General features: G+C 62.6%; 43 protein-coding genes and 1 other RNA gene (1 of these 44 only partly in view). 12 read left to right on the plus strand and 32 right to left on the minus strand.

Annotated features, from left to right (window positions below):
• From IAE40_RS17035 to rsmI, 15 genes are all read right to left on the minus strand, one after another.
• Nucleotides 1–211: the 5' portion of a cell division protein FtsQ/DivIB gene (locus IAE40_RS17035; protein ID WP_054894011.1), read on the minus strand. The gene continues 659 nt to the left of window position 1, outside the view; the window shows 211 of its 870 coding nt (coding positions 1–211); its start codon is at nt 209–211; its stop codon lies beyond the left edge, outside the window.
• A gap of 5 nt (nt 212–216) precedes the next feature.
• Entirely contained in the window at nt 217–1173 is a 957-nt protein-coding gene (locus IAE40_RS17040) for a D-alanine--D-alanine ligase (RefSeq protein WP_054894010.1), read from the minus strand.
• A complete protein-coding gene (murC, locus tag IAE40_RS17045) occupies nt 1170–2624 on the minus strand; it encodes a UDP-N-acetylmuramate--L-alanine ligase (RefSeq protein WP_200603578.1) in 1455 nt (484 codons plus the stop codon). The genes IAE40_RS17040 and murC overlap by 4 nt, the downstream gene beginning before the upstream one ends.
• Entirely contained in the window at nt 2617–3696 is a 1080-nt protein-coding gene (murG, locus tag IAE40_RS17050) for an undecaprenyldiphospho-muramoylpentapeptide beta-N-acetylglucosaminyltransferase (protein ID WP_112899083.1), read from the minus strand. The genes murC and murG overlap by 8 nt, the downstream gene beginning before the upstream one ends.
• The gene (gene ftsW, locus IAE40_RS17055) at nt 3686–4900 is read right to left on the minus strand and encodes a putative lipid II flippase FtsW (RefSeq protein ID WP_054894007.1); all 1215 of its coding nucleotides are present in this window, start codon (nt 4898–4900) and stop codon (nt 3686–3688) included. Before ftsW ends, murG begins: the two co-directional genes overlap by 11 nt.
• Nucleotides 4897–6243 carry a UDP-N-acetylmuramoyl-L-alanine--D-glutamate ligase gene (gene murD, locus IAE40_RS17060; protein ID WP_197891847.1) on the minus strand — a complete coding sequence of 449 codons (1347 nt, stop codon included), beginning with the start codon at nt 6241–6243 and terminating at the stop codon, nt 4897–4899. Before murD ends, ftsW begins: the two co-directional genes overlap by 4 nt.
• 6 nt (nt 6244–6249) lie before the next feature.
• The gene (gene mraY / locus IAE40_RS17065) at nt 6250–7332 is read right to left on the minus strand and encodes a phospho-N-acetylmuramoyl-pentapeptide-transferase (RefSeq protein WP_054894005.1); all 1083 of its coding nucleotides are present in this window, start codon (nt 7330–7332) and stop codon (nt 6250–6252) included.
• Nucleotides 7332–8699, minus strand: coding sequence for a UDP-N-acetylmuramoyl-tripeptide--D-alanyl-D-alanine ligase (locus IAE40_RS17070; protein WP_200603579.1), 1368 nt, complete (start codon nt 8697–8699; stop codon nt 7332–7334). Before IAE40_RS17070 ends, mraY begins: the two co-directional genes overlap by 1 nt.
• Nucleotides 8692–10179: a UDP-N-acetylmuramoyl-L-alanyl-D-glutamate--2,6-diaminopimelate ligase gene (locus IAE40_RS17075; protein ID WP_200603580.1), complete on the minus strand. Its 1488-nt coding sequence runs from the start codon at nt 10177–10179 to the stop codon at nt 8692–8694. Before IAE40_RS17075 ends, IAE40_RS17070 begins: the two co-directional genes overlap by 8 nt.
• Complete coding sequence (locus tag IAE40_RS17080; RefSeq protein WP_162714455.1) at nt 10179–11909, minus strand: peptidoglycan D,D-transpeptidase FtsI family protein; 1731 nt, start codon at nt 11907–11909, stop codon at nt 10179–10181. The genes IAE40_RS17075 and IAE40_RS17080 overlap by 1 nt, the downstream gene beginning before the upstream one ends.
• Nucleotides 11909–12202, minus strand: a complete 294-nt coding sequence (gene ftsL / locus IAE40_RS17085; protein WP_054894001.1) for a cell division protein FtsL — start codon at nt 12200–12202, stop codon at nt 11909–11911. Before ftsL ends, IAE40_RS17080 begins: the two co-directional genes overlap by 1 nt.
• Nucleotides 12199–13146, minus strand: coding sequence for a 16S rRNA (cytosine(1402)-N(4))-methyltransferase RsmH (rsmH, locus tag IAE40_RS17090; protein ID WP_153773190.1), 948 nt, complete (start codon nt 13144–13146; stop codon nt 12199–12201). Before rsmH ends, ftsL begins: the two co-directional genes overlap by 4 nt.
• Nucleotides 13143–13598: a division/cell wall cluster transcriptional repressor MraZ gene (gene mraZ, locus IAE40_RS17095; protein ID WP_200603581.1), complete on the minus strand. Its 456-nt coding sequence runs from the start codon at nt 13596–13598 to the stop codon at nt 13143–13145. The genes rsmH and mraZ overlap by 4 nt, the downstream gene beginning before the upstream one ends.
• Nucleotides 13599–13907: 309 nt before the next feature.
• Nucleotides 13908–14267: RNase P RNA component class A (rnpB, locus tag IAE40_RS17100), an RNA gene on the minus strand.
• 67 nt (nt 14268–14334) lie between these two features.
• Nucleotides 14335–15210, minus strand: coding sequence for a 16S rRNA (cytidine(1402)-2'-O)-methyltransferase (gene rsmI, locus IAE40_RS17105; protein WP_197891843.1), 876 nt, complete (start codon nt 15208–15210; stop codon nt 14335–14337).
• Nucleotides 15211–15397: 187 nt separating this feature from the next.
• On the opposite strand from rsmI, the gene IAE40_RS17110 reads away from it, so the two are divergent.
• The 5 genes from IAE40_RS17110 to IAE40_RS17130 all read left to right on the plus strand — a co-directional run bounded on the left by IAE40_RS17110 (nt 15398) and on the right by IAE40_RS17130 (nt 19142).
• On the plus strand, nt 15398–17215 hold the full coding sequence (locus IAE40_RS17110; RefSeq protein WP_200603582.1) for a penicillin-binding protein activator: 1818 nt from the start codon (nt 15398–15400) through the stop codon (nt 17213–17215).
• A complete protein-coding gene (locus tag IAE40_RS17115) occupies nt 17215–17586 on the plus strand; it encodes a YraN family protein (protein WP_054893998.1) in 372 nt (123 codons plus the stop codon). The genes IAE40_RS17110 and IAE40_RS17115 overlap by 1 nt, the downstream gene beginning before the upstream one ends.
• 88 nt (nt 17587–17674) lie before the next feature.
• The gene (locus tag IAE40_RS17120; protein ID WP_054893997.1) at nt 17675–18268 is read left to right on the plus strand and encodes a phosphoheptose isomerase; all 594 of its coding nucleotides are present in this window, start codon (nt 17675–17677) and stop codon (nt 18266–18268) included.
• The gene (locus IAE40_RS17125; RefSeq protein WP_054893996.1) at nt 18265–18843 is read left to right on the plus strand and encodes a BON domain-containing protein; all 579 of its coding nucleotides are present in this window, start codon (nt 18265–18267) and stop codon (nt 18841–18843) included. The genes IAE40_RS17120 and IAE40_RS17125 overlap by 4 nt, the downstream gene beginning before the upstream one ends.
• 80 nt (nt 18844–18923) lie before the next feature.
• Nucleotides 18924–19142, plus strand: a complete 219-nt coding sequence (locus IAE40_RS17130; RefSeq protein WP_063546018.1) for a YgdI/YgdR family lipoprotein — start codon at nt 18924–18926, stop codon at nt 19140–19142.
• Between the two features lie 46 nt (nt 19143–19188).
• Here the strand turns inward: IAE40_RS17130 and IAE40_RS17135 are convergent, their stop codons facing one another.
• The 7 genes from IAE40_RS17135 to rplM form a co-directional block, all read right to left on the minus strand.
• Entirely contained in the window at nt 19189–19620 is a 432-nt protein-coding gene (locus IAE40_RS17135) for a ClpXP protease specificity-enhancing factor (RefSeq protein ID WP_197891839.1), read from the minus strand.
• Between the two features lie 10 nt (nt 19621–19630).
• Entirely contained in the window at nt 19631–20254 is a 624-nt protein-coding gene (locus IAE40_RS17140; RefSeq protein WP_153773195.1) for a glutathione S-transferase N-terminal domain-containing protein, read from the minus strand.
• 121 nt (nt 20255–20375) lie between these two features.
• The gene (locus IAE40_RS17145; protein WP_054893992.1) at nt 20376–21155 is read right to left on the minus strand and encodes a cytochrome c1; all 780 of its coding nucleotides are present in this window, start codon (nt 21153–21155) and stop codon (nt 20376–20378) included.
• The gene (locus IAE40_RS17150; RefSeq protein ID WP_054893991.1) at nt 21155–22366 is read right to left on the minus strand and encodes a cytochrome b; all 1212 of its coding nucleotides are present in this window, start codon (nt 22364–22366) and stop codon (nt 21155–21157) included. Before IAE40_RS17150 ends, IAE40_RS17145 begins: the two co-directional genes overlap by 1 nt.
• Nucleotides 22366–22959 (minus strand): ubiquinol-cytochrome c reductase iron-sulfur subunit, encoded by a 594-nt coding sequence (petA, locus tag IAE40_RS17155; protein WP_054893990.1) that lies wholly within the window; start codon nt 22957–22959, stop codon nt 22366–22368. Before petA ends, IAE40_RS17150 begins: the two co-directional genes overlap by 1 nt.
• 262 nt (nt 22960–23221) lie before the next feature.
• Entirely contained in the window at nt 23222–23614 is a 393-nt protein-coding gene (gene rpsI, locus IAE40_RS17160; protein ID WP_054893989.1) for a 30S ribosomal protein S9, read from the minus strand.
• A gap of 14 nt (nt 23615–23628) precedes the next feature.
• On the minus strand, nt 23629–24057 hold the full coding sequence (gene rplM, locus IAE40_RS17165; protein WP_054893988.1) for a 50S ribosomal protein L13: 429 nt from the start codon (nt 24055–24057) through the stop codon (nt 23629–23631).
• Between the two features lie 257 nt (nt 24058–24314).
• On the opposite strand from rplM, the gene IAE40_RS17170 reads away from it, so the two are divergent.
• Together IAE40_RS17170 and IAE40_RS17175 are read left to right on the plus strand one after the other, a co-directional pair.
• The gene (locus tag IAE40_RS17170) at nt 24315–25355 is read left to right on the plus strand and encodes an NADP(H)-dependent aldo-keto reductase (RefSeq protein WP_200603583.1); all 1041 of its coding nucleotides are present in this window, start codon (nt 24315–24317) and stop codon (nt 25353–25355) included.
• 237 nt (nt 25356–25592) lie between these two features.
• Nucleotides 25593–26489 (plus strand): GlxA family transcriptional regulator, encoded by an 897-nt coding sequence (locus tag IAE40_RS17175; RefSeq protein ID WP_172964850.1) that lies wholly within the window; start codon nt 25593–25595, stop codon nt 26487–26489.
• A 61-nt stretch (nt 26490–26550) separates the two neighbouring features.
• Here the strand turns inward: IAE40_RS17175 and zapE are convergent, their stop codons facing one another.
• The 3 genes from zapE to IAE40_RS17190 all read right to left on the minus strand — a co-directional run bounded on the left by zapE (nt 26551) and on the right by IAE40_RS17190 (nt 29740).
• Nucleotides 26551–27645 (minus strand): cell division protein ZapE, encoded by a 1095-nt coding sequence (gene zapE, locus IAE40_RS17180; protein WP_054893986.1) that lies wholly within the window; start codon nt 27643–27645, stop codon nt 26551–26553.
• An 84-nt stretch (nt 27646–27729) separates the two neighbouring features.
• Nucleotides 27730–29079 (minus strand): tryptophan--tRNA ligase, encoded by a 1350-nt coding sequence (locus IAE40_RS17185; protein WP_200603584.1) that lies wholly within the window; start codon nt 29077–29079, stop codon nt 27730–27732.
• Between the two features lie 25 nt (nt 29080–29104).
• The gene (locus IAE40_RS17190) at nt 29105–29740 is read right to left on the minus strand and encodes an alpha/beta hydrolase (RefSeq protein ID WP_200603585.1); all 636 of its coding nucleotides are present in this window, start codon (nt 29738–29740) and stop codon (nt 29105–29107) included.
• Nucleotides 29741–29875: 135 nt separating this feature from the next.
• Here IAE40_RS17190 and IAE40_RS17195 point away from each other — a divergent pair, with 135 nt between their 5' ends.
• A complete protein-coding gene (locus IAE40_RS17195) occupies nt 29876–30313 on the plus strand; it encodes a YhcB family protein (RefSeq protein ID WP_054893983.1) in 438 nt (145 codons plus the stop codon).
• 61 nt (nt 30314–30374) lie between these two features.
• Here IAE40_RS17195 and IAE40_RS17200 read toward each other — a convergent pair whose 3' ends face one another.
• On the minus strand, nt 30375–31580 hold the full coding sequence (locus IAE40_RS17200) for a methionine gamma-lyase (protein ID WP_063546022.1): 1206 nt from the start codon (nt 31578–31580) through the stop codon (nt 30375–30377).
• A gap of 127 nt (nt 31581–31707) precedes the next feature.
• On the opposite strand from IAE40_RS17200, the gene IAE40_RS17205 reads away from it, so the two are divergent.
• From IAE40_RS17205 to IAE40_RS17215, 3 genes are all read left to right on the plus strand, one after another.
• Nucleotides 31708–32187, plus strand: a complete 480-nt coding sequence (locus IAE40_RS17205) for an Lrp/AsnC family transcriptional regulator (protein WP_054893981.1) — start codon at nt 31708–31710, stop codon at nt 32185–32187.
• A gap of 167 nt (nt 32188–32354) precedes the next feature.
• Nucleotides 32355–32675, plus strand: a complete 321-nt coding sequence (locus IAE40_RS17210; protein ID WP_200603586.1) for an S-type pyocin — start codon at nt 32355–32357, stop codon at nt 32673–32675.
• The gene (locus tag IAE40_RS17215; RefSeq protein ID WP_200603587.1) at nt 32672–32917 is read left to right on the plus strand and encodes a bacteriocin immunity protein; all 246 of its coding nucleotides are present in this window, start codon (nt 32672–32674) and stop codon (nt 32915–32917) included. Before IAE40_RS17210 ends, IAE40_RS17215 begins: the two co-directional genes overlap by 4 nt.
• A gap of 61 nt (nt 32918–32978) precedes the next feature.
• Here IAE40_RS17215 and cysN read toward each other — a convergent pair whose 3' ends face one another.
• From cysN to IAE40_RS17230, 3 genes are all read right to left on the minus strand, one after another.
• Nucleotides 32979–34880, minus strand: a complete 1902-nt coding sequence (gene cysN / locus IAE40_RS17220; RefSeq protein ID WP_054893978.1) for a sulfate adenylyltransferase subunit CysN — start codon at nt 34878–34880, stop codon at nt 32979–32981.
• Nucleotides 34881–34895: 15 nt separating this feature from the next.
• Nucleotides 34896–35813: a sulfate adenylyltransferase subunit CysD gene (cysD, locus tag IAE40_RS17225; RefSeq protein WP_009408193.1), complete on the minus strand. Its 918-nt coding sequence runs from the start codon at nt 35811–35813 to the stop codon at nt 34896–34898.
• 145 nt (nt 35814–35958) lie between these two features.
• Nucleotides 35959–36717 (minus strand): Nif3-like dinuclear metal center hexameric protein, encoded by a 759-nt coding sequence (locus IAE40_RS17230; protein ID WP_112899096.1) that lies wholly within the window; start codon nt 36715–36717, stop codon nt 35959–35961.
• Between the two features lie 200 nt (nt 36718–36917).
• Between IAE40_RS17230 and algW the strand changes: the two genes are divergently transcribed.
• The gene (gene algW / locus IAE40_RS17235) at nt 36918–38078 is read left to right on the plus strand and encodes a Do family serine endopeptidase AlgW (protein ID WP_063546025.1); all 1161 of its coding nucleotides are present in this window, start codon (nt 36918–36920) and stop codon (nt 38076–38078) included.
• 35 nt (nt 38079–38113) lie between these two features.
• Here the strand turns inward: algW and IAE40_RS17240 are convergent, their stop codons facing one another.
• From IAE40_RS17240 to IAE40_RS17250, 3 genes are read right to left on the minus strand one after another with little or no spacing between them, the layout of a single operon-like run.
• Nucleotides 38114–38878, minus strand: coding sequence for an amino acid ABC transporter ATP-binding protein (locus tag IAE40_RS17240; protein WP_054893975.1), 765 nt, complete (start codon nt 38876–38878; stop codon nt 38114–38116).
• Nucleotides 38879–38888: 10 nt separating this feature from the next.
• The gene (locus tag IAE40_RS17245) at nt 38889–39986 is read right to left on the minus strand and encodes an amino acid ABC transporter permease (RefSeq protein WP_065864161.1); all 1098 of its coding nucleotides are present in this window, start codon (nt 39984–39986) and stop codon (nt 38889–38891) included.
• A gap of 10 nt (nt 39987–39996) precedes the next feature.
• On the minus strand, nt 39997–41175 hold the full coding sequence (locus tag IAE40_RS17250) for an amino acid ABC transporter permease (RefSeq protein ID WP_197891819.1): 1179 nt from the start codon (nt 41173–41175) through the stop codon (nt 39997–39999).
• Nucleotides 41176–41260 lie beyond the last annotated feature (85 nt).

Here is a 41260-nt window from a genome sequence, read left to right on the forward strand (position 1 = left end):
CGTAAGGCATCAACCGGATCGCGCCTTCGTAGGCGCCGAAGCCGGCAGCGACCAGCAGCACCGGCCACAGCAGGCGTTTCAGCCCACCGAAGCTGGGCCGTGGCAGGCGCGCCGATACGGGCTCGTCGGCCACCAGTCGGCTGGCACCGCGCGGCACCGGCTTGCTGCGGCCGGTGACGGGTTGCTGCTGACGTATCATTGCGCCTTGCATGGCTCTTAACCTCGCGTCGCTACGCTTTCGGCCAGGATCGCCAGCACCAGCTGCTGGAAGTCCAGACCGGCCGCGCGGGCCGCCATGGGCACCAGGCTATGATCGGTCATGCCGGGTGCGGTGTTGACTTCGAGCAGCCAGAACCGGCCCTGCTCGTCCTGCATTACATCCAGACGGCCCCAGCCCTCGATGCCGATGGCATCGCAAGCGCGGGCAGTCAGGTCCATCAGTTCCTGTTCCTTGCCAGCGTCCAGGCCGCATGGAATGCGGTACTGGGTGTCGTTGGCGATGTACTTGGCGTCGTAGTCGTAGAACACATGCGGCGTACCCAGTGCGATCGGTGGCAGAACCTGCCCGCGCAGCACCGCAATGGTGAACTCCGGACCGTGGATCCACTGCTCGACCAGTACCTGGGAGTCGTACTTGGCAGCGTCCTTCCAGGCGGCAACCAGCTCTTCGACGCTGTTCACCTTGGCCATGCCGATGCTGGAACCTTCATGGGCCGGTTTGACGATCAGCGGGAAGCCCAGTTCCTTGCCGGCCTCGACACAGTCGCTTTCGCTGGCCAGCACGGCGTGACGCGGGGTCGGAATGCCCAGGCTCTGCCACACCTGCTTGGTGCGCAGTTTGTCCATGGCCAGCGCCGAGGCGAGGATGCCGCTGCCGGTGTAGGGAATGCCCAGGCACTCGAGCAGGCCTTGCATGCTGCCGTCTTCACCACCACGGCCGTGAAGAATGATGAAAGCGCGGTCGATCTTCTCGCTTTGCAAGCGGGCGAGCAGATCGTCACCCACATCGATGGCAACCACATCCACGCCGGCCGAGGTCAGCGCCTCGATCACCGCGGCGCCCGACTTGAGCGAAACCTCGCGCTCGGCGCTCTTGCCGCCATACAGCACGGCGACGCGGCCGAAGGCCTTGACGTCGAGCGTGGAGTGCAGTTTGTCGTAGGCGGTACTCACAGCGGTTTCTCCTGCTTGGCGCCAGCGCCAGCGAACAGCGGGCTTTTCATCAGTTGCGGGGCCAGACCACCCACATCGCCGGCACCCTGGCAAATCAGGATGTCACCAGCGCGCAGCAATGGCTTGACCAGTGGCGCGAGCTCGGCACCACGTTCGATGTAGATCGGGTCCAGCTTGCCGCGCTGGCGGATGCTGTGGCACAGCTGGCGGCTGTCGGCGCCGGGGATCGGCTCCTCGCCGGCCGGATAGACTTCCATCAGCAGCAGCACGTTGGCATCACCCAGCACCTGCACGAAGTCGTCGTAAAGATCGCGGGTGCGGCTGTAGCGGTGCGGCTGGTAGACGATCACCAGGCGCCGGCTCGGCCAACCGCCGCGCACGGCCTTGATCACCGCCGCCACTTCGGTGGGGTGATGGCCATAGTCGTCGACCAGCATCACGCTACCGCCCTCGACTGGCAGCTCGCCGTACACCTGGAAGCGTCGCCCCACACCCTGGAAGCCCGACAGACCCTGGATGATGGCGTCGTCACTGATGCCCTCGTCGGTGGCAATGGCGATGGTGGCCAGGGCGTTGAGCACATTGTGGTTGCCCGGCATGTTCACCGACACCTCCAGCGGCTCGCAGTCGCGACGCAGTACGGTGAAATGCGTCTGCATGCCCTGCTGGCGCACATTGATGGCCCGGATGTCGGCTTCTTCGCTGAAGCCGTAGGTGACGGTCGGACGTTTGACCTGAGGCAGAATCTCGCGCACGACCGGATCGTCCAAACACATCACGGCCAGACCGTAGAACGGCAGGTTGTGCAGGAACTCGACGAAGGTCTTCTTCAGTTTGTTGAAGTCACCCTCGTAGGTCGCCATGTGGTCGGCGTCGATGTTGGTGACGACAGCGACCATCGGCTGCAGGTGCAGGAAGCTCGCATCGCTTTCATCGGCTTCGGCGATCAGGTAGCGGCTGGTGCCGAGCTGGGCGTTGGTGCCAGCCGCAGTCAGACGGCCACCGATGACGAAGGTCGGATCCAGGCCACCGGCAGCGAACACCGAGGCCAGCAGGCTGGTGGTAGTGGTCTTGCCGTGGGTACCGGCGACAGCGATGCCGTGGCGGTAGCGCATCAGCTCGGCCAGCATCTCGGCACGCGGCACCACCGGAATACGGCGTTCGAGCGCGGTGGCAACTTCAGGGTTGGCCGGATTGATTGCGCTGGAGACCACCAGTACATCGGCGGTGGCAGCGTTCTCGGCACGGTGGCCCACGAAAATTTCGGCGCCGAACGACTCCAGGCGCTGGGTGACCGGCGAGGCCTTGAGGTCGGAACCGGACACTTCGTATCCCAGGTTCAGCAGCACTTCGGCGATACCGCACATGCCCACGCCGCCGATACCGACGAAGTGAATGCGGCGAATGCGGCCCATCTTGGGCTGCGGCATGGCTTTCTGGCTTTCAACCATGGGCCACCTCCAGGCAGATATCGACCACGGTGCTGGTTGCAGCAGGCTTGGCCAGGCGGCGCGCAGTGCCGGCCATTGTGTTGAGTTTCTCGGGTTGCATCAGCACCTCGTTCAGGCGTTCAGCGAGCTGCGCTGCGCCAGTTGTCGCTTGTGGCATCAGGAAGGCGGCACCTTCGCGAGCCAGATATTGGGCGTTGTGAGTCTGGTGATCGTCGATCGCGTGGGGCAAGGGCACCAGCATCGAGGGCAGGCCTGCCGCCGCGAGTTCGCTGACGGTCAGGGCGCCGGCCCGGCACACCACCATGTCGGCCCAGCCATAAGCGTGGGCCATGTCTTTGATGAAAGGCTCTACCTGAGCCTCGATACCGGCCTCGCGATAACGCTCGGCGGTGATCGACGCATGTTGCTTGCCAGCCTGGTGGAACACCTCTGGCCGCAGGTCTGCAGTCACTTCGGACAGGGCCTTAGGCAGCAATTTGTTCAATGGTTCCGCACCGAGGCTGCCACCGAGCACCAGAAGACGCGCACGACGCTCGGCAAGTGCCGCACGAGGCGTTTCCAGGAACAGTTCGGGGCGCACCGGGTTACCGGTGGTCCGACGCTTCTCGCTGGCAGCGAAAGTGTCGGGGAAAGCTTCGCAGACTCGCGCAGCCAGTGGCACCAGCAGGCGATTGGCGGTACCTGCACGGGCGTTCTGTTCGTGAATCACCAGCGGCACACCGCACAGCCGCGCGGCAACACCGCCTGGGCCTGTGACATAGCCGCCAAAGCCCAACACGCACACCGGCTTGAGCTCACGAATGATGCGCCGCGCCTGCAGCACGGCCTTGACCAGGGTGAACGGCGCCTTGAGCAGCGACAGCTTGCCCTTGCCACGCAGCCCGCTGACCTGGATCAGGTGCAGCGGCAAGCCAGCCTGGGGCACCAGTTCGTTCTCGATACCCCGTGGCGTACCGAGCCAGTGCACGCTGTAGCCGCGCGCCTGGAATTCGCGGGCGCAGGCCAGGGCCGGGAACACATGCCCCCCGGTGCCACCGGCCATGATCAGTACGTTCTTGCCATCAGCGGCCATGACTGGTCTCCTCGGCAAAATCGCTCTCCTTGAACTCGTGCTCCTCGCTGCCCAGGTGCGTTCGACTCTCCCACTCGATACGCAGCAACAGCCCCACGCAGGCGCAGCAGATCACCAGCGAGCTGCCCCCGTAGCTGAGGAATGGCAGCGTCAGCCCCTTGGTCGGCAGCAGGCCAACGTTCACACCAATGTTGATCAGGAACTGGCCGATCCACAGGAAGGCCAGGCCGAAGGCCATGTAGGCGGCGAAGAACTGCTTGGCCTTCTCGGCCCACAGGCCGATGTACAAGGCGCGGATGGTGACGAACACGAACAGCGCGACGGTGCACAGCGAGCCGACTACACCAAGCTCTTCGGCCAGCACCGAGAACACGAAGTCGGTGTGCGCCTCAGGCAGGTAGAACTGTTTCTGTACGCTGTTGCCCAGGCCGACGCCCAGCCACTCGCCACGACCGAAGGCGATCAGTGCCTGGGTCAGCTGGTAGCCCGAACCGAACTGATCGGACCAGGGGTCGGTGAAGGTGATCAGACGCGCCATCCGGTAGGGTTGCGCCTGGACCAGGATGAACACCGCGACCACCGCCAGCACCACCATCAGCGAGAAGCGGAACAGCCCCACCCCTCCCAGGAACAGCATGGCCGCCGCAGCGCCCATCATCACCACGGTGGCGCCGAAGTCCGGCTCCATCAGCAGCAGGCCGGCCATGGGCAGCAGGACGATGAACGGTTTGAAGAAGCCCATCCAGCTCTCGCGCACCTCGGTCTGGCGGCGTACCAGGTAACCCGCCAGATAGATGACCACGAAGACCTTGGCGATCTCCGAAGGCTGGACGTTGAAGAAGCTGAAGCCGATCCAGCGCATCGAACCGTTCACTTCCCGACCGATCCCCGGCACCAGTACCAGCACCAGCAGGCCGAAGGCGCCGATCAGCATCATGAAGCCCATGCGCTGCCAGGTGGCGATCGGCACCATCATGGTCACACCGCAGGCAACAAGGCCGATCGCGACATACACCAGGTGGCGGATCATGTGATAGAGCGGATTGCCGGATTGCACGGCGGCCACTTCCGAGGACGCCGAGGTGATCATTACCAGGCCCAACCCCAGCAAGGCCAGGCAGCCAGCAAGGAAGGCGAAGTCGATGTCGATGCCACGACCGCTGATCAGCGGCGACGGATACGGCTTGATGATGCCGAAGATCATGCCAGCCCCTCCGCTGCCTGGGCGAACAAGCGCCCGCGTTCTTCGAAGTTCTTGAACATGTCGAGGCTGGCGCAGGCCGGCGACAGCAGCACCGCGTCACCTGGCTGGGCGAGCTCGGCGCAGCGCTGCACGGCTTCGTCCAGGGTCTTGACCCGGACCAGCGGCACGCTGTCGCCGAACGTCTCGGCCAGGCGCTCGGCGTCACGCCCCAGCAACACCACGGCGCGGCAATAGGCGGCGACCGGCTGACGCAAGGCGGCGAAATCAGCGCCCTTGCCGTCGCCACCGGCGATCAGCACCAGCTTGCCTTCGATGTCGGCACCCAGGCCTTCGATGGCCGCCAGGGCAGCACCGACGTTGGTAGCCTTGGAGTCGTCGTACCAGTTCACGCCATTGCGCTCGCGGATCCACTGGCAGCGATGGACAAGCCCCTTGAACTCGCGCAGAGCCTCGAGCATCGGCTCGAACGGCAGACCGGCGGCATGGCCCAGAGCCAGGGCTGCCAGGGCATTGCTCTGGTTATGGGCACCGCGGATCTTCAGCTCACGCACCGGCATCAGGGTCTGGAACTCGAAGGCCAGATACTTCTCGCCCTCCACTTCACGCAGGCCAAAAGCCTTGAAGTCCGGGGCGTTGAGGCCGAATGTCCAGCATGGACGACCTTCGACGGGCAGGGGCCGGCTGAGGGCGTCCTGACGGTTGACTACCACCTGGCGCGCACCGCGGAAGATGCGGTGCTTGGCCAGGTGATAAGCCGGCAGGCCATTGTAGCGATCCATGTGGTCTTCGCTGATGTTCAGCACGGTGGCCACTTCGGCGTTGAGCTGATCGGTAGTCTCGAGCTGGAAGCTCGACAGCTCCATGACGTACAACTCGACCGCATCGTCGAGCAGGTCAAGCGCCGGGGTGCCGAGGTTGCCGCCGACAGCGACACGCTTGCCGGCCTTGGCAGCCATCTCGCCGACCAGGGTGGTCACCGTGCTCTTGGCGTTGGAGCCGCTGATGGCAACGATTGGCGCCTTGGCATGGCGGGCAAACAGCTCGATGTCACCGGAGAGTTTCACGCCGCGCGCGGCAGCCTGCTGCAACGCCGGGGTAGCCAGTGCCAGGCCTGGGCTTACGTAGAGCTCGTTGGCGCGGCACAGGAAGTCCACATCCAGTTCACCACAGCGCACTTCCACCTGCGGGTATTCACGGCGCAGGGTGTCCAGTTCCGGCGGTTGCTCGCGGGTATCGGCGACCGCAAAGGCAATACCCCGGTTCGCCAGGAAGCGAACCAGGGACATGCCGCTCTTGCCGAGGCCGACAACGATGCGGAATTGGTCGGAAGCGATCAGTGACACGCTCGTTTACCTCAGCTTCAGGGTGGCAAGGCCGATCAGCACCAGAATCACGGTGATGATCCAGAATCGGACGATCACTCGCGGCTCGGGCCAACCCTTGAGTTCGAAATGGTGATGGATCGGCGCCATGCGGAACACACGCTTGCCGGTCAACTTGAACGATGCGACCTGGATCACCACCGACAAGGTTTCCACCACGAAGATGCCGCCCATGATGAACAGCACGATTTCCTGGCGGACGATCACGGCGATGGTGCCCAGCGCCGCCCCCAGCGCCAGGGCACCGACGTCACCCATGAAGACCTGTGCCGGGTAGGTGTTGAACCAGAGGAAGCCCAGGCCTGCACCGATCAGCGCACCGCAGAACACGATCAGCTCACCCGAGCCCGGCACATAAGGGATCAGCAGGTACTCGGCGAACTTCACGTTGCCCGACAGGTAGCAGAAGATGCCCAGCGCACCGCCGACCATCACCGTCGGCATGATCGCCAGACCATCGAGGCCGTCGGTCAGGTTGACCGCGTTGCTCGAACCGACGATGACGAAGTAGGTCAGCACCACGAAGCCAACGCCCAGGGGAATGGTGAAGTCCTTGAGGAACGGCACGATCAGCGTGGTTTCGACGCTGGTCGGGGCGGTCATGTAGAGGAAGACCGCAGCCCCGAGACCGAACACCGACTGCCAGAAGTACTTCCAGCGGCTCGGCAGGCCACGCGAGTTCTTCTCGATCACCTTGCGGTAGTCGTCGACCCAGCCGATGGCGCCGAACAGCAGGGTGACGATCAACACCACCCATACATAGCGATTGGTCAGGTCGGCCCAGAGCAGGGTGCTGATGGCGATGGCAGACAGGATCAGCGCACCGCCCATGGTCGGGGTGCCGGACTTGGACAGGTGCGATTGCGGGCCGTCGTTACGCACAGCCTGGCCGATCTGGCGAATCTGCAGGGTACGAATCATCCAGGGCCCCAGCCACAGTGCCAGGGACAACGCCGTCAACACACCCAGGATCCCGCGCAGGGACAGGTACTGGAAGACCGCGAAGCCCTTGTAGAACTGTTGCAGATACTCAGCCAACAGCAGCAGCATTAATGTTTCTCCCCGCTGGCACCACACAATGCAGCCACGACGTTTTCCATCGCAGCGCTGCGCGAGCCCTTGATCAAGATAGTGGTATCGCTGACGCTCTCGGCACGAACGGCGTCGATCAGCTCAGCTTGAGTAGCGAAATGGCGGCCATTGGCGCCGAAGGCCTGGACCGCATGAACCATGTTGGTGCCAGTCGCGTACAAGGCATCGACCTTGCCACGTGCGTAGTCGCCCACCTGCCGGTGGCCTTCCTCGGCCCATTGCCCCAGTTCGCCGATATCCCCGAGCACCAGGACGGTGCGTCCGGAAAAGCCGGCGAGTATATCAATGGCGGCACACATAGAGGTGGGGTTTGCGTTGTAGGTGTCGTCGATCACCCGCGCACCGCTGGGCGCAATCTGTGCCACGGAACGGCCCTTGACTGGCTGCACTGCGGCAAGGCCGGCAGCGATGCCCGGCAGGCTCACACCTACGGCATGGGCGCCAGCCGCAGCGGCCAGCGCATTGGCGACGTTATGCGTACCAAGCAGGTTCAACTGCACCGACGCACTACCGCTCGGACCGTGCAGGGTGAACGAGGGGCAGCCGCGCGCATCGCGACCGATGTCGCTGGCATGGAAGTCGGCCTTCTCGTTGTTCAGGGCAAAGCTCAACACCTGGTGCGCGCCAGTGCGCTTGTGCCAGATGTCAAAGGCCTTGTCGTCCAGGTTGAGCACGGCGATACCGCCCTCCCCCAAACCTTCGAGAATCTCGCCCTTGGCCTCGACGATCTTCTCCGGGCCGCCGAATTCACCCACGTGGGCGGTGCCAGCGTTGTTAAGGATGACGACTTGTGGCCGGGTCAGGCCAACGGTGTAGCGAATCTCGCCAATGCGCGAGGCACCCAGCTCGATCACCGCCGCGCTGTGCTCGGACGCGATCTCCAGCAACGTCAGTGGCGCGCCGAGGTCGTTGTTCAGGTTGCCACGGGTGGCATGTACCAGGCCGCGGGTGCGCAGAATGGAGGCCAGCATCTCCTTGACCGTGGTCTTGCCGCTGGAGCCGGTGATGGCGACCACCGGTTTGTCGAAGGCAGCGCGATTGAGCGCGCCCAGCAGGCCAAGCGCCACGCGGCAATCGGCGACCAGCAACTGCGGCAAGTCGACATCGGCGATTTCGCGCTCGACCAACGCAGCCACGGCGCCCTTGGCCTTCACATCGGCAAGGTAGTCGTGGCCATCGAAACGCGGGCCGGTCAGTGCAATGAACAGTTGCCCCGCAGCCACGCTGCGGCTGTCGATGCTGACACCGGTGAAGGTGGCGTCGGCCCCGACCAGACGAGCACTCAGTGCTGCGGTCAGCTGGCTGAGTGTCATGGGCTTAAGCATGTGGAGCCTCCCAGGCTGAAAGCGCCTTCTCGGCTTCGACCAGATCGGAGAAAACAAGGCGCTCGCCATTGATCTCCTGGTAATCCTCGTGCCCCTTGCCGGCCAGCACGATCACATCGTCGGCGGCAGCGGTGGCGATCAGGTGTGCGATGGCTTCGCCACGACCGGCGACGAACTCGGCGTCGCCAGGCTTGGCGAAACCTGGGCGAATGTCATCGAAGATCCGCAGCGGATCCTCGGTACGCGGGTTGTCGTCGGTGACTAGCACGCGGTCGGCCAGACGCTCGGCCACTTCGGCCATCAGCGGACGCTTGCCGCGATCGCGATCCCCGCCGCAACCGAACAGGCACAGCAGCTTGCCGTGGGCGTGCGGGCGCAGGGCTTCGAGCACCTTTTCCAGCGCATCGGGGGTGTGCGCGTAATCGACCACCACCAGCGGTTTGGCTCCCCCGCCCAAGCGCTGCATGCGACCGACAGGCCCTTGTAACTGCGGGATGACTTTCAGGATTTCGTCCAGCGAATAATCCAGCGCCAGCAGCGTGGCCACGGCAGCGAGCATGTTGCTCAGGTTGAAACGCCCGAGCAGTTGGCTGCGCAGTGTGCGTTCGCCTTGAGCGGTGACCAGGAGGGCGCGCACGCCATCGTCGTCGAAGTGGGCTTCGCGGCAGAACAGCGAGGCGTCCGGGTTTTCCAGGCTATAGCTGAGCAGCCGGGTCTCGATATGATCGGCACTCGGGCGGCGGGCAAAGTCCTCGGCCAGACGACGACCAAAGGCGTCGTCCAGGTTGACCACCTGCCAGCGCAGGTCCGGCCAGGCGAACAGCTTGGCCTTGGCGGCCTCGTAGGCCTGCATGCTGCCGTGGTAGTCAAGGTGATCGCGCGACAGGTTGGTCATCACCGCGATATCGAAGGCCAGTGCTGCCACGCGCCCCTGCTCCAGGGCATGGGAAGACACTTCCATCGCCACGGCCTCAGCGCCACCCTTCTTCAGGTCGTTGAGCGTGGCTTGCACGGCGATCGGATCTGGCGTGGTCAGGCGGCCGCTCTGCAAGTCCCCGTAGAAACCGGTGCCCAAGGTGCCGATCAGACCGCAGCGCTGGCCCAACTGATCAAGGGCCTGGGCGAGCAGTTGCGTCACGCTGGTCTTGCCGTTGGTGCCGGTCACACCGACCAGATTGAGTTGGCGGCTCGGCTCGCCATAGAAGCGGCCGGCGATGGCCGACAGTTGCGCGATCAGGCCCTTGACCGGAATCAGCGGCACGTCGGTCAGCGGCAACACCGTGGCGCCCTGCTCTTCATAGGCAATGGCGGCGGCACCGCGGGCAAGCGCATCGACGATGTGATCACGACCATCGACCTTGGCACCTGGCACCGCCAGGAACAGATCACCCGGCCGCACCTGGCGGCTGTCGAGCGTCAGCTCGCGAATCAACGGATCGCGGCTGGCATGGGCGAAAAGCTTGCTCAATGGCATCGTCATCAACCACGCCCTCCCTTGGCGGGTACTGCACTGGCCTGCTGCGCGTTCGCGGGCGGCAGGTTATCCGGCGGCACGTTCATCAGCCGCAGGGTGCCGGACATGACCTTGCTGAACACCGGCGCCGAGACCAGGCCACCGAAGTAGCCGCCCTTGCCCGGCTCGTCGATGACCACAACGATGGCGTAGCGCGGGTCGCTCATCGGGCCGAAGCCTGCGAACAGCGAGCGGTAGGCGTTTTCGGTGTAGCCCTTGGAGCCGACCGTGGCCTTGCGCGCCGTACCCGACTTGCCAGCGACATGGTAGAACGGCACCTGGGCGCGGAACACACCACGCGGCGCTTCGATCACCTGCTGCAACATGCCCTGCACGGTCTTGGCGGTTTCTTGCGGAATGGCTTGCACGGCTTCCGGCGCCTTGTCGACCTTGAGAATCGACAGCGGCACCATCTTGCCGTCGTTGGCCAGCGCGGCGTAGGCGTGAACCAACTGCAGGGCGGTGACCGATACGCCGTATCCATAGGAGAGCGTGGCTGTCTCGGCCTTGCGCCACTCACGATGATTGGGCAGGTTGCCAACACGCTCGCCCGGGAAGCCCAGGCCGGTGTACTGCCCCAGGCCGACCTGCGACATCACCCGATAGATGGCTTCGCCGCCGATATCGAAGGCGATCTTGCTCATGCCGACGTTACTGGAGTTGATCAGGATGCCGGTCAGGTCGAGGATCGGGCCCTCGCTCCTGGACACGTCCTTGATCGTGTAGCGACCGATCTGCAGGCTGCCCGGATACACCTCGACCTTGTCGGTCGGTTTCCAGCGCCCGCTCTGCAGGGCCGCACTCATGGAGATCGGCTTGACCGTGGAGCCGGGCTCGAAGACATCGATGATAGCCCGGTTACGCATGGCTGCCGGGAACATGCTGCGGCGGTTGTTGGGGTTGTACGTTGGCTGGTTGACCATCGCCAGGACCTCGCCGGTCTTGACGTCCATGATCACCAGGCTGCCGGCCTTGGCGTCCTGTTCGGCGATGGCGTTGCGCAGCTCGCGAGTCGCCAGGTACTGGAGGCGCAGATCTATCGACAACGCCAAGGTCTTACCGGCCTTGGCGTTCTTGGTGACTTGAATATCCTTGATCAGGCGACCGCGCCGGTCCTTGATCACTTGTCGCTTGCCAGGCACCCCGGCCAGCCACTCGTCATAGGCGAGCTCGACACCTTCACGGCCGTGGTCATCCAGGTCGGTGAAACCCACCATGTGCGCGGTGACATCACCCGCCGGATAGAAGCGGCGGAACTCTTCGAGGCCGTAGACACCGGGCACTTTAAGGTCGAGCACCTGCTGGCCCTGCTCGGGCGTGAGGCCACGAACCAGGTAGATGAACTCCTTGTTGGCCTGCTGGGTGAGGCGCTCGATCAATTGCTGCGGGTTCTGCCCCAGGACGGCGGCCAGTTGCGGCCAGCGATCCTTGGACGCCTGCATCTCCTTGGGGTTGGCCCACAGCGTGGTGACCGGCGTACTGACAGCCAGAGGCTCGCCATTGCGGTCGGTGATCAGGCCACGGTGTGCAGGAATCGGAATATGGCGCAGGCTGCGAGCATCACCCTGGCCCTTGAGGAAGTCGCGGTCGACCACCTGCAGGTCGATGATCCGCCAGCTGATGGCGCCGACCATCAACGCCAGCAGGCCAACGACGACCCGGAAGCGCCAGGGGTAGAGTGCACCCTCGAGCTTCATCATGGCGTCACCATCCGCACTTCGTCAGCGTTGGGCACGCGCATCTTCAACTGGCCGGCGGCCAGGTTTTCGATGCGGCTGTGGGCAGTCCAGGTGCTCTGCTCGAGAATCAGGCGCCCCCACTCAGCCTGGGCCTTGTCGCGTTCGCTCAGCTCGTTGTAGAGCGTGTTGAGCAACTGGCGGTTCCAGTGCGCGCTGTAGGAGACAGCGATGGCCGACACCAGCACGCCAACGAACAGCAGAAGCATCAGGAAGCTTCCGCCTGGCAATGGCTTCGCGAACAGGCGACTCACCGCAGCTTCTCCGCCACGCGCATGACGGCGCTGCGCGCACGCGGGTTGGCCTTGAGTTCCGCATCGGAGGCGAACTGCGCCTTGCCGATCAGCTTGATACGAGGTTCGAAGACCTTGTGCTGCACCGGCAGGTTGCGTGGCAGGTTATCCGCCTCGCCCTTGACCAGCTTGCGCATGAACAGTTTGACGATACGGTCTTCCAGCGAGTGGAAGCTGATCACCGCCAAGCGGCCGCCGACTTCCAGCGCCTCGAGCGCGGCGTCGAGGCCGGTTTCCAGGTCACCCAGCTCGTTATTGACGTGAATGCGCAGCCCCTGGAAGGCCCGAGTTGCCGGGTTCTTGCCCTTTTCCCAAGCAGGGTTGGCGACCTTGAGCACTTCGGCCAGGTCGGCAGTACGGGTGAAGGGCTGCTTCTCGCGACGCTCGACCACCGCACGCGCCATGCGGCCGGCAAAACGCTCCTCGCCGTACTCCTTGAACACGCGGGCTATTTCTTCGACGGGGGCGGTCGCGATGAACTCGGCCGCGCTGATGCCCTGGCCCGGATTCATGCGCATGTCCAGCGGGCCATCGTTGAGGAAACTGAAGCCGCGCTCGGGATCGTCCAGCTGCGGCGAGGAGACACCCAGGTCGAGCAGGATACCGCTGACCTTGCCGTCCAGCGCGCGCGCGCGCACTTCATCACCGAGCTCGGCGAAGCTGCGCTGCACAATGACAAAGCGGCCGTCTTCGGCCGCCAGCGCTTGCCCCGTGGCAATCGCCTGTGGATCCTTGTCGAAGCCCAACAGCCGCCCTTGCGGCCCGAGCTTGCTGAGAATGAGACGACTGTGCCCACCGCGACCGAAGGTCCCGTCCAGATAGCAACCGTCGGCGCGCAGGGCCAATGCCTCGACAGCTTCGTCGAGCAATACGGTGATGTGGTTGAAGCCGCTATCTATCGTCACAGGATCAGGTCACGCAGTTCATCGGGCATGGCGCCCGGTTGTTGAATAGCTGCGAGGTCGGCTGCCGAAACCGCGTTCCAGGCATCCTCATCCCACAGCTGGAATTTGTTCAGTTGCCCCACCAGCATCGCCTTCTTGTCGAGCTTGGCGTACTCACGCAAACGGGGCGGCACCAGGAAACGACCACTGCCATCGAGCTCCAGGTCCACCGCATTACCGATCAGCAAACGCTGCAGGCGACGGTTTTCCTCACGCAGCGACGGCAAGGCACGCAACTTGGCTTCTATCTGTTCCCACTCATCGAGGGGATAAACACACAAGCAGGGGTCAACAGCGTCGATGGTCACGATAAGTTGACCATTGGAACGCGAATCGAGCTCGTCACGGTACCGGCTCGGCATGGCGAGACGGCCCTTTGCATCGAGGCTGACGGCGTTGGCTCCGCGGAACACGGCTGCGATTCCCCACAATGTTAACTTTTTTGTGCCAGAAAACCCACTTCATCCCACTTTCTGCCACTTGCGCACACTATAGGAATCCGTCCGCCACACCGTCAAGGCGCGTTCATAAGGAAAACCCTTACAGGACCGAGATTTAGCGCAACAAAGGAAGGCGGAAGGACTACCGGGAGAAAAAACTGGCGGGAAAAATCAAGCGCACTCAAACGGATAGAGTGTGAAGTTAAAGTGAATTATTAAGAGTAAGAACTTTTCGGCATTACCAGGAGGGATCTGCTATCGATTCAAGCAGGGAAAGAAGAGGTGGAGAGTCGATCTGTAAGCCGGGTTTTGTCGAGGACAGTCATTCCTCTACGACGGCCATCACTGGACGCCTCTAGCAACCTACCCGGTTCCGACGCGGGCCACGCCATAAGGAACCCTATTTGGTCTTGCTCCGAGTGGGGTTTACCTAGCCACGAACTGTTGCCAGTCGCGCGGTGCGCTCTTACCGCACCTTTTCACCCTTACCGGCACCGAAGTGCTTAGGCGGTTGTTTTCTGTGGCACTTTCCGTAGGCTCGCGCCTCCCAGGCGTTACCTGGCACTCTGCCCTGCGGAGCCCGGACTTTCCTCCCCCTGCTTTTGCGGAACAAATGCAGGCAGCGACTGTCCGATCGACTCTCCGCCGGTAAGGGTAACGGCAGGCGCGAGCAAGAACAAGCAATACCGCAAACAATATCATTACGCCACTAGTGGTTTTTCTGTTTATCCAGCGCCGCTTGATAAAGAAGATTCTTACGCACGCCGGTAATTTCCGCCGCCAATGCCGCCGCCCGCTTGAGCGGCAATTCTGCCAGCAACAGGTCCAGCACACGCATGGCGTCGCTGCTGATCGCCTGATCGTCTTGCGGCGCACTCCAGCCCGCGACCAGCACCACGCATTCCCCACGCTGCTGATTGGCATCCGCTGCGACAAAGGCGCGCAACTCGGCCAACGGCAACCCCTTGAGCGTCTCGAACGTCTTGGTCAGCTCTCGCGCCAGAACGGCCGGGCGCTCTCCCCCGAATACCGCCTCCATGTCCTCCAGGCACTCAAGGATGCGATGCGGCGCCTCATAGAAAATCAAGGTCCGGGGCTCCTCCTTGACCTGCTCCAGTCGCGCACGGCGCCCGACAGCCTTTGCCGGCAGGAAGCCTTCGAAGATGAAGCGGTCAGAGGGCAGCCCCGCCGCCGACAGCGCAGCGATCAGCGCGCACGCCCCTGGCACCGGCACCACCTTCACCCCGGCAGCACGCGCCTGGCGCACCAGGTGATAGCCCGGATCGGAAATCAGCGGCGTGCCAGCGTCGGACACCAGCGCCACATCGTCACCCGCCAGCAAGCGCGTGATGAAGCGACTGCCTTCGTCGCGCTCGTTGTGCTCATGGCAGGCCGCCAGCGGCGTCTCGATGCCGAAGTGCTGCAGCAGGCGCACAGAATGGCGGGTATCCTCGGCCGCGATCAGCGCCACGCCGGCCAGCACCTTGAGTGCCCGGGCGCTCATGTCGTCGAGGTTGCCGATGGGCGTCGCAACGACGTAAAGCGTACCCGCTATGGATTTTGGAACCCCTGCAACATCAGTCACTGCACACACCTGTCTTGCCGATCAAAGGCGCCATTGTAGCCCGAGCGCCCGCAACAAGGCGCAAAGAACTTGGCCGCCATCCCCTGACATGCGACCTATAGTGAAGGATCAGCGTCAGCAAGATCGCGCCCCGGCCAGCGCTTGGGTACAATTGCCGGCCAACTTGATCGAGTAACAGGACCCTTACATGATCGCTTGCCTGCGGCTGCTCACAGCCCTCTGTCTCGCTGCCCTGCTGGCAGCCTGCGCCAGCTCGCCCTCATCCAGCCTGGGCGAACTGCCACGCACCCCCGACGCCAGCATCGAGCAACTGCTCGAGAAGGCGGCTTCCAGCAAGTCCGTCGAAGACGCCGCGCTGCTGCGCCTGAGCGCCGCCGACATGGCCTACCGGCAGAAGGACTTCCCACGCGCCGCACGCATCCTCGAGCAGGTTCCACTGGACACGCTCAAACCCGCGCAACAGGTGTTCGCCAGCACCCTGGCCGCCGAACTGGCGATGAGCCGCAACCAGCCCAAAGCCGCCCTCGGCGCACTGTCGCACCCAAGCCTGCAACGTGTCGGCGAGCTGCCCGAAGAGCTGCAGGTACGCACCTATAGCGTGCATGCTGCAGCCCTCGAAGCCGACGGCCAGGCACTTCCTGCGGCCCAGCAGCGCATCTTGCTGGCTCCACTGCTCAGCGGCCCGGAAGCAACAAAGAATAACGATGCCATCTGGTCGCTGGTAGCCTCGCTGCCCGCCGACCAATTGCAGCAACCGGCCAGCAACCCGACCCTCGCCGGCTGGACCAGCCTGGCCCTGGCGGTCAAGAGCGCCGGTACCCTGGAACAGCAACAGGCCGCCATCGATAGCTGGCGCCAGCAACATGCCGATCATCCGGCCGCCAAGCAGTTGCCTGACGCGCTGGTCAAACTCAAGCAACTGGCCAGCCAGCCGCTGACCAAGATCGCCCTGCTGCTGCCACAGGAAGGCCCGCTGGCCGGTGTAGCCCGTGCACTGCGCGACGGCTTCATGGCAGCCCACTTCCAGGCCCAGCAATCCGGTCAGCCAGCGCCGGCGGTTCAGGTTTTCGACAGCTCGCGCCTCACCTCGCTGGACGACTTCTATCGCCAGGCCCAGGCGGCCGGCGTACAGCTGGTGATCGGTCCGCTCGAAAAACCACTGGTGAAGAAACTCGCCGACTACCCGCAACTGCCCATCACCACCCTGGCGCTGAACTACGCAGAGGCCGGGCAGAAATCGCCACCACAACTGTTCCAGTTCGGCCTCGCCGCCGAGGACGAAGCCCGCGAAGTCTCTCGCCGTGCCCGCGCAGACGGCCTGGTCCGCGCCGTGGCCCTGGTGCCGAGCGGCGAATGGGGCGACCGCGTGCTCGCAGCTTTCCGCCAGGACTGGGAAGGCAACGGCGGCACCCTGCTCGCTGCCGAGCGCATCGCCCAGCCGGTGGCCCTGGCTCAACAGATCGCCGATCTGTTCCAGCTGCGCCAGAGCGAAGGTCGCGCCAAGAGCCTGCAGAGTGCCGTGAGTGGCAATGTCGCCGCACAACCGTCGCGTCGCCAGGACATCGATTTCATCTTCCTCGCTGCCACCCCGCAGCAGGCCCAACAGATCAAGCCGACCCTCAACTTCCAGTACGCGGGTGACGTGCCGGTCTATGCGACCTCCAACCTCTACAGCGCCAGTGGAGACGTGAACCAGTACAACGACATGAACGGCATTCGCTTCTGCGAAACCCCATGGCTGCTGGACAACACCAACAGCCTGCGCCAGCAGGTGGTCCAGCAGTGGCCGCAGGCTGCCGGCAGCCTGGGTCGCCTGTACGCCATGGGGGTCGATGCCTATAGCCTGGCGCCACGCCTCGGCCAGCTCAAGGCGCTGCCTGACAACCGCGTCGAGGGCCTGTCCGGCAGCCTGAGCATCAACGCCAACCAGCGTATCGAGCGCCAACTGCCCTGGGCCGAGTTCTCCGGCGGCCAGGTCAAGCGCCTGCCGGACACTGCTCGCTGATGCCCGACGCCTCGCCTACCAGCGCCGGGCTCGCGGCAGAAAACCAAGCCCTCGATTATCTTCGAGGGCAAGGCCTGCAGCTGCTGACGCGCAATTGGCGATGCAAGGGAGGCGAGCTTGATCTGGTCATGCTCGACGCCGATACAGTAGTATTCGTCGAAGTCCGCTACCGCTTGCACGTGGACTTCGGCGGCGCCGTCGGAAGTATCGACGGGCGCAAGCAGAAACGTCTGGCGCTTGCCGCCAACATGTTCCTGCTGAAGGAGCCCCGCTGGGCCGATCACCCCTGCCGCTTCGACGTAGTCGCCCTGCAGGGCAGCCACCATGCAGGTCGGCCGCTTCAATGGCTGAAAAACGCCTTCGAATGCTGAACCCATTCCGATTTCTTTGCTCTATGTTTCGCGGGCTGGCCCCTGTCGCGCGTCGCGCAGGCCTCCGCCGCACTTAAGGTCACACCAGATGGACATGCAATCCCGAATTCGCCGGCTGTTCCAGGCCAGCATCGATACCAAGCAACAGGCAATGGACATCCTGGCACCGCACATCGAGCAGGCCAGCCTGGTCATGGTCAACGCGCTGCTCAACGAGGGCAAGATGCTCGCCTGCGGCAACGGCGGCTCGGCGGGTGACGCCCAGCATTTTTCCTCGGAACTGCTCAACCGCTTCGAGCGCGAGCGTCCGAGCCTGCCGGCCATCGCCCTGACCACCGACAGCTCGACCATCACCTCGATCGCCAACGACTACAGCTACAACGAAGTCTTCTCCAAGCAGATCCGCGCCCTGGGCCAACCAGGCGATGTACTGCTGGCGATCTCCACCAGCGGCAACTCGGCCAATGTGATTCAGGCGATCCAGGCCGCACATGATCGTGAAATGATTGTCGTAGCATTGACCGGGCGTGACGGCGGCGGTATGGCTTCGCTGCTGCTGCCCGAGGATGTGGAGATCCGCGTCCCCTCCACGGTCACTGCGCGCATCCAGGAAGTCCACCTGCTGGCGATCCATTGCCTGTGCGATCTGATCGACAGCCAACTGTTCGGGAGTGAAGAATGATCCCCAAGCGCCTCGGCCTCATGGCCCTGACCCTGTGCCTCGGTATTTCCGGCTGCAGCTCGGTATTGACCTCGACCCGCAACTCGCCGATCGAGGATGACCGCGGTACACGCACCATTGGTAGCAAGATCGACGATTCGCTGATCGAAACCAAGGTTTCGGTCAACGTGGCCAAGGCAAGCCCAGACCTGGACAAGGGCTCGCACATCGTCGTCAGCAGCTACAACGGCATCGTCCTGCTCGCCGGCCAGACCCCGCGCGCCGACCTGAAGAGCCTCGCCGAGCAGACCGCCGGCCAGGTACAACGGGTCAAGAAGGTGCATAACGAACTGCAGGTGATGCAGCCCTCGTCGATCCTGGCACGCAACAACGACACCTGGCTGACCACCAAGATCAAGACCCAGATGATCGGTGACGCCAACGTGCCCAGCTCGCGCATCAAGGTGATCACCGAGAACGGCATCGTCTACTTGCTCGGCCTGGTCACCCAGCAGGAAGCCAACGCCGCCACCAGCGTGGTTCAAGGTGTGTCTGGCGTACAGAAGATCGTCAAGCTGTTCGAGTACATCGATTGATATCCAGGGCCACGGCGCGCGATGAATGCGCGCTGTGGCCCATCGCACCAGGTATTGCCGCAAACAACCCAGGAAAGCCCATGAAGAAGTCCCTGCTGTCCCTTCTCGCCATCACCGCCTTCGCCACCTTGGCCGGCTGCTCCACCCCGAGCACGATCACCCTCAACGACGGCCGCGAGCTGCAGACGCTCGACACGCCAAAGTTCGACAAAGATTCGGGCTTCTACGAATTCAAGCAGCTGGACGGCAAGCCGACCCGCATCAACAAGGACCAGGTCCGCACGATCAAGGACCTGTAATCCGAACTTGAATAAAAAAGGCGATCCGGATGGATCGCCTTTTTTATTACTTGACCACTTTCAAGCTCGGCCGCCCAGTGGGTCGCGGCGGCTGCCCCCCCCCCTCCGGCGGGCCATCATCATCAGGCTCAACGCCTTCGTCACCGAGCTCTTCGCCATCCATCAACGGCGGCTCCAGCTCGAACACCATGCCCTGGCCATTCTCTCGAGCATAGATACCCAGGATCGCGCCTGCCGGCACATAGAGCGAATGGGCCACGCCACTGAACCGCCCCTCAAAGCTCACCGCGTCGTTGTCCATGTGCAGGTTACGCACGGCACTGGGCGAGATGTTCAAGACGATCTGGCCATCGCTGGCGAAACCCTGGGGCACCTGGACCGCCGGATACTCGGCGTTGACCAGCATATGGGGGGTGCAATCGTTGTCGACGATCCACTCGTACAGTGCTCTAACCAGATAGGGGCGACTGGAGTTCATCAACGGCTCCTTAAAGCTTGCGCATTTCACGTTCAGCAGCGGACAGGCTCGCCTGGAAAGGCTCGCGGGCGAACTGTCGCTCCATATAATCCAGCAGCGGCTTGGCTTGCCGCGGCAGTTCGATACCCAGGACCGGCAATCGCCAGAGTATGGGCAGTAGACAACAATCGACCAGGCTTTGCTCCTCGCTCATGAAGCAGGGAAACTCGCCGAACAGCGCCGAGACACCCGTCAGACTCTCGCGCAGCGTCTTGCGCGCCTCGCCACGCGCAGCCTCGGCGGCACGCGGATCGAGAATGACATCAGCCAGTGCACACCAGTCACGCTGGATACGGTGCATCAGCAGGCGGCTGTTGCCGCGCGCCACCGGGTATACCGGCATCAGCGGCGGATGAGGATAACGCTCCTCGAGGTATTCCATCACCACGGTCGATTCGTACAACGCCAGGTCGCGGTCGACCAGGGTTGGCACGCTGCCATAGGGGTTCACTTCGATCAGTTTGGGCGGCAGACGATCGGCGATGACGTCGATGATCTGCACACTGACGCCCTTCTCGGCGAGAACAAGGCGTACCCGATGAGAATAATGGTCAGCGGGGTCGGAATAGCAGGCTAACCTGTTGGTCGCGCCCATGTAGCTCCTCCTCGCATGGGGATGCTTGTGAAACTGCAAATGCAAACGCGCCCTGGGAGGCTCCTCGCGATTGCGCAGGAGCGCCCCAGGGCGCGTTCAACTACCAGAAACTACTGCGTGATCAGTGCACGTCCTTCCAGTATTCGCGCTTGAGCAAGTAGGCGAACACGAAGAAGAAAGCCAGGTACAGCAGGACATAGGTGCCGATGCGCTGACTCTCCAGTTTGACCGGGTTGGCCGAATAGGCCAGGAAGGTCACCAGGTTCTTGACCTTCTCGTCGAACTGCTCGGGCGTCAGGGTACCGGATTTCGGCTCGATGGTCAGCTGGTCACAGGCTTCATGGGTCAAAGGACTGCCAGTCAGCGGGTCGAATTGCTTCTTGCCGTCGACCACTGTCTGGATCTGCTTGCACCCAATCACCTGGTTGCCCTGCAGCCCGACCAGCACGTTGGGCATGCCCACGTTCGGGAAGACCTTGTTGTTCACCCCATAAGGGCGCGACTTGTCTTCGTAGAAGCTGTGCAGGTAGCTGTACAGCCAATCGTTACCCCGCACGCGGGCGACCAACGTGAGATCGGGCGGCGCCGCACCGAACCAGGTCTTGGCATCGCTGGGCTGCATGCCGATCTTCATGTGATCGCCAATCTTTGCCCCCGTGAACACCAGCTTTTCGAGCATCAGCTCGTGGGGGATGCCGAGGTCATCGGCAACCCGCTCGTAACGCTGGAACTTGGCGCTGTGGCAACCCATGCAATAGTTGGCGAAGGTTCGCGCCCCATCCTGCAACGCGGCCTTGTCAGTCAGGTCGATATCGACCTTCTGCAGCTCCACACCCTGCTCGGCAGCAAAGGATAAGGCAGGCATCAATGCCAGGAACATTACTGCAATAAACTTTTTCATCAGCCAGTCACCCTTTCCGGAACCGGTTTTGTCTTCTCGAGCCTTGTGTAGAACGGCATCAGCAGGAAGTAGGCGAAATACAGCACGGTGCAGACCTGGGACAGCAGGGTCCGTCCGGGCGTAGGCGCCAGTACACCGAGCACGCCGAGAATGATGAAGGCCACGCAGAACACCAGCAGGAAGATCTTGCTCAACCAGCCCTTGTAGCGCATGGAGCGCACCGGACTGCGATCGAGCCAGGGCAACACGAACAGCACCGCGATCGCCGCGCCCATGGCGATGACGCCGAACAGCTTGTCAGGCACCGCCCGCAGGATCGCGTAGAAGGGCGTGAAGTACCACACCGGCGCAATGTGCTCGGGCGTCTTGAAGGCGTTGGCCTGCTCGAAGTTCGGTTTTTCCAGGAAGTAGCCACCCATTTCCGGGAAGAAGAACACCACAGCACAGAACACGAAGAGGAATACCACGACCCCGACGATATCTTTCACCGTGTAGTACGGGTGGAAGGGGATGCCATCCAGCGGTACGCCGTTTTCGTCCTTGTGCTTCTTGATGTCGACACCGTCCGGGTTGTTCGAACCCACCTCGTGCAGCGCCAGGATATGCAGTACCACAAGCCCGAGAATGACGATCGGCAGCGCTACCACATGCAGGGCGAAGAAGCGGTTCAGGGTGATGCCGGAGATCAGGTAGTCACCACGGATCCATTGAGTGAGGTCATCACCGATCACCGGAATGGCACCGAACAGCGAGATGATCACCTGGGCGCCCCAGTAGGACATCTGCCCCCACGGCAGCAGGTAACCCATGAAGGCCTCGGCCATCAGCGCCAGGTAGATCAGCATGCCGAACAGCCACACCAGTTCACGGGGCTTCTGGTAGGAGCCGTAGAGCAACCCGCGGAACATGTGCAGATAGACCACGATGAAGAACGCCGAGGCGCCGGTGGAGTGCAGGTAGCGCAGGATCCAGCCGTACTCGACATCGCGCATGATGTACTCGACCGAGGCGAAGGCCTCTTCTGCCGAGGGCGTGAAACTCATGGTCAGCCAGACTCCCGTGACAATCTGGTTGACCAGCACGAGCAGCGCGAGGGAGCCAAAGAAGTACAGGAAGTTGAAGTTCTTGGGCGCGTAATACTTGCTCAGGTGGTCTTCCCACATTTTCGTGGCGGGGAAGCGAGCGTCAATCCAGTCCATGAACTTGCTCATCATGCGTTCTCCTGATCGACGCCGATGACGATGATGTCGTCCGACTCGTACGAGTGCGGCGGCACTGGCAGATTGAGCGGGGCTGGCTGCGACTTGTAGACGCGACCTGCCAAATCGTAGTGCGAGCCATGGCAAGGGCAGAAATAGCCACCGACCCACTTAGGACCGAGGTCGGCGGGGGCGACTTCCGGACGGAAAGTCGGCGAGCACCCCAGATGGGTGCACAAGCCAACGAGAATGAGGATTTCAGGCTTGATCGAGCGGACCTCGGGATCGACGTAGGTCGGCTGCACCGAAGCCTTGGACTCGGGGTCGGACAGGTCTGCGGTGATCTTTTTCAGATTGCCGAGGATCTCTTGCGTTCGTCGCACGATGAACACCGGTTGACCACGCCATTCGGCAACCATCTGCTGCCCGGGCTCTACCTTGGCGATGTTGACCTTCACCGGTGCCCCAGCGGCTTTCGCCTTGGCACTGGGGAACCATGACCCCACGAACGGTACCGCAGCCCCCACTGCCCCCGCAGCCCCCACCACGGATGTGGCAGCTACGAGGAAGCGGCGCCGGCCTGCGTTGACGCCGTCATTGCTCATTCAGTCCTCTCCCATCAGCTTTCTTCTCGCCCGCTGGATCAGGCGTCTATTAGTAATGTCTGTGGCGCTAAAAATTGGCCGCCATGGTAAGAAACAAATCCACACACTGACAAGGTGATTACCCCTGGTTCGGGCTACAACCCTCGCTTTGCTTGATCTGCGTCTATGTGGCAACTCGGCCCGGACATGCTGACAGGTTAGTTCAAGACATAAAAAAAGCCCGGTTCCAAGGAACCGGGCTTTTTCGACTGCCGAAGCGGTATTAACGCTTGGAGTACTGAGGACGCTTACGCGCTTTACGCAGACCCACTTTCTTACGCTCGACTTCACGAGCGTCGCGGGTGACGTAGCCAGCACGACGCAGAGCGCCACGCAGGGTTTCGTCGTATTCCATCAGGGCGCGGGTGATACCGTGGCGGATAGCACCGGCCTGACCGCTGACACCACCACCGGCGACGGTGACGTAGATGTCGAACTTCTCAACGGTCTCGGTCAGTTCCAGCGGCTGGCGAACAACCATGCGAGCGGTTTCGCGACCGAAGAAAGTGTCCAGAGGACGGTTGTTGATGGAGATGTTACCAGTACCCGGACGCAGGAAAACGCGAGCGGTTGCGGTCTTGCGACGGCCAGTGCCGTAATTTTGAGTCGCCGACATAATGAACTATCCCGTTAGATCTTCAGTTCTTGAGGCTGCTGAGCAGTGTGAGGGTGGGTAGCACCCGCGTACACTTTCAGCTTGCGGTACATGTCGCGACCCAGCGGGTTCTTCGGCAGCATGCCTTTGACCGCGGTCTCGATGACGCGCTCAGGGGCCTTGTCGATCAGCTTCTCGAAGCTGATTTCCTTGATGCCACCTGGGAAGCCGGAGTGGGAGTAGTACATCTTGTCCGAAGACTTGGCACCAGTTACACGAACCTGCTCGGCGTTGATGACGACGATGTAGTCGCCGGTGTCAACGTGAGGAGTGTACTCAGGCTTGTGTTTGCCGCGCAGACGGGTAGCGATTTCGGTAGCCAGACGACCCAGGGTCTGACCAGCGGCATCGATTACGAACCACTCGCGCTTTACTGTTTCCGGTTTAGCAGTAAAAGTTTTCATTCTCTAAAGCCTCAGAGGCCGCCCAGCGAAAAATAGACGGCGAATCTTACTGGATAGTGCACAACTTGCCAAGGGCAAGCGCGCAGCCGAGCACGGACGCTTTTGGGGGCTCGGGTCGGGCACGCCCATGATCGACGGGGTTCTTCCTGCGTGGTGGTGCATCACTTCCGCCACACGGAGAGGCCCAGCATTATCCAGATTGCGCAAAGATTTTCAACCTGCTTTGATGGTTTCTTTGTCCAGCAGAGAGCCTTCCGATGGAATACCGCAAGCTCGGCCGTACCGACCTCAACGTCAGCGCACTGTGCCTGGGCACCATGACCTGGGGTGAGCAGAACGTCCAGGATGAGGCCTTCGAGCAGATCGCCCTGGCCAAGACCGCCGGCATCAACTTCATCGATACCGCCGAAATGTACCCGGTGCCGCCGCGCCCGGAGACCTACGCGGCCACCGAACGCATCATCGGCAACTGGTTCGCCGCCAATGGCGACCGTGACGACTGGATCCTCGCCAGCAAAGTCGCCGGCCCCGGCAACGGCATCAGCCATATCCGCGACGGCCAGCTCAAGCACAACCGCCAGCACATCGTCGTCGCGCTGGACGAAAGCCTCAAGCGCCTGCAGACCGACCGCATCGACCTCTACCAACTGCACTGGCCGGAACGTTCGACCAACTTCTTCGGCAAGCTGGGCTACCAGCACCTGCCCAACGACCTGTTCACGCCGCTGGAGGAAACGCTGGAGGTGCTCGACGAGCAAGTGCGCGCCGGCAAGATCCGCCACATCGGCCTGTCCAACGAAACGCCGTGGGGCACCATGAAGTTCCTGCACCTGGCCGAAAGCCGGGGCTGGCCACGTGCAGTTTCGATCCAGAACCCGTACAACCTGCTCAATCGCAGCTTCGAGGTGGGCCTGGCGGAAGTAGCGATCCGCGAGCAGTGCGGCCTGCTGGCTTATTCGCCGCTGGCCTTCGGCATGCTGTCGGGCAAGTACGAAAACGGCGCGCGCCCTGAAAATGCACGCCTGACCCTGTTCAGCCGCTTCGCCCGCTACTCCAACCCGCAGACCGTGGCCGCCTGCAGCCGCTACGTGCAATTGGCCCGCGAACATGGCCTGGATCCGGCGCAGATGGCCCTGGCGTTCGTCACCCGCCAGCCGTTCGTGACCAGCAACATCATCGGGGCGACCAGCCTCGAGCAGTTGCGCAGCAACCTGGCAAGCATCGAACTGAAACTCGGCGACGAACTGCTGGCGGCGATCGAGGCGATTCACCAAGGGCAGCCGAATCCGGCGCCTTGAGGCGATAGCATTGCTGCCTTCTTCGCAGGTAGGCCCGCGAAGAAGGCAGCGCATTTCTTCGGGGTAGACACAATCGCCAAAAAATAAGACGATCCAGCCGGTGATTGACCACTCTACCCTATAAGAACAATGACAATGATGTTTACCCAACCCTCCGCGTCGTTGCGGCGCGTCAGCATCCTGGCCATTGATAAGGTGTTCGCTTCGACACTGATGCAGGCCAAGGACTTCTTCCACTTGGCCAGCCTGCGTTACAGCAAGCAACTGGGCCTGGGGCTGCAATCGATGTTCGAAATTCACCTGGTGAGCCCTGACGGCCAGCCGGTGGACAGCTTCAGCGACGTACAACTCCCCGTGGACAGTGGCCTGGGTGACGCCGATGTGATCATCCTCCCGGCGTTCTGGGACGACTTCGACAACCTGCTCGCCCGCTACCCGCAAGTCCTACCCTGGCTGCGTGAGCAGCACGCCCGTGGCGCCGTGCTGTGCGGTGAAGCCAGCGGCGTGTTCTGGCTCGCAGAGTCAGGCCTGCTCGATGGCAAGGAGGCGACCACCTACTGGCGTTTCTTCAACAGCTTCGCCGAACGCTTCCCCACTATCCGCCTGAATCAGGACAAGCACCTGACCGACGCCGACAACCTGTACTGCGCCGGCGGCACCACCTCGGCCTGCGACCTGTACATCTACCTGATCGAGCGCTTCTGCGGCGCCAACGTCGCGCGGGCGGTGGCTCGCGACATCCTCTACGAAGTGCAGCGCAACTACACGCCGGGGCGCATGGGCTTTGGCGGCCAGAAGCTGCACCAGGACCTGATCATCCTGCAGATCCAGCACTGGCTGGAGGAGCACTTCGCCGACAAGTTCCGTTTCGAGGACGTGGCGCGCAACCATGGCATGAGCATCCGCAACTTCATGCGCCGCTTCCAGAGCGCGACCGGGGACAAGCCACTGCACTACCTGCAGCGCCTGCGCATCGAGACAGCCAAGGGCCTGCTCTCGAGCACCCGCAAGAGCATCAAGACCATCAGTTATGAGGTGGGATACGACGACGCGAGCTTCTTCGCCCGACTCTTCCGCCAGCACACTGAACTGTCGCCGAACCAGTATCGGCAGCAGTTCATGCAGGAAGCCTGAGAACACCAACCTCCCCTAGCGGGTGCGCCAAGCCCGCGCCTGCCAGGGGTCAGGCATGGCTTCAGGGTTTGTGCGCGCGAGCCAGGAACTCGTGGGACTGCATTTCCAGCAGTCGGCTGAGGGTACGCTGGAACTCGAAGCTCAGGCGCCCGCCGGTGTAGAGGTCCTTGAGCTCGACTTCGGCCGAAATGATCAGCTTGACGTTGCGATCATAGAACTCGTCGACCATGTTGATGAAGCGGCGGGCGATGTCGTCGGTGGTGACGCCCATCTGCTCGACATTGCTCAGCAGCACGGCATGGAAGATCTTGCCCAACTCGATGTAGTCGTTCTGGCTACGCGGACCGTCGCACAGGGCGCGGAAGTCGAACCAGGCGACGTCGTCACAGGTGCGCAACGCGTGGATCTCGCGATTCTCGATCATCAGCACGTCGTTCTCGACCGCCTGGGTGCAATCGGGGGTCAGTGCCTTGAAACTGGCGCGCAGACTCTCGTGGGCAGCTTCGTTGAGCGGGAAGTGGAACAGCTCGGCCTGCTCCAGGTGGCGCAAGCGATAGTCGACGCCACTGTCGACGTTCACCACATCGGTGTACTGCTTGATCATGGCGATGGCCGGGAGGAAGCGCGCACGCTGCAGGCCGTCCTTGTACAGGCCGTCCGGCACGATGTTGGAGGTCGCCACCAACGAGACGCCGTTCTTGAACAGCTCTTCCATCAAAGTGCCGAGGATCATCGCATCGGTGATGTCGGACACGAAGAACTCATCGAAGCAGATCACCTTGGCTTCCTGGGAGAAGCGTTTGGCGATGATGGTCAGCGGGTTCTTCTCACCCTTGAGGGTTTTCATTTCCTCGTGCACACGCTTCATGAAGCGGTGGAAGTGGGTGCGCATTTTCTCCTTGAACGGCAGCGCCTCGAAGAAGGTGTCGACCAGGTAGGTCTTGCCACGCCCCACCCCGCCCCAGAAATACAGGCCTTTGACCGGCGTCTGCTCCTTCTTGCCGAACAGCTTGCCGAACACGCCCGGCTTGTTGTTCTGCGCGGCGACCAGGTCGTCGTACAGGCGCTGCAAGTGACGCACAGCCGTTTCCTGCGCCGCGTCATGGAAGAAATCGGGGCGTTTCAGATCTGCTTGATATCGTTCTAGGGGCGTCATGATTCGTTAGCGAGGCAACAAAAAACGGGCCGTCACTGTAGCGACCGGCCCGCTTAATGGCAATCAGACTTGTGTCAATATGCCTCAGTCCTGCTGGGGCGCCAACGCCTCACGCAGGCTCAGCACCGCCGCATCACGGGCGCTTGCATCGGCGAACTGCGGCCCGTCGGCCACCTGCTCGCCATCGAGCCACAGGCTGAAGCCGAGGCCATCTACGCGCACATCCGCCTCGCCACCCTGCTGCAGTTGCTTGCTCACCGCGCCTGCACTCTTGCCGTCGGCGAAGCTGCGCGACAGCAACAATTGCTCGCCATCGGCGGCCAGCAGGCGGAAGCGGAAGCTGCCGTCTTCATCGCGGAAGCTGACGAAGCGCGCGCTCTTGGCGGCCTTCTTCTTCACTTCGGCGTTGACCTGGACGCTGCTGCGGAAGGAGCGCAGGCCCACCGATTCGCGCAACTGCTCGAGGAACGGCGTGGCAATCTTGCGGGCCTTGGCGGCGCCGGCCAGGAGGATGTCTTCCAGGTCCGACGGCCGCGAGATCAGTTGATGGTAGTGCTCGCGCTTCTCGGCCAACTGGCCGTCGAGCAACTGGAACAGGCGGTTTTTCGCCTCGCCCCAGCCCAGGCCCTGCAGCAGCTCTTCGCGGAACTCGCCGGCTTGTGCGGCGCTGGCGAAGGCCTGGTACAGGGTGAACAGGTGGGAGTTGTTCGGATCCTTCGCCTCGCCTGGGGCACGCGAATCGGTGACGATGCGCGAGATGGCGTCCTTCATGTCCTTGGCGCTGGTGAACAGCGGAATGGTGTTGTCGTAGCTCTTGGACATCTTGCGACCGTCCAGGCCCGGAAGCGTGGCCACGCTCTCCTCGATCACCGCCTCGGGCAGGACGAAGAACTCCTTGCCCTGGCCGAACAGGTGGTTGAAGCGCTGGCCGATGTCACGGGCCATTTCAACGTGCTGGATCTGGTCACGACCGACCGGGACCTTGTGCGCATTGAACATCAGGATGTCGGCAGCCATCAGCACCGGATAGCTGTACAGGCCCATGGACACACCGGCATCCGGGTCTTCGCCGTTTTCCAGGTTCTTGTCGACCGAGGCCTTGTAGGCGTGGGCACGATTGAGCAGGCCCTTGGCAGCCACGCAGGTCAGCAGCCAGGTCAGCTCGGGGATCTCGGGAATGTCGGACTGGCGGTAGAACGTGACCTTGTCCGGATCCAGGCCGCCGGCCAGCCAGGTGGCGGCGATTTCCAGGCGCGAGCGCTGGATGCGCAGCGGGTCGTCGCACTTGATCAGGGCGTGATAGTCGGCCAGGAAGTAGAACGAGTCGGCACCGGGCTGCTGGCTGGCGAGGATCGCCGGGCGGATGGCACCGGCGTAGTTGCCCAGGTGCGGGGTGCCGGTGGTGGTGATACCGGTGAGAATGCGCGTGGTCATGGGTGATCGCTTATTCAGGCTTGGCTCAGTTCGAAAGACGCGGCAGCACCAGATCCTTCAGATCGGTCAGCTTGCCATGGAAGAAGTGTCCGCATTCTGCCACTTTCAGCAGCTCATGGGGGCGCGTCAGTGTGTCGGACCATTCATAGACCAGCGCAGGGTCGACCACCTCGTCGGCGTCGGGCTGGACCACGGTGATCGGGCACTGCTGCGCCAGCGGGAACTGCTCGGTCAGGCGCATCACCGCCGGGGCAATCATGAACAGATGTTGCAGCGTCACCCCGTCGGCCTCCAGGCGCCCAGCCAGGCTGGCGGCGACGAAGCCCCCGAACGAGAAGCCCATCAGTACCAGCGCCCGCTCAGGGTGTTTGTCGCGCAGCCAGGCCGCGGCGGCCTCGGCATCGGCCACTTCGCCAGCACCCATGTCGTGGCTGCCGGCACTCTGGCCGACGCCACGGTAGTTGAAGCGCAGGGTGCTGTAGCCGGCATCGCGAGCCGTGCGTTGCAGCGTCGAGACCACCTTGTTGAGCATGGTGCCGCCCTGGACCGGGTTGGGGTGGCAGATCAGCACCACGCCGCGGGCATCTGCCACGTCCAGGTACAAGGCTTCCAGCGGGCCACTGGGGCCGTCGATGAACAAGGGGGTTTCGCGGACAAGCAAGGCACTACTCCGTGACCTCGAGGGGGGTCGATTCGTCTAGAGGGGGAATTCTGTTCTGATTTGCGATTGCTCGCGGTATACAGCGCAGGTCTGAGCCGTTAACGTAAAGCAAAGCCGTTTATAGAGGAAGGACTCGTGGAACACTCGCTCCTTGTTTGGTTGCTGCCGACCCTGGCACTGGTCGTTGGTGTCGTCGTCGGTTTCGCCCTGGCCCGCCTTCTCCCCAACGCGGCTCCCAGCAGTACGCAACGCCAGCTGGATGACATCCAGCAGCGTTTCGACAATTACCAGAACGAAGTGGTCACCCACTTCAACAGCACTGCTTCGCTGGTCAAGAAACTGACCCAGAGCTACCAGGATGTGCAGGATCACCTGGCCGACGGGGCCAATCGCCTGGCCCTGGACGAACTGACCCGTCAGCGCCTGCTCGCTTCGTTGCACTCCGAAGCCGCGCAGGGTCCGCGCGATCGCCTGACACCGCCGAAGGATACCGCCGAAGTCCCACGCGACTACGCGCCCAAGGCGCCGAACTCGCCGGGCATGCTCGACGAGAGCTACGGCCTCAAGCGTTGACCCAGCAAGCATGACAAAGGCCGCTAAAAGCGGCCTTTTTTGTGCCCGTGAGAAGTGGCCATCACTCAACTCGAACACGGCTCCCGAGGGCCTGCCCAAGATCTGCCAGCAGGTCGTCGACATCCTCCAGGCCCACCGACAACCGCACCAACCCCTCGGAAATCCCATGCTGCGCCCGTTCCTCGGGCGTATAGCTCGAATGGGTCATGCTCGCCGGGTGCTGCGCCAGCGACTCGGCATCCCCCAGGCTCACTGCACGCCTGAACAGCTGCAACGCGTTCATGAAGCGTCGCCCCGCCTGGATGCCACCCTTGAGCTCGAACGCAATCATCCCGCCCGGCAAACGCATCTGCCGCTGCGCCAGGCCGAACTGCGCAAAGCTAGGCAGGCCCGGGTAATGAATCAGCTCGACCTGCGGATGACGCTCCAGGAACTGCGCCACGCGCAGGGCGTTGCTGCAATGGCGGTCCATGCGCAGGGCCAGGGTTTTCATACCGCGCATCAGCAGCGATGCGTCGTGCGGCGACAGCACGGCGCCGGTCATGTCCTTCAAGCCTTCCAGGCGAATGCGGTCGATCAGCGCCTTGCGCCCTACCACCAACCCGGCGGTGATATCGCCATGACCACTGAGGTACTTGGTCGCCGAATGCACCACCAGGTCCGCGCCCAGCTCCAGCGGGCGTTGCAGATAGGGGGTGCAGTAGGTGTTGTCGATCACCACCAGCAGCTCATGCTGGCGCGCCACGCCCACCACTGCGGCGATGTCCACCAGGTGCATGTTGGGGTTGGCCGGGGTTTCGAAATAGATCATCCGTGTACTGGAGGTGATCGCCGCCTCGAGCGCAGCGGGATCGTTCAGATCGACATGTTTCACCTTGACGCCGAATTCGCCGATGCCATGGTGCAGGAAAGCGAAGGTGCAGCCATACAGGGTATCGCCGACGATAAGCTCATCACCGGGACGCAGCAGCGTCCACAGCGTTGAAGTGATGGCGCCCATCCCCGAGGCCAGCGCCAGGCCCGCCTCGCCACCTTCAAGCGAAGCCATGCGCTGCTCGAGCAGGGCCAGGGTCGGGTTGGAGATACGGCTGTAGAAATGCCCGGCCTGCTCGCCGGCAAAACAGGCCGCACCATACTCGACGCTTTCGAACGCGTAGGTCGCGTTCTGGTAGACCGGCGGCACCAGCGCACCACCGTGGGACTGCGGGTCGTAGCCATGGTGAATGGCCCGCGTGGAAAAACCGGTCTTGTCGACAGTGGCGCGCATGACAACAGCCTCCTTGTTGTTTGTTCTAAGCTTATGCCTTGGCACACCGGATTTTTTTCCAAATTGCCCCGTGAACATCGGCAGTTCTGGAACAAAAACAACAATCAGACCGAAAAAAGGGCACACCATGCCAGCCCCTCTCGACCGAACGGACCGCGCCCTGCTCGGCGCCCTGCAAGACAACGCCCGCCTCACCGTCGCCGACCTCGCCGACCAGGTCGCCCTGACCACCTCACCTTGCTGGCGTCGGGTAAAGCTGCTGGAGGAAGGCGGCTACATTACCGGCTACCAGGCCATCCTTTCGCCCAAGTCTCTGGGCTTTGGTGTCACTGCATTCGTCAGCATCATGATGGAATCGCACAACAAGGACGCTGCCCGCGCCTTCGAGAAGCGCCTGATGGAAATCCCGGAAATCGTCGCCTGCCATAACATCTCGGGGCGCTATGACTTTCTCCTGGAGGTCCTCGCGCGGGACCTGGAGTCTTTCGGCGAATTCGCCCGCGAAGTGCTGCAGACACTGCCCGGGGTGAAGGAAATCTATTCGAGCTTTTCGTACAAGGCCGTGAAGGAAAGGCGGGTGATTCCGGTGGGGGAGAAGCATATCTAGGCGTCTTGCACAGGGTGCCAGCCCTGGACGACACCAGTAGCGGAGTTTTCTGACTCGCCACAAGAAAACAACCCGCGCAGAACTCGGCAATCGGAATCTATTCCCTGGCTGACCAAGCGTTGATCATGGGGCACCTCACCCTGTCGTGCACAAGGAGCCCGAACGACATGGCCACACCCATCCCCACTCACATTGCCCAAAAACTCGCCGGACACCATTTCACAAGCTTCGACCAGTTCTCCAGCACCTTCTGGATGACCATCGCCGAAGACCCGGTACTCTCGAAGCAATTTGTCGAATCGCAATTGAACCGAATCAAGAAAGGCTGGGCGCCTCGCGCGCCGTTCAGTGAAACGGCCAGAGGCTTGCGCTCCTACCAGATCTGCCACCTCTTGCCACCGGCGCTCAGCGCAGTGGTGTACGACATGGACAACATGCGGATCATGAGCGCCCTGCAATATGCGCTGTCCTCGGAGGTCGAGGAATGATCACCTTCAGGCAACAGCTGAGCGACTACGCGCCTGACGAGTTCGAATCGCTGGTCGAAATGCTCATCGCCGCACAAGGTTCGTCCGAGTTCCAGGATGGGTTGCTGGAGCACTTCATCGACATCACCGCTCACCCGCAGGGGTCAGACCTCATCTATCACCCCGAATCACGCACAAGCGAGTCGGCGAAGAGCATTGTTCAAGAGGTGATGAAGTGGCGGCAGGACAATGGGCTGGCCTGAATGGGTCTGGCCAACAACAGAAAACCCCGCCGAAGCGGGGTTTCTGGTGCAGCAGCGAACGTCAGATCGCGCCGCGCTGGCGCAGCACATCCAGCACTTGCTTCACGCCGTCCTCGACGCTGGTGCTCTGGGTGTCGATCACCAGGTCCGCATCCAGCGGCACATCGAACGGGAAGCTTTCACCCGGGATGTTATCGCCACCGGCGGCATACAGGCCCTGTGGGTCGCGCTCGCGGCACGCCAGCGGCGAAGCCTGGACGTAGACGGTCACCAGGCGTTCCTTGCCGATCAGCGCCTTGGCCTGCTCGCGGCCTTCGGCATCCGGGGCGACGAAGGCGGCCAGGGTCAGCAGGCCGGCTTCGTTGAACTGGCGCGCTACGTGAGCGGCACGACGCCAGTTCTCGGTGCGACCGGCGCGATCCTGCGGCAAGCCCTTGTTCAGGTCATGGCGCAGGTTCTGGCCATCGAGCACGTAGACCGCACGGCCCATGTCGAACAGCTTGCGCTCCACGGCGTAGGCCAGGGTGCTCTTGCCGGCGCCCGACAGGCCGCTGAACAGCACGGTGGCTGGTTGCTGGCCGAAGCGCAAGGCACGCTCCTCGGTGGAGACGTGGGCGAGCTTGCCGTGCTGGCCAGTACCGCCGTGCGGCAGCACCGGCGGGGCGATGATCATGCCGGCGCCGACAGTGCCGTTGGTCAGGCGATCGATGACGATGAACGCACCGGTGGTGCGGTTGCTGTCGTAGCCGTCCAGTGCGATGGCGGCGTCCAGGGCGACCTTGACGCGACCGATCTCGTTCAGTTGCAGCGCACTGGCGGCGCCCTGCTCCAGGGTGTTCACATCGACCTTGTGGGTGATGCTGGCAATCGAGCCTGGCACATAGCTGGTGGCGCGCTTGATGTCGTACTTCTTGCCCGGAAGCATCGGCTCCTCGGCCATCCACACCAGCATGGCCTCGAACTGGTCGGCCACCTGCGGGACGTTGTCGGCATGCACCAGCAGGTCGCCGCGGGAGATGTCGATCTCGTCTTCCATGGTCAGGGTCACGGCCTGACCTGGGCCTGCGTTCTCCAGCTCGCCCTCGTAGGTGACGATGGACTTGACGCGGCTGCTCTTGCCCGACGGCAGCACCACGATATCGTCGCCCTTGTGCACCACGCCACTGGCGATGGTGCCGGCGAAGCCGCGGAAGTTCAGGTTCGGGCGGTTGACGTACTGCACCGGGAAACGCAGATCGGTGACGTTGCGGTCAGCCGAAACCTCGACGGTCTCGAGGATCTCCATCAGCGCCGGGCCCGTGTACCACGGCGAACGCTCGCTGCGGTTGACCACGTTGTCGCCCTTGAGCGCCGACATCGGCACGAAGTGCAGGCTCGACGGCTTCAGGTCGATGGCGTCGGCGAACTTCAGGTAGTCGGCCTTGATCGACTCGAAGACCTGCTCGTCAAAGCCTTTGAGGTCCATCTTGTTGATCGCGACGACGATGTGCTTGATGCCCAGCAACGAGGCGATATAGCTGTGGCGGCGGGTCTGGGTCTGCACGCCATAGCGGGCATCGACCAGGATGATCGCCAGGTCGCAGGTCGAGGCGCCGGTGGCCATGTTGCGGGTGTACTGCTCGTGGCCCGGGGTATCGGCGATGATGAACTTGCGCTTGGCGGTGGAGAAGTAGCGGTAGGCGACATCGATGGTGATGCCCTGCTCGCGCTCGGCCTGCAGGCCATCGACCAGCAGCGCCAGGTCGACTTCCTCGCCCGTGGTACCGGACTTCTTCGAGTCACGGGTGATGGCCTCGAGGTGGTCCTCGTAGATCATCTTGGAGTCGTGCAGCAGGCGCCCGATCAGGGTGCTCTTGCCGTCATCCACGTTGCCGCAGGTGAGGAAACGCAGCAGTTCTTTGCGCTCGTGCTGAGCCAGATAAGCGAGGATGTCTTCGCTGATCAAATCGGATTGGTGCGACATGGAGTAACCCTGAAGTTAGAAGTAGCCCTGACGTTTCTTGTCTTCCATGGAGCCGGCGCCATCGTGGTCGATGACTCGGCCCTGACGCTCGGAAGTACGCGTCAGAAGCATTTCCTGAATGATGTCGGTCAGCGTTTCGGCTTCGGACTCGACAGCGCCCGTCAACGGGTAGCAGCCCAGGGTACGGAAACGCACCTTCTTCTTGACGATGCGCGCCTTCTCCTCGTCGCTCAGGTGCTCGAGGATGCGATCGTCGTCGATCATGATCAGGGTGCCGTTCTTCTCGATGACTTCACGCTCGGCGGCGAAGTACAGCGGCACGATCGGGATGCCTTCGAGGTAGATGTACTGCCAGATGTCCAGCTCGGTCCAGTTCGACAGCGGGAAGACGCGGATCGACTCGCCCTTGTTGACCTTGCCGTTGTAGACGTTCCACAGCTCCGGACGCTGGTTCTTCGGGTCCCAGCGGTGCTTGCTGTCGCGGAACGAGTAGACACGCTCCTTGGCCCGCGACTTCTCTTCATCGCGGCGTGCGCCACCGAAGGCGGCGTCGAAACCATGCTTGTCCAGCGCCTGCTTCAGGCCTTGGGTCTTCATGATGTCGGTGTGCTTGGAGCTGCCGTGGGTGAAGGGGTTGATCCCCTGCGCCACACCCTCGGGGTTGACGTGGGTGATCAGCTCCAGCCCCATTTCCTCGACCATCTTGTCGCGGAAGCGGTACATCTCCTGGAATTTCCACTGGGTGTCGACGTGCATCACCGGGAACGGCAGCTTGCCCGGGAAGAAAGCCTTGCGCGCCAGGTGCAGCATCACGGCGGAGTCCTTGCCGATCGAGTACAGCATCACCGGGTTGTCGAACTCGGCGGCCACCTCGCGGATGATGTGGATGCTCTCCGCCTCCAGCTGTTTCAAGTGCGTCAGTTTGTCGACCATGGCTACTCACGAAAAACGATCTTATGGACGGCCAGCGGGCCGTGTTCGAGCGAGCCACTTTATCACAGCGCCTGATTCTATTTAGGCGGGCTGCTAGATCGAAACGGTCTAATGATATGACTGGGGGTTTGAGGACCGCACCTGCCTAAATTGGATTCGGGCAATCGATGAACAGGTGCTCCAGGGCAAAGCGCTTGGCCAGGTAGTCGCCCAGCGCCTGCACCCCATAGCGTTCGGTGGCGTGGTGCCCTGCTGCGATGAAGCTGATGCCGTTCTCGCGCGCGCTGTGGTACGTCTGCTCGGAGGCCTCGCCGCTGATGAACAGGTCGACACCCGCGGCGATGGCGTTGTCGATATAGCCCTGGCCGCCACCGGTACACCAGCCGACCCGGCGGATCATCCCCTCCCCCTCGACCAACAGCGGCTCGCGGCCCATGGCTTCGCGCACGCGGCGGGCGAAATCGCCGGCCGACATGGGCTCGGCGAGCGAGCCGATCAGGCCGACCACCCGCGGGTTTTCGGGGTCGAGAGGTCCTTCGACGGTGATGTCGAGCTGGCGGGCCAACTGCACGTTGTTGCCCACCTCAGGGTGCACGTCCAGCGGCAGATGGAAGGCCAGCAGGCTGATGTCGTGCTTGAGCAGGGTCTTGATGCGTCGCTGCTTGATACCGGTGATGCACGGGCTCTCGCCCTTCCAGAAGTAGCCATGGTGCACCAGCACCAGGTCGGCCTCGGCTTCGACTGCAGCATCGAGCAAGGCCTGGCTGGCCGTGACGCCCGTGACGATGCGGCTGACCTGCGGACGCCCCTCGACCTGCAGGCCGTTGGGGCAGTAATCCTGGATCTTGGCGCTGGACAGGTAGCGCTCGGCTTCCTCGACCAGGGTGCTAAGGGCGACGGCCATGGAAAATCTCCTCGTAATTCGCTGCTTCAACGGGCGCCAGGCCTCGTATACTGGGCGTCATTATGGGCCGTCGCCGGGTTCGGGGAAACCGGCGTACATCAGCGTCAGTTGCTTCGCGATCCATACCCTCACTCATCACCGAGGTGTATGATCGCGCGCGTTCGCGCCCCGGCCCTCGTCCCATTTCCAGGATTCATTCGATGCTCAAGGCTTTGCGTTACTTTGGCTGGCCCCTGCTCACCGGCGTACTGATCGCCGCACTGATCATCCAGCGTTTCCCGGAGTGGGTCGGCCTGCCCAGCCAGGACGTCAACCTGCAACAGGCACCGCAGACTTCGCGGATCATGCAGGGCCCGGTCAGCTATGCCGACGCCGTCACCCTGGCGGCGCCCGCGGTCGCCAACCTGTACACCACCAAAGTGGTCAACAAGAGCGCCCACCCGCTGTTCGAAGACCCTCAGTTCCGGCGCTTCTTCGGCGACAACCTGCCCAAGCAGCGGCGCTGGGAATCGAGCCTGGGCTCGGCGGTGATCATGAGCCCCGAAGGCTACCTGCTGACCAACAACCACGTGACCAGCGGTGCCGACCAGATCGTGGTGGCGCTCAAGGATGGCCGCGAGACCTTGGCCCGGGTCATCGGCAGCGACCCGGAAACCGACCTGGCGGTGCTGAAGATCGACCTGAAGAACCTGCCAGCCATCACCATCGGCCGCTCCGATAACATCCACATCGGCGATGTCTGCCTGGCCATCGGCAACCCCTTCGGCGTCGGTCAGACCGTGACCATGGGTATCATCAGCGCCACCGGCCGCAACCAGCTGGGGCTGAACAACTACGAAGACTTCATCCAGACCGACGCGGCCATCAACCCGGGCAACTCCGGCGGTGCACTGGTCGACGCCAACGGCAATCTGATCGGCATCAACACCGCGATCTTCTCCAAATCCGGCGGTTCGCAGGGTATCGGTTTCGCCATCCCCGCCAAGCTTGCGCTGGAGGTGATGAAGTCGATCGTCGAGCATGGCCAGGTGATTCGCGGCTGGCTGGGCATCGAGGTGCAGCCATTGAGCGAGGAGCTGGCCGAGTCGTTCGGCATGCAGGGGCGTCCGGGTATCGTGGTCGCCGGTATTTTCCGCGACGGCCCGGCCCAGCGTGCGGGGCTGCAACTGGGTGACGTGATCATGAGCATCAATGGCGAGCCGGCCGGCGATGGTCGCAGGTCGATGAACCAGGTGGCACGAATCAAACCCAGCGAGAAGATCAGCATCGAGGTGATGCGCAATGGCAAGCAGTTGAAGCTGATTGCCGAGGTCGGGCTGCGTCCGCCACCGGCGCCGGTGGCGACCAAGGAAGAAAAGTAACAACAAGATGGGGCCGCTTTGCGGCCCCAGTCACATCAGTGCAGGATCTGGCTCAGGAACAACTTGGTCCGGTCACTGCGCGGCCGGTCGAAGAAGTCATCCGGCGAGGCCTGCTCGACGATCTCGCCCTTGTCCATGAAGATCACCCGGTTCGCCACGGTGCGGGCGAAGCCCATCTCGTGGGTGACGCAGAGCATGGTCATGCCGTCTTCGGCCAGGCCGACCATGGTGTCGAGCACTTCCTTGACCATTTCCGGATCGAGTGCCGAAGTCGGCTCGTCGAACAGCATGATCTTGGGCTTCATGCACAGCGCGCGGGCAATGGCCACACGTTGCTGCTGACCACCGGACAACTGCCCCGGAAACTTGTGCGCCTGCTCTGGAATACGCACACGCTCCAGGTAATGCATGGCGATTTCCTCGGCCTTGCGCTTGGGCATCTTGCGTACCCACATCGGTGCCAGGGTGCAGTTCTCGAGGATGGTCAGGTGCGGGAACAGGTTGAAGTGCTGGAACACCATGCCGACTTCACGACGGATCGCCTCGATCTGCTTGAGGTCGTTGGTCAGTTCCACACCATCGACGACGATGCGCCCCTGCTGGTGCTCTTCCAACCGGTTCAGGCAGCGGATGGTGGTGGACTTGCCCGAGCCGGACGGCCCGCACAGGACGATGCGCTCGCCCTGGCGTACGTTCAGATTGATATCCTTGAGCACATGGAACTGGCCATACCACTTGTTCACACCCTGCATCTGGATGATGCCTTCGGGGCCGGCAGGCTGCTTGATCGCTTCACTCATTTCGAAACTCCTAACGCTTGTGGCCAGTGTCCAGCTTGCGCTCCAGGTGCATGGAGTAGCGGGACATACCGAAACAGAAAATCCAGTAGACCAGGGCCGCGAACACGTAGCCCTCGGTCGCCATGCCGAGCCAGGCAGGATCTGCCGTGGCTTGGCGGGTGCTGTTGAGCAGGTCGAACAGGCCGATGATGATCACCAGGCTGGTGTCCTTGAACAGCGCGATGAAGGTGTTGACGATGCCGGGGATCACCAGCTTCAGGGCCTGCGGCAAGATCACCAGGCCCATGGCACGCCAATAGCCCAGCCCCATCGCCGCGGCTGCCTCGTACTGCCCCTTGGGAATCGCCTGCAGGCCGCCGCGAACCACCTCGGCAATGTAGGCCGACTCGAACAGGATCACGAAAATCATCGCCCGCAGCAGCTTGTCGAAGCTCGTGCCCTCGGGCATGAACAGCGGCAGCATCACCGACGACATGAACAGCACGGTGATCAGCGGAATGCCACGCCAGAACTCGATGAAAGTCACCGACACGGCCTTGACCACCGGCATCTTCGAGCGCCGTCCCAGCGCCAGCAGGATGCCCAGCGGCAAGGCTGCGGCGATACCTACGGTCGCGATGACCAGGGTCAGCATCAGGCCGCCCCATTGCGAGGTCGGCACCAGCGTCAGGCCGAAGCTGCCACCGTGCAGCAGCAGGTAGGCGAGGATCGGATACAGCACCAGGTAACCAATACCGTAGGGCACCTTGCGCGGGAACCGGCGGATGAACAGCGGTGCGGCGGCGATCACGCCCAGCCACACGGTCAGGTCGACCCGCCAGCGCAACTCGCTCGGGTAATAGCCGTACATGAACTGGCCGATGCGTTGCTGGATGAACACCCAGCATGCGCCATCCTTGGTGCAGTCCGCGCGGGTCGTGCCCGTCCAGTTGGCGTCCAGGAACGCCCACTGCAACAGTGCCGGCACGATCAGCCAGATCAGGTAGATCGCGAACAGGGTCAACAGCGTGTTGATCCAGCTGGAGAACAGGTTGGCGCGCATCCACGCCAGCACGCCGACGGTCTTCACCGGTGGCGGCATATCGGGTTTGAAAACATGGGAAGTCATGCGCCTGTCCTCACCGCTCGATCAGCGCAATGCGCTTGTTGTACCAGTTCATCAGCAACGAAATGCTGATGCTGATCGTCAGATACACAGCCATGGTGATCGCCATGACCTCGACCGACTGGCCGGTCTGGTTCAGCACCGTGCCGGCAAACAGCGACACCAATTCCGGGTAGCCGATGACCGCCGCGAGCGACGAGTTCTTCGTCAGGTTCAGGTATTGGCTGGTCAGCGGCGGAATGATCACCCGCATCGCCTGCGGAATGATGACCTTGCGCAAGGTCGGCCCTTCGCGCAGCCCCAGCGAACGGGCCGCTTCGGTCTGGCCATGGCTGACCGAACGGATACCCGCGCGCACGATTTCGGCGATGAAAGCGGCGGTGTAGATCGACAGTGCCAGGGTCAGCGCGAGGAATTCGGGAATCAGCACCCAGCCGCCGACGAAGTTGAAACCTTTGAGCTGCGGCACTTCCCACTGCAATGGGTTGCCAAACAGCAGCGCGCTGATACCGGGAATGCCAACGAGCAGCGCCAGCCCTACCCAGAACTTGTGGAACGGCTGGCCGGTTTCATCGAAGCGCTTGTTGGCGTAGCGCACCATCAGGACAATGGCCACGACCGCCAGCAGCACCGCCGCGACGAACGGCCAGAAACCTTCGCCGATGGAGGCTCCGGGCATGTTCACGCCACGGCTGCTGATGAAGAACAGGTCATCGATGTTGATGCTGCCGCGTGGCCCCGGCAGGGCGGTGAAAACCGCGAAGTACCAGAACAGGATCTGCAGCAGCGGTGGAATGTTACGGAAGGTCTCGACGTACACGGCCGCCAGCTTGCTGATCACCCAGTTCGAGGATAACCGGGCAACGCCGACGACGAAGCCAAGCACGGTGGCGATGATGATGCCGATGACGCTTGCCAGCAGGGTATTGAGCAGGCCAACCAGCAACACCCGTGCATAGGTGTCGGCTTCGGTGTAGTCGATCAGGTGCTGGGCGATGCCGAAACCGGCACTGCGCTCGAGAAAGTCGAAGCCCGAGGTGATCCCTCGGTGCTGCATGTTGGTCTGGGTGTTGTGGATGAGGTACCAGCCCAGGCCGATCACGGCCACGACCGTGATGATCTGGAACAGCCACGCGCGCACACGTGGATCGCTCAGGGATAACCCTTTCCGTGCGCCGATATGATTTTGCATGAAATGCCCCGAAAAGAAGGGAGTCGAACGACCCGCGCCGGCCGGGTGGCGGGGCGGGGGGCCGGCCACAGCGCCCAGGGGGGGG

The sequence above is a fragment of the Pseudomonas sp. S44 genome, assembly GCF_016624805.1.
Taxonomy (GTDB): Bacteria; Pseudomonadota; Gammaproteobacteria; order Pseudomonadales; family Pseudomonadaceae; genus Aquipseudomonas; species Aquipseudomonas machongensis.

Coding starts and splice junctions, on each gene's coding strand:
- murC (WP_200603578.1), bottom strand. CDS start 2,624: ATGGTTGAAAGCCAGAAAGCCATGCCGCAGCCCAAGATGGGCCGCATT.
- murG (WP_112899083.1), bottom strand. CDS start 3,696: ATGGCCGCTGATGGCAAGAACGTACTGATCATGGCCGGTGGCACCGGG.
- ftsW (WP_054894007.1), bottom strand. CDS start 4,900: ATGATCTTCGGCATCATCAAGCCGTATCCGTCGCCGCTGATCAGCGGT.
- mraY (WP_054894005.1), bottom strand. CDS start 7,332: ATGCTGCTGCTGTTGGCTGAGTATCTGCAACAGTTCTACAAGGGCTTC.
- IAE40_RS17070 (WP_200603579.1), bottom strand. CDS start 8,699: ATGCTTAAGCCCATGACACTCAGCCAGCTGACCGCAGCACTGAGTGCT.
- IAE40_RS17075 (WP_200603580.1), bottom strand. CDS start 10,179: ATGACGATGCCATTGAGCAAGCTTTTCGCCCATGCCAGCCGCGATCCG.
- IAE40_RS17080 (WP_162714455.1), bottom strand. CDS start 11,909: ATGAAGCTCGAGGGTGCACTCTACCCCTGGCGCTTCCGGGTCGTCGTT.
- IAE40_RS17110 (WP_200603582.1), top strand. CDS start 15,398: ATGATCGCTTGCCTGCGGCTGCTCACAGCCCTCTGTCTCGCTGCCCTG.
- IAE40_RS17115 (WP_054893998.1), top strand. CDS start 17,215: ATGCCCGACGCCTCGCCTACCAGCGCCGGGCTCGCGGCAGAAAACCAA.
- IAE40_RS17120 (WP_054893997.1), top strand. CDS start 17,675: ATGGACATGCAATCCCGAATTCGCCGGCTGTTCCAGGCCAGCATCGAT.
- IAE40_RS17125 (WP_054893996.1), top strand. CDS start 18,265: ATGATCCCCAAGCGCCTCGGCCTCATGGCCCTGACCCTGTGCCTCGGT.
- IAE40_RS17130 (WP_063546018.1), top strand. CDS start 18,924: ATGAAGAAGTCCCTGCTGTCCCTTCTCGCCATCACCGCCTTCGCCACC.
- IAE40_RS17135 (WP_197891839.1), bottom strand. CDS start 19,620: ATGAACTCCAGTCGCCCCTATCTGGTTAGAGCACTGTACGAGTGGATC.
- IAE40_RS17140 (WP_153773195.1), bottom strand. CDS start 20,254: ATGGGCGCGACCAACAGGTTAGCCTGCTATTCCGACCCCGCTGACCAT.
- IAE40_RS17145 (WP_054893992.1), bottom strand. CDS start 21,155: ATGAAAAAGTTTATTGCAGTAATGTTCCTGGCATTGATGCCTGCCTTA.
- IAE40_RS17150 (WP_054893991.1), bottom strand. CDS start 22,366: ATGAGCAAGTTCATGGACTGGATTGACGCTCGCTTCCCCGCCACGAAA.
- petA (WP_054893990.1), bottom strand. CDS start 22,959: ATGAGCAATGACGGCGTCAACGCAGGCCGGCGCCGCTTCCTCGTAGCT.
- rpsI (WP_054893989.1), bottom strand. CDS start 23,614: ATGTCGGCGACTCAAAATTACGGCACTGGCCGTCGCAAGACCGCAACC.
- rplM (WP_054893988.1), bottom strand. CDS start 24,057: ATGAAAACTTTTACTGCTAAACCGGAAACAGTAAAGCGCGAGTGGTTC.
- IAE40_RS17170 (WP_200603583.1), top strand. CDS start 24,315: ATGGAATACCGCAAGCTCGGCCGTACCGACCTCAACGTCAGCGCACTG.
- zapE (WP_054893986.1), bottom strand. CDS start 27,645: ATGACGCCCCTAGAACGATATCAAGCAGATCTGAAACGCCCCGATTTC.
- IAE40_RS17185 (WP_200603584.1), bottom strand. CDS start 29,079: ATGACCACGCGCATTCTCACCGGTATCACCACCACCGGCACCCCGCAC.
- IAE40_RS17200 (WP_063546022.1), bottom strand. CDS start 31,580: ATGCGCGCCACTGTCGACAAGACCGGTTTTTCCACGCGGGCCATTCAC.
- IAE40_RS17205 (WP_054893981.1), top strand. CDS start 31,708: ATGCCAGCCCCTCTCGACCGAACGGACCGCGCCCTGCTCGGCGCCCTG.
- IAE40_RS17210 (WP_200603586.1), top strand. CDS start 32,355: ATGGCCACACCCATCCCCACTCACATTGCCCAAAAACTCGCCGGACAC.
- IAE40_RS17215 (WP_200603587.1), top strand. CDS start 32,672: ATGATCACCTTCAGGCAACAGCTGAGCGACTACGCGCCTGACGAGTTC.
- cysN (WP_054893978.1), bottom strand. CDS start 34,880: ATGTCGCACCAATCCGATTTGATCAGCGAAGACATCCTCGCTTATCTG.
- cysD (WP_009408193.1), bottom strand. CDS start 35,813: ATGGTCGACAAACTGACGCACTTGAAACAGCTGGAGGCGGAGAGCATC.
- IAE40_RS17230 (WP_112899096.1), bottom strand. CDS start 36,717: ATGGCCGTCGCCCTTAGCACCCTGGTCGAGGAAGCCGAGCGCTACCTG.
- algW (WP_063546025.1), top strand. CDS start 36,918: ATGCTCAAGGCTTTGCGTTACTTTGGCTGGCCCCTGCTCACCGGCGTA.
- IAE40_RS17240 (WP_054893975.1), bottom strand. CDS start 38,878: ATGAGTGAAGCGATCAAGCAGCCTGCCGGCCCCGAAGGCATCATCCAG.
- IAE40_RS17245 (WP_065864161.1), bottom strand. CDS start 39,986: ATGACTTCCCATGTTTTCAAACCCGATATGCCGCCACCGGTGAAGACC.
- IAE40_RS17250 (WP_197891819.1), bottom strand. CDS start 41,175: ATGCAAAATCATATCGGCGCACGGAAAGGGTTATCCCTGAGCGATCCA.